This window comes from Streptomyces coerulescens (assembly GCF_042657965.1).
GTDB lineage: Bacteria > Actinomycetota > Actinomycetes > Streptomycetales > Streptomycetaceae > Streptomyces > Streptomyces coerulescens.
In genome coordinates this window covers 167,290-221,428 of the sequence record NZ_JBHSKM010000003.1, presented here as the reverse complement: position 1 = coordinate 221,428, position 54,139 = coordinate 167,290, and the positions used below count along the sequence as shown (strand labels likewise).

The window sequence follows — 54,139 nt, the reverse complement described above, 5'->3', positions numbered from 1 at the left end:
CGAGGCCGTCCTTGCGGACCACGGCCAGCAGCATGCGCAGGCCGTCGAGCCGCGCCGCGAGATGGGCGAGGGCCTCCAGGGAGTCGTCGTCGACCCAGCCCAGGTCGTCCACGGCGAGCACCACGGGCCGCTCGGCGCTGAGGCCGGCGAACAGGATGTGCAGCCAGTGGAGCATGTCGGCGCGCACGGCGGCGCCCGTCTCGCCGTCCGGGCCCGAGCGGCCCGGGGCGGTGGCGATGGGCGGAACCGCGGTGAGCAGGGGAGCGGGCAGATCGCGTTCGGCGACGAGCGGAAGCACGAGCCGGCGCAGCACGCCGAACGGGACGGTGCGTTCGGCGGGGATGCCGCCGGAGCGCAGGACCAGGGCCCCGGTCGCCGCCGCACGTTCGGTCAGCCGGTTCAGCAGGGCCGTGGTGCCGGTGCCGGTGCCGCCCTCGACGACGACGAGGACGCCGGTGCCCGCCCGGGCCGCGGCGACCGCCTCGTTGAGTACGGCCAGCTCGTGCTCGCGCTCCAGCAGCATGGCTCAGACGTCCTCCTGCCGGGCTCGCAGATGGGCGACGAGAGCGGCACGCCCCTTCACGCCGAGCTTGCGGTAGGTCTGCGTCAGCCGTAGCTCGACCGTGCGGGTGGACAGGCCGAGCCGGCGGGCGATCTCACGGTTGGCATGCCCGGCCAGGACGAGGTCGGCCACCTCACGCTCGGACGGAGTGAGCGGGTCCGGTCCCGGGGCGGTCGCGTCGGGCCTCGCAGTGGGCCCGTCGTCGGAGGACTGCGAGGACCGGGCGGAGGGATCCGCCCCCGCGCCGGCCCAGGCGACCTCGACGCCGTTGCGCGCCAGGGCCTCGTGGGTGCGGGCGCGCAAGGCGGTGAAGGCACTCGGCGTCCCCCAGCGCTCGGCGACTTCGCGTTCCTTGACGAGCAGGTCGTCCGCGGCGGCGGGGGCGCCGAGGTGATGGTGGGCGACGGCCGCGGCGCTGCGCCACGCTATGAGCATGGGGTTGCGCCAGCGCTTGGCCCGCAGCATGCGTCCGCACTCCTCCAGCAGCAGCACCGCACGCGCCGCGTCCCCGTCGATGAGGGCGAGTTCGCCGCGGGCGTACAGCAGGAAGGCCGTGTTGACGCTGTGGCACTCGGGCCGGCCGCGGGCGCGTTCCGAGGCGCGCCCGGCCTCCTCGAGACGGCCGCAGCGGATCAGGGCGAGGATCTCGGCGGCGGCGAGGCGGGGAGCGAGAAGGCAGTGCCACGACGTCGGTGGAAGGGCCCGCGTGGCTTCGGCCAGTTCGCGCAGCGCCTCCTCGCCGCGGCCCAGGCGTAGCTGTGCCTCGGCACGGCTGAGCAGGGCCTGCGCGGCCGCCGCGAGGGCGTCACGGCGGTGGGCGTCCGCGGCGACGGCGTCCAGGCGGTCGAGGCCGGTGGGTACGTCGTCCGCGCACAGCAGGGCCCGCGCCGCGGCGATGCGGCACATGAACGGCACGGAGGCGGGCTCGTCGAGCGCCGTGCGGGCGAGTTCGAGGACCCCGGCCCGGTCGTCGGCGCGGGTGGCGAGGGTCCAGGCGAGCACGGCCGACTGGGCGGGGTGCCCGGGCCGGTCGGAGTGGACCGGGGGCGGGGCGACGAGCGGCAGGCCGCCCTTCTCCTTGTGGGCGAGCCGGCCGAGGGCGCGCAGCGGACGCAGCTCGTCGTCGGGGATCTTGGTCAGGGCCCGCTGGTGCACATCGGCGATCACCCACCGCGCGGTCTCCGCGTCGCCCCGGCTGAGCAGCAGGTCGGCGGCGTTGAGCACGTCCGGCCAGGTCTCCCGGCTGAGGTGACGCAGCATCACCTGGCGCAGCCTGCCGTCGGCGGCCTGCGGAGCGGTGACGGCTTCGGCGGCTGCCAGACGGATCAGACGCCGGGCCCGCTCGGCCTCGGTCACCGGCTCGCACAGCGAGTGCCGCAGCGTCGCCGTCGTGAGGTCGGCCGCGTGCCGCGGGCGCGCGGCGGCGTGGTCCGAGGCGGTCCACGGGCGCACGAGCGAGGTGACGTCGCCGAGGAGTTCGGCGACGGTGCCGACGCGGGAGTCCTCCTGGCCGTTCAGCGAGGCGGCGCGCCGGTGCAGCCGGTCGCGTTCGGGCCCGGTCATGCCCGCCAGGACGTCATCGGCGAACCAGGGGTGGCGCAGCCGCGGGATGTCGGTGTCGGCGACCAGCCCGCAGGCCCGCAGGGCGTCCGCGGCGTCGGCGAAGGCGGTGGCGTCGAGGCCGGCGAGAGCCGCCAGTCGGGCCGGCTCCAGCTGGTGTCCGCCGACGGCCGTGGCCCGCAGCAGCGCCACCACGTTCTTGGGCAGGCCCTGCAGGGTGGTCAGGGCGCGGGTGGACCAGGCGGTGCGGGCGGCGGTGATGAGCTGCGGAACCGCGTCGGTGTCCAGGGGGCGCCCGAGCGCGGCGATCCGGTCGGCGACGGCGTGCAGCACGGCGGGGGACCAGCCGGCGACCCCGGCCACCGTGAGCACGGACCGCTCCACGGGGTGGCCGACGCGGGTCTCGATCACGCCGCGCGCCTCCGCGGTGGTGAGCGTGTCGAGGCGCAGGGTGTGCACCGGGCAGGGCGCCGCGGGCCGGGCTCCCGCCGCCTCGAGGACCTGACGGACCGGCACGGGGGAGGTGACGACCGCGAGAACGGCGCCCTGCCTTGCGCGGTGGATCAGATCGACCAGCCGGCGCAGGGAATGGGGGTCGGCGAGATGGAGGTCGTCCACGGCCAGCAGCACGGGCCGGCCGGCCGACAGCGTCAGGAGCGTGTCGCACATGCGGGCCACGGTGTCCGTCGGCCTGCTGGTGGGGCCGATGCCGGAAGCGAGGGCACCGATCCGCGAGGGCCGGCACAGCGTGCCCAGGAGCTGTGTGATGGCCCCGTAGGGGAGCTGGGACTCACGGGGTGAACAGCGGGCCACACCGACGGCGAGACCCGAGGCGCGGGCCCGCTCGACGGCCCGTTCGAGGACGGCACTGCGGCCGGAGCCCACGGGGCCGGTGACGACGGCGATGTCAGAGACACCGTCCTGCAGTCGTCGCACGAATCCGTCCAGGACGTCGAGCACGGCCCGGCGGCCGACGAGTTGAGCGGGGACGGAAGCGGGGGTGGTGGTCATGGGCGACCCTGGGGGGTCTGGTTTCGCATGCGCACCTCTCGTCTGATGACAGATGGTGACCTGCTCTTCCTTCGAATCGGAGATTAGCGAGCCGCGCACCGCCATTACAGGTTTACCTGGGGATCCCTGAGCTTTTTTTGAGGTTGCCGAGGAATCAACACGCGTTGATTGAGCGGAACGGCGCCGGCGGAGCGCGTTGGTTGAATCCCGTGGCGGCCTCTCTGTCGTTCCCGTTCGTCAACCAGGCTGATCAGGCCGGGCACTTGGCCCCGTCCCAGCCATCGACGGGACATCTGCGAGAAACTGGCCGGTAACTCGGGTGAACTCCAAAAGTGAATCCAGGCAGCTCAGCGGAGAGATTCCTGATAGCGATTCAGTTGACTTCGATTGCAATTCCGCGGACCGATACTCGAACGGCGGGAGCGCTGTGGCCCGCGCAGGGCCCGGCGGCCGGGACCCGTGCCCCGAACGTTGAACAAGTGACGTATGTCCCCTACTGGTAAAAGATGCGTGCTTTGTGGCTGTGTGGTGCTCTTGGTGGTGGAGGCTATGGCTGACCCCAGAGGAGATGGTGATATGCCTTCCATTGGCAAGGCGATCGAGGAAACGACCGGCGTGCGGACCGACCTCGAAGCTGCACTCGACCCGGCCGAACCCGACGGCGTCTTCCGCGACAGCCGTGAGTGCGCAGCGCTGGCGCTGCTCTCCGCGGACACCAAGCTGCTGCTGTCCCCGCCGACCCCTCGCCCGAAGAAGGGCTGAGCGGACCGAACGGGAGCGACTGAATGGAGCAGTCAGGCACTTCGGCCCTCTTGCAGGGCGCTGTGCAGGACATTGCGTCCGACGTGGTCTCCGCCCTTCGGGGCGGAGACCACGTACGCATGTCCGGCACGGGAGCGATGAACGACGTCGAGGGAGGCATGGTCCTCGCGGCCGTACGGGTGGTGGGAGCCGATCTGCTGCTGCCGCACGTCCTCTTCCCGACTCCGCCCGACCCGGAGGCACTTGAGACGTTCCGCAGGACGGTGGAGGCCTTCCCGCCGCGTCCCGACGCGGCACCCACCGTGATGTGGAGCCACTGGGCCATGCGCCGCACCCTGGTGCGGCTCGACCCACCCCTGACCGGCGCACCCGCCGGCACCTTCGACACCGGACCCGGCGCCGACTGGCTGGACGAGGCGCCCTGGCAGACACTGACCCATCAACTCGCGGTCCTGGCACCCCTCGCCCTGCCCGGCGAGGACTGCGCCGTCGCCCGCGCGGCCCGTCGCCGCCCGGTCGACGTGGCCCGCGGCTTCGTACGGGCGGTACGCCGCAGGGACTGGCAACAGGCGGCCGGCGCCGGGCGCTGGCTGACCCTGCTGGACGGCGTACCGGACACGCTCGGCCTCGAAACCGGCCTGGACTTCGTGGAGTTGATGGGCGGCAGCGATCCCCGGGTGGCCCTCCAGGTGCAGGCGGCCCGGGTCATGCGGGCGGCCGGAGCGCTCGTATGACGGCGACCTCCATGGGCGTCGGGGACATCCGCGAGGTGGGCGCGGCCGCCTTCGCCTGGCTGTCCGCGCACAGCGCCGACTTCGCGCTGGACGAGGACGCCTTCACCGAGGACGGCCACGTCGACATCACCTGGAAACCCCTGGGGGAACTGGCCCAGACCTGCCAGAGCGTACGGTCGCACCTGCCGCCGTCGGACCCGCTGCACGGGTGCGCCTCGGACCTGCTGCGGTTCGCCTGGCAGCAGACCGGCCGCGGCGAACTCTTCCTCCGCCTCCAGCGGTTGGAGCCCTTCGCGACCTACCCCCTGGAGGTCTACTCGGTGTTCGCCGCGGCCGGGCTGCGGCATCCCGGGTACGAGGCCGCCGCGGCCACGACGGCCCGCACCCGGGGCTGGCGGCTCACCGAACAGGAACCCACCCGCCGGCTCGGCGTGCTGAAGGCGGAGCGGCGCAGCGGTATCGAACGGCCCGACGAGTCCGCCCAGGTGCTGCGGCGCACCTGGCTGGGCGGCCTGCCGGAGCCCTGGACGTTCGAGCGCTCCTCGGGGTACGCGCTCACCCACGTCGTCTTCCACCTCACCGACTGGGGCCGCACCCCGGCCGGCGTCCCCGCCGACCTCGCCGCCTATCTGGCCCACTGGCTGCCGTCCTGGCTCGACAGTTGCCTGGACGCCACGATGTGGGACCTGAGCTGCGAACTGCTGGTCGTGGCCGCGAGCCTGCCGGACCCGCCCGAGCTGCCGGCCTTCCAGGCCGCCTGGACGCGGATCGCGCGGGCCCAGCACGACTCCGGGGCGCTGCCGCAGGAGGGTCCCGGCGCGGACGCCGCCGGCCCGGAGCCGGACTTCCTGCGCTGCTACCACTCCACCCTGATGGCCGCCTTCGCGGCGGCACAGACCGTCAAGCGCCTCACCGGCGAGGGCGACGACGACATCGACGCGGGCGGTGACGGTCACCGATCGCGAGCGGGCCGCGCGCGGACCCGCCACGGCGGACAAGGAGTGCCCGGATGACCGACACCCGTCTGATGCACACCGTCGGCGTGCGCGCCCTGGAGTGGCTGTGGGCCCACCGCGACGGATTCCGGCTGGAGCCCGACGTCGATCCCGAGATCGGCTTCCTGGAACGCTTCAAGCCGGTCGGCGAACTCGCCCTGATCTGCCGGGTGCTGTTCCGCGAGGGCGTCGCCGGGTCCCGGCAGGCCGACCTGGCCCGCCGGCTCCTCGACCACACCTGGCGGCACACCCTGGACGGCGGTCGCATGCTGGCGCGCGGCCAGCGCATCGAGCCGATGTCTCCCATCCCCTTCGAGGTGTACCTGCCGTACAAGGAACTCGGGTACAGCGAGCCCGAGGTGGAGCGCGCCACCGTCCTCTACCACCGGCTCGAGAGCTGGTCGGCGCTCGAACTCGACCCGACCCGGCGCCTCGGACTGGCCGCGTTCCAGCGCCGCTTCGGCCTCACGCCCCGCCCGCCCGAGGCGGACCTCGTCGCTCCCACCTGGCTGGCCCGCAGGCCCGAACCCTGGACGGTCAGCGGCCACATCGCCTACGACGTCACCCACACGGTGTTCCACCTCACCGACTGGGGTGCGCACCCCGAGGCCCTGCCGCCGGACATCGCCGACTACCTCGCCACCTGGCTGCCGGTCTGGATCGACGACTGGCTGGACCTGAAACGCTGGGACCTGCTCGGCGAACTGCTCGTCGTGGACGCCTGTCTGCCCAGGCCCACCCTGGACGAGCGGGCCTGGGCGGGCTTCGCCGCGGCCCAGCAGCCCGACGGCGCCATGCCCGCCGTACGGGCGATGCCGGAGGGCGAACCAGATGAGGTCTTCGACATCGTCTACCACCCCACCCTGGTCGCCGCGTTCGCCTCGCTCCTGGCCACCTCCCGCGCCCTGACCGAACTGACCCACGCGACGTCATGACCGCCGGGCTGCTGCCCTGGCCGGGCATCGACGACGACACGGACGCGGCGGAGGAGGCCGACGACGCCTGGATGGACCGGCCCACTGCGGGCAGCGACGAAGACGACCTGTCCGAGCGGCTCGCGCGGGCCGTCGACGCCGTCGACGCACCCGACGTGGTCTTCGCCGTATCCCGGGCCGGTCGGCGCACCCTGCACTGCGGCGGCAGCACCCCGGAGCCCGGCGTGCCCCGGGAGGACCTGCGCTACGAGATCGGGTCGGCCTCGAAGACCTTCACCGGGCTGCTGCTGGCCCGTCTCATCCAGCGCGGAGGGCTCACCGGGGGCGAGCCGGCCACCGCGTGGCTCGACCCGGGACGCCGTAGCGACCCGACGCCGGTGACACTCGCGCACCTGGTCACGCACACGGCCGGACTGCCCACCCTGCCCGCCGACTTCTACCGGCGCGCGCTGCCCGCCTGGCGCACCAACCCCTACGGCCGCTACCCCGCGGAGCGGGTGATCGACGCCTTCCTGCGCCACCGTCCGCGGCACCGGCCCGGCACCCGCTGGCAGTACTCCAACTTCGGCGTCGCCGTACTCGGCCACGCACTCGCCACCGCGACCGGAAGGGCGTGGGAGGAGCTCCTCGGGACGCATGTGCTGCGTCCGTTGGGCCTGGCCGGCACCGCCCTGCGGCCGGAGGACCCGAAGACCGACGCCGTCGGCCACGGCAAGGACGGACGCACGCCGACGCTCCCCTTCGACGCCGGAGGCTTCGCGGCGGCCGGTGCCGTGCGCGCGACGCCGCACGATCTGCTGACGTTCCTGGAGGCCCACCTGGACGCGGCCGGCTCCCCGCTGGCCGGTGCCCTGAAGAGTGTCCGCACCCCTGTACTGCGCCGCGGCCTCGGGCGCCGGCACGTGCACACGATGGCGTGGTTCCGGCACCCCACGGATGGCGGGCCGCTGTACTTCCACAGCGGGGCGACCCTCGGCCAGCAGGCGTTCCTCGGCTTCCGGCCCGACACGGGCACCGCCCTGGCCGCGCTGTGCACCCGCCGCTTCCGCGCCCGCGACTCCTTCATCGCCACCGCCTACGCCTTCCTGGCGGACCAGTGACCGGACCGGACCGTCGGGAAAGCGTCCGGTGCGGGGCCCGAGCCCCGCACCGGACGCCGTATTGCTCCGGCATCCGCCTACAGCCGCTGCCACAGGGCCGGGGTGGCACCCGGCGACCAGCGACCCTGCGCCTGGTGGCTCTGCAGGCACTGGTAGCGCACGCCCGCGTGGGTCACCGTGACGCCCGCCTCGTAGACCCGGCCCGCGGCCCAGGCGGCCGCCCCGGTGTCCGGAGGCGCGGGGGAGCCGGCCTGACCGGTCGCGGTCTTCAGGATCAGCCCGAAGTCGCTGAGGATCGGGTTGACCGGCTGATAGAAGGTGGTCCCGCCGCTCGTGCAGTCACCCGAACCGCCCGAGGTCACACCCTGCGCCTGGGAGCCGGAGACGTACGGGCCGCCGGAGTCACCGGGTTCGGCGCACACGGTCGTCTCGGTGACGCCGTCCACGGTGCCCTCGGAGTAGCTGACGCTCGTGTCGTGCTGCTGGATGGTCCCGCAGTGCCAGCCGGTGGTGGAACCGGAGCGGCAGATCGACGCGCCGACGAGCGCCTGGACCGAACCGGTGACCTGCGTGCGCTGGCCGCCCTCGCCCTTCACGTCCGGCGTGGCCGTCCAGTTGCTGTTCACGCTGACCCAGGACATGTCCTTGCCGGGGAACGTGGACGCCTCGAAGGTGCCCTGCCGGGCCATGTTGAACCCGGTGGTCGAGTCGTCGGCCCTGCCGCAGTGGCCCGCCGAGGCGAAGCCCTCCTCGGTGTCCTTGGTGACGGAGAAGCCGATGGAGCAGCGGGCGGAGCCCTCGATGTAATAGGCCTCGCCGCCGACGAGGTCCGCCAGCGGCCGCGGCCGTGCCGCCGACATCCGGACGGCCACGCCCTTGTCCTGGACACCGGCGGCCTTGATGAACTCCGTCGCCGCCGTTCGCTTGATCGCCTGGACGACCACGCGGTTCGTCGGCACATCGACGTACCAGACGGGTGTGTCGCGGGTGTTGGCGCTGGTCGCGGCCTTGTCCAGCTTCTCCTTGACGGCCTGGAGCTCGCTCAGGGCGTGCTTGACGACCACGGCCTTCGCGCCCTGGGCCTGAATGGCGGACACGTCATCGGCATGCGTGGTCGCGACCGCGAGCTCGGTTGAGGTCGTGCCCCGCAGCCAGGCGCCCGCGAAGCGCTTGCCCAGCGAGTTGCGCAGGCGCCCCGCGCGGACTCCCGCCTCCGCCTCGTTGACCAGCCGCTCGGCAGCCTGCCCCGGCTTCAGCTTCAGGTCACGCTCCATCGCGCGCACCACCGCGGCCGGCGGCCGGTCGGCACCGAGCGTCTGCGCGGCGGTGGAGGCGGGCGCCGGCGGCGGCGCGGCCGTGGCGGCCGTGGTCACGCCGGTGAGCACGAAGGCGCCGAGAGCGGTCAGGGCGGCGCGGCGACCGGCCGCGGTATGTCTGCGGAGCATGCGATGTGCCTCCATCGAGTACGCGTGGGATTCCGGGCAGATGGAGGCCTTGACGCAAAGACATGAGTCAATGTCCGAAAAGATGATTTTTCGCGCTTTGGGGGGTGCCGTTGGCTGCCATGTGCGCCAGCGGAAGGATCACCAGAGTTTCATCGTTCGTTTTCTTGAATCGTTCGTGTTTACAGAGGTAGGTTGGCCGCATGACCGCATCCCAGACTCCGACCCCCGCCGAGGAGCTGCGCGGCGCCGGCCTGAGGGTGACGGCGGCGCGTGTCGCGCTGCTCGACGCCGTCCGGGCCGGTGACCACCTCGGTGTCGAGGCCATCGCCTCCGGGGTGCGTGATCGCGTGGGTCATGTCTCCCTGCAAGCCGTGTACGAGGGCCTCCACGCGCTCACCGCGGCGGGACTCATACGTCGTATCGAGCCGGCCGGCAGCCCGGCCCGGTTCGAGGGGCGCGTCGGCGACAACCACCACCACATCGTGTGCCGCTCCTGCGGTGTCGTCGCCGACGTCGACTGCGAGGTCGGCGAGGCGCCCTGCCTGACCGCGTCCGACGACCACGGCTTCGCGATCGACGAGGCCGAGGTCATCTACTGGGGCCTGTGCCCCGACTGCTCCACCGCCAGCAGTGCACCCCGAGCACTGTGATCCACCTAGTTCGGAAGGTTTCCCATGGCTGAGAACCCCGATGCGATCGTCACTGACGCGAAGACGGAGGGCACCGGTGGCTGCCCCGTCGCGCACGGTCGCGCCGCGCACCCCACGCAGGGCGGCGGCAACCGTCAGTGGTGGCCGGAACGGCTCAACCTGAAGATCCTCGCCAAGGACCCCGTCGTCGCCAACCCGCTCGGTGCGGACTTCGACTACGCGGAGGCGTTCGGCGCCCTCGACCTGGCGGCCGTGAAACGGGACATCGCCGAGGTGCTGACCACCTCGCAGGACTGGTGGCCCGCGGACTTCGGCAACTACGGCCCGCTGATGATCCGGATGGCCTGGCACAGCGCCGGCACCTACCGCATCAGCGACGGCCGCGGCGGTGGCGGCCGCGGTCAGCAGCGCTTCGCGCCCCTGAACAGCTGGCCGGACAACGGCAACCTCGACAAGGCCCGCCGTCTGCTGTGGCCGGTCAAGAAGAAGTACGGCCAGTCCATCTCCTGGGCCGACCTCCTGATCCTCACCGGCAACGTCGCCCTGGAGCAGATGGGCTTCGAGACCTTCGGCTTCGGCGGTGGCCGCGCCGACGTCTGGGAGGCCGACGAGGACGTGTACTGGGGTCCCGAGACCACCTGGCTCGACGACCAGCGCTACACCGGCGACCGTGAGCTGGAGAACCCGCTCGGCGCCGTCCAGATGGGCCTGATCTACGTCAACCCGGAGGGCCCGAACGGCAACCCGGACCCGATCGCCGCGGCCCGCGACATCCGTGAGACGTTCCGCCGCATGGCGATGAACGACGAGGAGACCGTCGCCCTCATCGCCGGTGGCCACACCTTCGGCAAGACCCATGGCGCCGGCCCGGCCGACGCGGTCGGCAACGACCCCGAGGCCGCCGACATGGAGCAGCAGGGCCTGGGCTGGAAGTCCACCCACGGCTCCGGCAAGGCCGGTGACGCGATCACCTCCGGCCTCGAGGTCACCTGGACCACCAAGCCCACCCAGTGGAGCAACGACTTCTTCGACATCCTCTTCGGCTACGAGTGGGAGCTGACCGAGTCCCCGGCCGGCGCCAAGCAGTACGTGGCCAAGGACGCCGAGGCGATCATCCCCGACGCGCACGGCGGCTCGAAGAAGCTGCCCACGATGCTCACCACCGACCTCTCGCTGCGCTTCGACCCGATCTACGGCCCGATCTCGAAGCGCTTCCACGAGAACCCGGCCGAGTTCGCGGACGCCTTCGCCCGCGCCTGGTACAAGCTCACCCACCGTGACCTTGGCCCGAAGTCCCTGTACCTCGGCCCGGAGGTCCCGGCGGAGACCCTGCTGTGGCAGGACCCGCTGCCCGAGGCCGAGGGCGAGGCCATCGACGCCGCCGACGTCACGGCGCTCAAGGCGAAGATCCTCGACGCAGGACTGACCGTCCCGCAGCTGGTCAAGGCCGCGTGGGCGTCCGCCGCCACGCACCGTGCCAGCGACAAGCGCGGTGGCGCCAACGGCGGCCGTATCCGCCTGGAGCCGCAGCGCGGCTGGGAGGTCAACGACCCGGACGAGCTCGCCCAGGTCCTGCGCGTGCTGGAGAACATCCAGGGCGAGTTCAACTCGGGCGCCAAGAAGGTCTCCGTGGCCGACCTGATCGTCCTCGGTGGCTCGGCCGCCGTCGAGAAGGCCGCCAAGGATGCCGGTGTCGCCGTCGAGGTGCCGTTCACCGCGGGCCGTGTCGACGCGACCGAGGAGCACACGGACGTCGAGTCGTTCGCGGCGCTCGAGCCGTCGTACGACGGGTTCCGCAACTACCTCGGCAAGGGCAACCGTCTGCCGGCCGAGTACCTGCTCCTCGACCGCGCCAACCTGCTCGCGCTCAGCGCCCCCGAGATGACCGTCCTGGTCGGCGGTCTGCGTGTCCTGGGTGCGAACCAGAACGGGTCCAAGCACGGCGTGTTCACCGAGACCCCGGGCAAGCTCACCAACGACTTCTTCGTCAACCTGCTCGACCTGGGCACGACCTGGAAGTCCACCTCCGAGGACCAGACCACGTTCGAGGGCCGTGACGCCTCGGGCCAGGTCAAGTGGACCGGCACCCGTGCCGACCTCGTGTTCGGCTCCAACTCCGAGCTGCGCGCCCTCGCCGAGGTCTACGCGAGCGACGACGCCAAGGAGAAGTTCGTCAAGGACTTCGTCGCGGCGTGGGTCAAGGTCATGGAACTGGACCGGTTCGACCTCGTCTGATCAGTCCCGTAGGACGTCCGGGCCGGCCCGCACGGGTCGGCCCGGACGTATTTCACAGAACGCACACCCCGCACCATCAATTATTTAGATTTCAAGCTATAGGCTCGCCGGATCAAGGGAGAGGCCGACAACGTTTCGGGAGACTCGGCGTGGTGGACGGCGACGTAGTGGTGATCGGCGGCGGCTATGCCGGCGTCCGTCTGGCCAAACGACTCGACACGACCGCGCGGGTCACGCTGGTGGACCGCAAAGAGGTCTTCTTCCACCGCATCGCCTCCCTGCGCGCCGGAGTGCGTGCGGACTGGTCGCACAGCCCGTTCATCCCCTACGACCGGCTGCTGCGCAACGGCCGCGTGGCCGTGGGCAAGGCGGTCCGCATCGACACCGGCGAGCGGCAGGTCGTCCTCGGGACGGGCGAGCGGCTCCACTACGACGTCCTGGTGATCGCGACCGGCGCCGACTACCCCGAGCCGGCCCGCTTCAGCGGCACCACCACCGACGAGGCGCTGAAGTCCTTCGTCACCCACCAGCAGCACATCGCCACCGCCGAGCACGTCCTGGTCGTCGGCGGTGGGCCCTCCGGCGTCGAACTCGCGGCCGAGATACGCCTCGCCCGCCCCGACGCACGGGTCACGCTCGCGCACTCCGGGCCGGAACTGCTGCACTCCACGGGCAGTGCGCGGGCCGGGCGCAAGGCGCGGGCCTGGCTGGAGTCCCATGATGTGCAGGTGTGGCTCGACTCCTTCATGTCCCCGGGCAACGACTTCGGCACCTATCGCGACGCGCGCGGCAACCTCATCGAGGCGGACCGTTCCTTCTGGGCGACCGGCACCACGCCCAACACGCTCTGGCTGCGGCTCGCGGGGCACGGGGACTGGCTGAACGCCTCGGGTCACGTCAAGGTCGACGAGGCGCTGCGGCTCCGCGGGTGGCTCGACGTGTTCGCGGTCGGCGACGTCAACGACGCCACCGACCTCAAGATCACCCCGGCCGCGCTGGCCCAGGCCGACCTCGCCGCCCACAACATCCGCGCCTACCTCAACAGCACCGGCAAGCACCGCAAGCGGCCCCGCTTCTACCGACCGATCCACCGCACCCCGCTCATCGTCCCGTTCGGCGCGGCCGACGGTGTGACGGTGCTGCCGGTACCAGGCGGCGAAACGGCGGTCCTGGGCAGCCGCACGACCACCGTCGCCAAGGCGAAGACGCTGATGACGCCGTACATGAGGCGGCAGCTCGGCTACAGCGCCGCTTGAGATCGGCGCCGTCCGGGGGGCGGGCCTGCCCGGCCGGTGTGGGGGAGGCCACGTCGCCGGTGAGATCGCGGGCATGTTCCGGGCCGGGGCGGCCGGGCTACCGTTTGAGGGATCCCCGTTCCCCTGATGGCTTTTGCCCATCGCCAGTACCTCGGACGGTCCGGCAGTGCTCGCAGACCTCTCCCCGCTCATCGCGGCGACCACGCAGTGGCTGACCCGCTCCTACCCGGCCTGCGGCGGCGCCCTGGCCGCCGCCCTGGGCGAGGTGCAGGCCCGCCAGGCGGTCACGGTCGCGGCCTGGCTGCGCTACCCGACGCCGACGGACGCCGCGCTGGTCCGGATGGCCGGGCCCGGCGGCTCGGCCGGCCTGGACTGGATCACCGGCGCCGACGCCGCCGCGCACGAGGACCCGGACGACTTCGCCTGGCGCACCTGGGTGGACGAGGTCGTCGCGAGCTGGGCCGCCTGTCTCCTCATCGACACCGACCTGGCCGGGCTCGCGGTCACCGCCGTCGCCGACGGTGGCCCGACGGCCGCCGCCCCGGTCGAGTTCCGGCGCCTGGTGTCCCCCGACGCCGACGACCGCCGCGCGGCGGCCCTGCTCCGCCACCCCGACCTGCTCGCCCCCGTGGCGGCCCTGCACCGCACGGCACTCCACGAACGCCTCGACCCCGGCCAAGCGCTGATCGCCTGAGCCGGAGCCAGGTCGCAGGGGTGCACACACGAGCACGCCCAGGGCCGCCGGCGGAGCTCACGATCCGGACCCGGGCGCCGGGGCGTGTGCACGAGCCGGATCCACCCGGCCGGAGGAGCACAGCAGCCCCCGCCCTCCGGAGCCTGAAGGAGCGCCACTCGCCCTCACATCGCCATGGACGCCATGAGGCCCTGCGCCCCCAGGCCCCTCAAGCCTTCTTGCCGCGGCCCGTCAGCGCGTCCCGCATGCGGTCGACCAGGCCCGCGCCCGGGGCCAGCAGTTTGTTGGCCGGGGGCTTGTCCGGGGCGGACGGGTGGGGGCGGGTCGGTGCGACCTTCTTGGCCTGGCGCACCTTGTCGCCGAGGTCGTCGAGGGTCTCCGGGGGACAGGCCGCCCGGAGCTGGGGGAAGAGGTTTCCCTCCTCGTCGGCGATGTGCGAGCGGACCTCCGACATCAGCATCCCGATCAGCCGGTCGAACTCGGGATCACCGGCGTCGCACCCCTCCAGGTCCTTCATGATGCGCTCGGCCGTGGAGTGGTCCTCGATCTCCCGGTCGGCGATGGCGTCACCGCCCGCCACATGCCGCCGCACGGCCGGGTACAGATAGGCCTCCTCGGCCACCGAGTGCCGTACCAGCTCCATCGTGACCTGGTCGGCGTACAGCTTGCGGTCCTTGGTGCCGGGCGTGAGCCCCTCGATCCGGCCGAAGAGCTCCTCGACCTCGCGGTGATCGGTCATCAGCTCGTCGATGACGTTCCCGCCATGACCCATGTTCTCCACCTCCAGCCTCGGTCGGCGGCCCGGACGGGCACGCCGTGCGCATCGAGTGCCCGCAGCGGACGGGCTCACACGACACCGCCCCGAGCGCAGGCGCCGTACGGCCGCGGCCTAGGGTGCGGGGATGACCTCGCAGGCATACCTCTCCGAACTGTTCTCGTTGGAAGGCCGGGTCGCCGTGGTGACCGGTGGCAGTTCCGGCATCGGCCGCGCCATCACCGAGGCCCTCGCCCGGGCGGGCGCGAGCGTCGTGGTCGTGGCGCGCAGGGAGGCGGAGCTGGCCGCGACCGTCGGCGAGCTGGAGGCCCAGGGCTGTCGCGCGGCCTCGGTCAGCGCGGACCTCGGCACCCGCGACGGCGTGCGCGCCGCCGCCGAGGAGGCGGTCGAGGCGTTCGGCGAGCCCGACATCCTCGTCAACTCCGCCGGGATCAACCTGCGGCCCCCGATGGCCGAGCTCGGCGAGGACGTCTGGGACACCACGATGGCCCTGAACCTGGACGCACCCCACCTGCTCGGACAGCGCTTCGGACCCGGGATGGCCGAGCGCGGCTTCGGCCGGATCGTCCACATCACCTCGCAGCAGGCGCACCGGGCGTTCGTGCAGAGCGGTGCCTACGGCGTCTCCAAGGGCGCGCTGGAGTCGCTGGCCCGCTCCCAGGCGGAGGCGTGGTCGCCGTACGGCGTCACCTGCAACACGCTCGTGCCCGGCTTCGTCATGACGCCGCTCAACACCCGTCTGTCGTCCGACCCGGACAAGGTGGCGGCGCTCGCCGCGCGCACGATGGTCGGGCGCAACGGCCTCGCGGAGGACTTCGCCGGCGCGGCCGTGTTCCTCGCGAGCCGCGCCTCCGCCTATGTCACCGGTCAGTCGATCTTCGTCGACGGAGGATTCTCGGTCCACTGAGCCCGCGAGAGCGGCCCGTCAGCGCAGGTCGAGCCGCATCAGGATGCGTGGATGACCGGCCAGTACCGAGGTCGTGTCGGCGACATGGACGAACCCCGCGCGCTCGAAGTTCTTTCGGATCCCGGCGTACGCCATCGTCAGGTCGACCCGGGCGTCGCCGTTGTCGAGCGGGTAGGCCTCGATCACCGGAGCGCCCCGGTCACGGGCGAACTCGACCGCCCCGGCGATCAGGGCGTGGCTGATCCCCTGCTTGCGATGGCCGGGCCGGACGCGGATGCACCACAGCGACCAGACCGGCAGGTCGTCGACGTGCGGGATCTTGCGGTTGCGGGCGAAGGACGTGGCCGAGCGCGGCGCCACCGCGGCCCAGCCGACCGGCTCGTCACCGTCGTAGGCGAGCACCCCGGGCGGAGGATCGGCGCGGCACAGCTTTGCGACGTACTCGCCGCGGGCCGGTCCGCGCAGCTCGTTGTTGAGCTTCGACGGGATGCGGTAGCTCAGGCACCAACAGACGTTCGCCGTGGGCGACTTCGGGCCGATGACGGGACGTACGTCCTCGAAGACGGATGCCGGGCGGACTTCTATGGCCATGGCACCACCTTGTCACGGCACCCACCCGGGCGCCGAGCGTCACGCCGTGGCGTGGAACGCGTGCAGTGTCCTCGCGATCTGGGTGTCCGGGACCCGGCCGTAGTCCTCGTACCACTCGCCGACGGCATGCAGGCCCGGCGGCTGTTCGAGGCACACGACGTTGTCGCACTCGCCGCGCATGGCGGGGACGGTCCGCGCGCTGCCGACGGGGACCGCCAGGACGAGTCGCGCCGGACCGTGGCGGCGCAGGAAGCGCAGCGCGGCCGTGGCGGTGAGGCCGGTGGTCAGGCCGTCGTCGACGAGGACGACCGTGCGGCCGCTGATGGACGGGGGCGGGCGGCGGCCGCGATAGAGGTATTCGAGGCGGTGCAGCTCGTTGCGTTCCTGGACGACGACGTCGCCGAGCCGGTCCTCGGACAGGTGCATCATGGCCAGGCTCTGCCGGTCGTACAGCGGCGGATCGTCGGCGACGACCGCTCCGATCGGCGTCTCCGGCCGGATCGGGGTACTGATCTCGCCGGCGATCAGCACATCCAGCGGGGCGTGCAGGGCCCGGGCGACCTCCGAGGCCACGGGCACGCCGCCCGGGGGCAGGGCCAGCACCAGCACATCGATCAGGTCGCCCGATCCGGCCCACTCGGCCAGCCGCAGACCCAGTTCCTGTCCGGCGTGGGTACGGTCGCGAAATGGCACGGCGCACCTCCCGCGTGATCGTCGCAGCCGCCGAGTGCCCGGCGCGACGTGGACGAAACGAGCGGCAGCCGGCCGGAACACGCGTGGCTGTCGTCCGGGTGGGTACTGCGTTGCTTGACAGCCATCGAACTCAAGGGCGTGGCGTTCGACGACCGGACGGTGACCTTCCACCGGTACGCCGAACACCGACAGCCCAAATTGATGACGATTCAACTGTGGCCGGTATGCCGGGCTGCGTACACGCCACTCAGAGCGCATGGTGGTGGCATGAGCACGCGTCCCCCCGTGGTGGTGTCGCCGCCGGAGTCGGACGGCGGGCGTCAGGTGACGATCCGTGACGAGCCGACGGGCACCGCCTACAGCCTGTTCGACGTCATGGACCTGGTGCACCGCGCGGGCCTGCCCGCCGAGGACCGGGCCGTCGACGACCCCGAGCTGATCGAGTGGCGCGGCGGCGGGCCGTACGACTGGAACAGCCCGGACGCGTCCGGCAAGTCGAAGGGGTGAGGGGCGCGTGCCACCCTGGTAAGTCCGAGGTTCCCGGCGAAGAGCCCGTGGCCTTCACTGAAGTCGGCACGTCCGAACGGACCACGACTTCACGGGGACTCACATGAACCGCAGGAAGAGCATCGTCGCGGCAGGTCTGACCACCACCCTCTCCGCCCTCGCCCTCACCGTCGGCGGCTTCGCCGCTCCCGCGCAGGCGGCCGGCACCGTCGACTGCGACGGCTGGGTGCACAACAACAACCCGGACCACGGCATCGCCGGCTGCCACAACAACACCGACCGCACCGTCACCTTCCGTGCCGAGGTCGTCTGCGGCTGGGCCCCGGACGTCTCCGGTCAGTGGGTGACGCTGGCGCCCGGCCAGTACGGCGAGTCCTCCGGCGTCTGCGCGATCTACAGCTCGGGCGTCGGCAGCGTCGGCTGGACCATCCAGTAGCGGCCGTCCGGCCCTGGGACGACGAGCGAGTCCGGCGGGGTGTCCGACACCGGAGAGCCGGGTACGCGGCGACGGACGGAAGGGGAGACCCATGCAGTTCCGTGACCGCGCGGAGGCCGGGCGGGAGCTGGCGGAGCACCTGCGCGTCCGGCAGGACAAGGGCGACTTTCCACAACCGGTCGTCCTGGCGCTGCCCCGCGGCGGCGTCGCGGTCGCCCGGGAGATCGCCGCGGTCCTTCAGGCCCCGCTGGACGTGCTCGTCGTACGCAAGATCGGGGCGCCGTTCCACGCGGAGTTCGGGGTCGGCGCGCTCGCGGGCGAGGACCCTCCGCTGTTCGACGAGCAGACGCTGTACCGGCTGGGGCTGAGCGAGGCCGACCTCGCGCCGGTCGTGGAGCGGGAGCGCAAGGAGCTGCGGCGGCGCGAGGAACGCTATCGGCAGGGCCGCCCGGCACCGCAGCTGCGCGGCCGTACGGCCGTCGTCGTGGACGACGGGGTCGCCACCGGCTCCACCGCTCGCGTCGCGCTGCGCGCCGTACGCAACCGGTCGCCCGCGCGGCTGGTCCTCGCCGTGCCCGTCTGCGCTCCGGAGGCGGCCGAGGAGCTGCGCCGGGAGGTGGACGAGTTCGTCTGCCTGCACGAGCCACGGCTGTTCAGCGCGGTCGGTGAGTGGTACGAGGACTTCGGCCAGCTCACCGACGCCGATGTGCTCGAGGCGCTGCGGGGTGACTGAGGCTCACCCCAGGGGGGCGGGCTTGCTCAGGGCGAGCGCGCCGTCCGGGCCGAGGGTGACGTGGACGCCGTAGCCGATGCGGTCGAGGGTCGTGTGCAGCCAGCCGCGGGCCTCCGCCGGCGCCGGCTCCAGACTCATCCGGCGGGCCAGCAGCGGCTCCATGCGCAGGCCGGCGAGTTCGCCCGTGTCCGACGCGAGGGTCACGAAGTAGGCGATGCGCAGGTCGTCGCGGTACTGCTCGTAGCCGGGGATGCCCTCGTAGTCGTCGATGAAGTCGCCGCAGCCGTGCAGGATCAGCCGGCCCCGGTAGACCTCGGCGGCGCGCGGGTGGTGCGAGGAGTGGCCGTGGACGAGGTCGGCGCCGCCGTCCACCAGGGCGTGGGCGAAGCGGCGCTGTTCGCGGGGGACGGGGTAGCCCCAGTTGGAGCCCCAGTGCACGGACACCACCACGAGGTCGCCGTCCCGCTTGACCTGCCGTATCCGCCGTACCGCGGCGGCGGCCGTGGCCGGCGACAGTTCGGGCACGTAGGCGACACCCGGCCGGCCTTCGGTCGCCGCCCAGGCCGCCGGGATGCCGCTGTCGGCGGCGCCCAGGGCGAAGACGAGCACGCGGCCGCCGTGCGGGAGGGGCAGCGCCACGGGCGCGTACGCCTCCTGCGCGCCACGCCCGGCACCCGCCGTGCGCAGGCCCGCCCCGTGCAGCACGTCGAGCGTCTCCTTCAGCCCCGCGCGGCCGAAGTCCTGCACATGGTTGTTGGCCAGGACGCAGACGTCGGGCCGGGCCACCGTGAGGGCCGGCAGGTTCGCCGGGTGCATGCGGTAGTGGACGGCCTTGCCGGGCTCGAACGCGTCACTGCGCGTGACGGACGTCTCCAGATTGACGATCCTGACGTCCGGGCCGTCCGCCTCCAGCAGCCGCAGCGCCTCGCCCCACGGCCACGACGCGTCCACCGGGGCCGGGATCGAGCCGCTCACCGACTCGGCCATGCTGACGTAGGCGCGGGCGTCGGTGATGTACCCCTCCCGCAGCTCCGGATCGCCGGGCCGGGCGAGGATCTGGTCGACGCCTCGTCCCAGCATCACATCGCCGCAGACGAACAGCGTCACCGTGCCGCCGCTCATGCCTCCACGGTACGAGCCCCGCACGCCGCCGCCGACCCGTACCCCTCATACATCCACGGTCACCGCGCAGGACCATCCGTACGGATCCGGCCCGATGCGCAGCCCGTGCCAGGACACGCCCCTGGGGTCGACGCCGGTGACCCGCACCTCGCTGAGTTCGGCGAGGGCGAGCCGTACGTCGAGTTCGCCCTCCATGGCGTCGGCCTCCAGGTCCACCGGCACCCGGCCGTCCTCGTCGAGACGTACGGCGACCTCGTCAAGGAGTGCCGTCAGGAGCCCCTCGTCGCTGTCCTCGGCGAGCCGCAGCCGCTCCACCGAGGTGGGTCGTACCGTGGTGACGTCGGCGAAGCACTCCACCATCCCCAGCGCGGCCTCCACCAGACATCGCTCGCGACTCACCGCCCACGCCTCGATCCGTACGTCGTCCGGGTGCGGTACGGCCCGATGGCCGCTCTCGCCCCGGCGTCGCGCCTGGATGACGTCGTCCGTGTCGCCGACCATCGGCATCACCTGATCCACCGAGTCGTCCCCGAGGAGTGCTACACGGAGAGGGATACCCGACACGGGGCACGGCGTACCGCCACCGCCGAGGCCGAAGGAGCCGACATGCCGGACATGGAGCAGCACGAAGCACGCGAGCGGTTCACCGCGGCACCCGTCGCGCGGCTGGCGACGGTCGACCCCGAGGGCCGGCCGCATCTGGTGCCGGTCGTGTTCGCGGTGGACGGCGACGAGATCGTGACGGCCGTGGACGCCAAGCCGAAGCGGTCGAAGGGGCTCAAGCGGCTGCACAACATCGCCGTGCGCCCGGCCGTCTGCCTGCTGGTGGACGAGTACGACGCCGACTGGGACCGGCTGTGGTGGGTCAGGGCGGACGGTGGCGCCCGGATCCTGGCGCCCGACGCGGCGGACGAGGACACGCGCGCCGAGCACGCCGACGCCGTGGAGCGGCTGCGGCGGAAGTACGCCCAGTACCGGCAGGAGCCTCCGGAGGGGGCCGTCATCGTGATCACCGTTCTGCACTGGAGCGGTTGGCGAGCGGTGCCGAGCGGCGAGTGATCCCACCGGCCGGGTAATCCGGATCGGCAGACCCATTGACCTTGACCATCCACGAACATAATCTCCGTCCTCATATGTAGACGACGTCTTCATGTGAGGACCCCATTCAGTGGGGTGAACGTAGGCGGCCGGCGTTCAAAGGAGAACTGACATATGCCGCTCGTGGTGGTGGGGATCAGCGTGCTGGTCCTGCTCGTCCTGATGACCCGGCTCAAACTGAACGGCTTCGCGGCCCTGCTCCTGGTGGCGGTGGGCGTCGCCCTGGTCCAGGGCATCGCGATGGAGAAGATCCCCGACGTCCTCGCCGAGGGCATCGGCGGCCAGATCGGCGACACGATGCTCACCATCGGGCTCGGCGCGATGGTCGGCCGGGTACTGGGCGACTCCGGCGCCGCCCAGCGCATAGCCGGCCGGCTCCTGGAGGTGTGCGGACCGCGCTGGGTGCAGGTGGCCATGGTGCTGACCGCCATGCTCATCGGCGTGACGATGTTCTATGAGGTCGCCTTCGTCATCATCGTCCCCATCGCGTTCACCCTGGTCCGGGTCACCCGCGCGAACCTGCTCTGGGTGGGTCTTCCGATGTCGATCGCCCTGTCCACCATGCACAGCTTCCTGCCGCCCCACCCCGGCCCCACCGCGGTGGCCGCCACCTTCCACGCCTCCGTCGGACTCACCCTGTTCTACGGCCTGTTCATCGCCGTCCCCGTCGGCGCGGCGATCGCCCTGCTGTGGCCGCGCCTGCCGTTCGTGCGGGCCATGAACCCCGGCATCCCCAAGGGCCTGGTCAGCGAGCGTGTCTTCGAGGACGACGAGATGCCCGGCATGGGCTGGTCGCTGTCCGTCGCCCTGCTGCCCGTCGTGCTGATCGCCGGAGCGGCCGTCGCGGACCTGGCCGGAGCCGGCGACAACGGCCCGATGCACTTCGTGGCGTTCATCGGCTCCGCGCCGATCGCCCTGCTGCTCACCCTGCTCGTAGCGATCTGGGCCTTCGGGCCGCGCGTCGGCCGCAGCCTGGCCGAGGTCAGCGCCTCGTGCAAGGAGGCCGCCCAGGCCATGGCGATGATCCTGCTCGTGATCGGCGCGGGCGGCGCCTTCAAGAACGTCCTCGTGGAGGGCGGGATATCCGACTACATCAAGGACGCCACCGACGGCTGGTCGGTCTCCCCGATCATCCTGGCCTGGCTGATCGCGGCGATCCTGCGCGTCGCCCTCGGCTCCGCGACCGTCGCCGTCGTCACCGCCTCCGGCGTGGCGCTGCCCCTGCTCGCGGGCAGCGGTGTCCACCCCGAGGTGATGGTCCTCGCCGTCTCCTGCGGCTCGATCGCCCTGTCCCACGTCAACGACCCGGGTTTCTGGATGTTCAAGGAGTACTTCAACCTGTCCGTCCTCGACGCCATCAAGGCCCGCACGACGTACACGACGGTCCTCGCGATCCTCGGCCTCGGTGGCGTACTGGTCCTGGAGCAGGTCCTCGACGCCTTCAGCATCTGACCCCCTCACGAGAACGGCATCCGCCAGCCATGAGCCAGCCCGTCATCACCCGCTTCGCCGTCTATCCGGTCGCCGGCCGGGACTCGATGCTCCTCAACCTCTCCGGAGCCCATGCCCCGTACTTCACCCGCAACGTCGTCGTCGTGGAGGACTCCGAGGGCCGCACCGGCCTCGGCGAGGTGCCCGGCGGGGAGAAGATCACGCGAACCCTGCGGGACGCCGAACCCCTCGTCGTCGGTGCGCGCGTGGGCGACCACAAGAGGGTCCTGCGGGCGATCGGCGCCGCATTCGCCGATCGTGACGCGGGCGGCCGCGGCGCGCAGACCTTCGACCTGCGTACGACGGTGCACGCGGTCACCGCCGTCGAGTCCGCCCTCCTCGACCTGCTCGGACAGCACCTGGAGGTCCCGGTCGCCGCCCTGCTCGGCGACGGCAAACAGCGCGACGCCGTACGGGTCCTCGGCTACCTCTTCTATGTCGGCGACCCGGACCGCACCGACCTCGACTACGTCCGTGCACCCGACGCGGACGTCGAGTGGTACCGCGTCCGGCACGAGGAGGCGCTGACCCCCGAGGCGATCGTCCGCCAGGCCGAGGCCACCTACGACCACTACGGCTTCCGCGACTTCAAACTCAAGGGCGGCGTCCTGGCCGGCGCGGAGGAGGTCAAGGCCGTGACCGCGCTCAAGGAACGCTTCCCGGACGCGCGGATCACCCTCGACCCCAACGGCGCCTGGTCCCTGCGCGAGGCCGTCGAACTGTGCCGCCCCCTCCTCGGCACCCTCGCCTACGCCGAGGACCCCTGCGGGGCGGAGGGCGGTTACTCGGGCCGGGAGATCCTCGCGGAGTTCCGCCGGGCCACCGGCCTGCCCACGGCGACCAACATGATCGCCACGGACTGGCGCCAGCTCACCCACGCCCTGGCCCTGCAGTCCGTGTCGATCCCGCTCGCCGACCCGCACTTCTGGACCATGCGGGGCTCGGTCCGGGTCGCCCAGCTGTGCAACGCGATGGGACTGACCTGGGGCTGCCACTCCAACAACCACTTCGACATCTCGCTGGCGATGATGGCCCACTGCGGAGCCGCCGCGCCCGGTGAGTACAACGCCCTGGACACGCACTGGATCTGGCAGGAGGGACGGGAACGGCTCACCGTCGAGCCGCCGCGGATCACCGGTGGCGAGGTCGCCGTACCGGACACGCCGGGACTGGGAGTCGACCTGGACATGGACCGGCTCCTCGCGGCGCACGAGCTGTACGAGGAGAAGGCGCTGTCCGGCCGGGACGACGCGGTCGGGATGCGGTACCTGGTCAAGGGCTGGACGTTCGACGCGAAGCGGCCGTGCCTGGTGCGCTGAGCAGCGCTGCCACAGGGGCGGAACCGCTGTCACAGGGCGAAGACGCGGCGGGCGTTGCCGTACAGGAACAGCTCCCGCGTCTCCTCGTCAAGACCCAGGCCGTCCAGGTGCTCCAGCGCCCGACTCGGCGTGATCATGGGGTAGTTGGAGCCGAACAGCACCTTGCGGCGGCCCCGGCCGCGCAGATACGCGACCAGCTCCGACGGATACCGGCCCACGGTGTAGGCGCTGGTGTCGATGAAGACGTTCTCGTGCTTGTCGGCGACCGCGATCATCTCCGTCGTCCACGGGTAACCGATGTGCCCGCACACGATCGTCAACTCGGGGAAGTCGAGGGCCACCTGGTCGATGTACGGGATGGGCCGCCCGGTCTCCGACGGGCGCAGCGGGCCTGTGTGCCCGACCTGCGTGCAGAACGGCACACCGAGATCCACGCAGGCCGCGTACAGCGGGTAGTACAGCCGGTCGGTGGGCGCCCGCTCCCACAGCCACGGCACCACGCGCAGCGCCACGAAGCCCAACTCCTGGACGGCGCGCCGCAGTTCGCGCACGGCCGGCATCGGACGCGCGAGGTCGGCGCCCGCCACGCCGCGCAGCCGTCCGCCGGAGCGCTCGACGAACTCCGCCACCTCGTCGTTGTCGATCAGCGGACCCTGCGGCCCGTACCAGGCGGACGCGAGGCCGATCTCCACGTCGGCGGCTTCCAGCGCCGCCACCGTGACCTCGACGGGCAGCGGCTTGTCCAGTCGCTCCATGCCGGTCCACCGGCGCAGTGACTCGAACATCTCCTGGTTGGCGAAGTGCGGGGTCGGGTGCTGCATCCAGGCGTCGATGACGGGCATGGGCCGGCCTCTCTGCGCGGTCGGGGGCGGGCGGGATCAGGGAGCGGTTTCGGTGACTGCGATGGTGCCCTGGGCCACGGCGTACAGCGTGGAGGTGCCGTCGGTGTCGATCGTGGTCAGGTCACAGCGGCACACCGCGCGGGTACGGCCGGCACGGATCACGCGGGCGTGGGAGCGCAGGATCTCGCCCTTGGCGGGGCGCAGAAAGTCGACGGTGAATCCGGCGGTCACCAGGCCGGGGCCGACCGCGCTGCCGGCGGCGAAGGCCGCCGCGTTCTCGGCCGCGTAGCCGAGGACGCCGCCGTGCACCCGGCCGTGCTGGTTCAGCAGGTCGTCGCGCAGATCCAGTTCGAGAGTCGCCTCGCCGTCACCGAAGGCCGTGAGCCTGGCACCCAGCAGCACGCTGAAGGGCTGGGCGGCCAGCACCTTGCGGGCGAGGTTCAGATCGAGGGTCTCGTGCATCTCGCACACCTCACTTCACTAGTGAAGTGAGCATGGCGTCGCCTTGTCGCGTCTGTCAACATCGGTCCATGTCCGAGCCCGATCAGCGTCTGTACTTCCTGCTCCAGCGAGCGGCACACCAGCTGCGTACCGCCTCCGACCGGCGACTGCTCGCCATCGCGGGCATCACCACGGCCCAGCTCGGCGCGCTGTTCGCGGTCCGTGACGAGCCGGGCATCACCCAGCAGGGGCTGGCCCGCGTCCTCGGGCTGCGTGAGTCCGCCGTCACCGGGCTGGTCGGCCGCCTCACCGCGGCCGGTCTGGTCGCCAAGCGGGCCCACCCCCGCGAACACCGGGCGGTGGTACTGGAGTTGACCGACACCGGTGTCACCGCACTCGCCGCCGCGCAGCCGGCGGTCGACCGCTTCAACGCCGAGGCGCGGGCCCTGCTCGGCGAGGACGGGTTCACGCGCACCGCGGCGGCGATGCGGACCCTGGCCCACTGGGAGTCGCCCGACGCGGGTGGCTGACGGGGCGCGGGACCTTGGACGGGTGACCGCCGCTGCGCCCTGTGCCGACAGGTTGCGCATGCCCCCCGCCCTGCCCGGACGGCTTCCGCATGCCCCCGCCACTATCGTGAACCCATGAACTCGACCCGGGTCTCCCGGCATGTCGACGCCCCGCGCGCGGCCGTCTACCGAGCGCTGCTGGACGCGGACGCCGTCGCGCGATGGCGGGTGCCGGACGGGATGACCGCGCGGGTGCACGAGTTCGACGGCCGGGAAGGCGGGACGTTCCGTGTCTCGCTCACCTACGACCTGCCCACCGGCACCGGCAAGTCGGACGCGCAGACCGACACCTACCACGGCCGTTTCGTGCGGCTGGTGGCGGACGAGCTGGTGGTCGAGGAGGTCGAGTTCGAGACCGACGACCCCGCCCTGCTCGGCACGATGACCATGACCACCACCCTCGCCGACGCCGCGGGCGGCGGCACCTACGTCACCATCGCGCACGAGGGGATCCCCGACGCCGTGCCGGCCGCGGACAACGAGACAGGCACCCGCATGGCCCTGGCCAACCTCGCCCGGCTCGTGGAGAGCGCACCGCCTCCCCACGCGTGAAACTGACAAGTGACCCGGCACTTACCTGACCTTTGCCCGGCGTTCGCCGCGCGTACGAAGCCGCTCGCTTCCATGCGGAAGTATGGACACCGAACTGCTGTCAGGGCTGCGCGTCGACCACACCGACCAGGACGACCCCGTACTGATCAGGCCGGACGGCAGCCCGGTGGACACCTGGCGCGAGAACTACCCGTACCAGGAGCGCATGGAGCGTCCGGAGTACGAGTGGCACAAGCGGCTCCAGCAGATCGAGTTGCTGAAGCTCCAGAGCTGGATCAAGGAGTCCGGCCGTCGGCTCGTCGTCGTCTTCGAGGGGCGGGACGCGGCCGGCAAGGGCGGCACCATCAAGCGCTTCACCGAGCATCTGAACCCGCGCGGGGCCCGGGTGGTGGCGCTGGAGAAGCCGACCGAGCGGGAACGCGGGCAGTGGTACTTCCAGCGGTACGTCGAGCATCTGCCGACCGCCGGCGAGATCGTGCTGTTCGACCGGTCCTGGTACAACCGGGCCGGCGTGGAGCGCGTGATGGACTTCTGCACCGACGACGAGTACCGGCGCTTCATGCGGCAGGCCCCGGCCTTCGAGCGGATGCTCGTGGACGACGGCGTCGACCTGGTCAAGTTCTGGTTCTCGGTCTCCCAGGGCGAGCAGCGCACCCGCTTCACCATCCGCCAGGTCGACCCCGTACGGCAGTGGAAGCTCAGCCCCATGGACCTGGCCTCGCTGGACCGCTGGGACGACTACACCGCGGCCAAGGTCGCCATGTTCCGTGAGACGGACACCGAGCACGCGCCCTGGACGGTGGTGAAGAGCAACGACAAGAAGCGGGCCCGGGTCGAGGCCATGCGCAGTGTGCTGGCCCGCTTCGACTACAGCGACAAGGACGAGGAGGTCGTCGGCGCCCCCGACCCCAGGATCATCGGTGCCGCCGCCGGTCTGCTGGAGGCGGGCGAGGACGACACCGGCTCCTAGCCGCGCGGCAGCACCGTGACGCGGCGGAAGTTGCACTCGTCCCCCGCCGGACGCCCGGCGGGGGAGGGCAGGTTCTGATGGGCCTTGAGCGCGGCGCTGACCAGGCTCATCAGCAGATCGACATCCGTGTCGCAGTCGAGGTGCACCGTCACCCAGCCGGAGCCGGGGACCAGCCGGATCGCGGTCGAATCCCGCAGATCGTCGTGGAACCGCGCGATCGCCGGCGCCGTCAGGTGCAGGTCCACATCGTGGTCCGAGTGGAAGTGCACGATCTCGCTGTGGACGGCGCGCAGTGCCCGCCCTGCGCCACAACCGGCCGGGCCCGAGGTGAGATCGGGCCAGGCTCGCAGTCGTTCCATGGCGCGTTGGGCCAGTGTCATGCCCCCATGGTCACCCGATCACCGCGCCGCAACCAGAGGTTGAGCGATTTGTAACCGGTGCGTGAGGTACCTCTCAGCCACCGCGGCCTAGTCGGGAGGCGTCGGTGTGTCGTGCGTGCGGTACATCGCCTGCACGTCCAGCTCCAGCTGAACCGTCGGCCCAACCACCGCGATGCCGCGGGCCAGCATGCTGCGCCAGTTCAGGGTGAAGTCCTCCCGGTGCAACTCGGCCTTCGCCAGCGCCGCGCACCGCAGCTCCTCGCCGTAGCCGCCGTTGACGGACCCCAGGTAGGTGGTGTCCAGATCCACGGAGCGACTCACGCCGTGCATGGTCAGCGAACCCTGCAGCGTCCACTTGGCGCCGCCCCGGTAGACGAAGCGGGTGCTCACGAAGTCGATGTGCGGGTAGCGGTCCACGTCCAGGAAGTCCCCCGAACGCAGATGGGCGTCCCGGGTGTTGTTGCCCGTCGTGATGCTGGCCGCGTCGATCCGCACGGACACCTGTGAGGCGGCCATGTCCGGTGCCACGCGTATGCCGCCCGTGAACCGCTCGAAGCGGCCGTGGACATGGGCCATGCCGACGTGCCTGGCGATGAACCGGATCGCCGTGTGCGGCGGGTCGAACAGCCAGGTGCCGGGCGTCGGCAGCTCCAGCTGCCGGGCCGACGCCAGCCGGACCCGGACGGCCGGCTGGGCCGGACCGGCTGCCACGTCCAGGGGTTCGCGGTGCGGGGACAGGCCCTCGGCCGTGATCATGAGGCTGTAGCGGCCCGGGGGCAGCGCGGCGAAGAAGAGGCCGTAGGGGTCCGTCGTCCCGGACGCCATGACCTCGTGCGAGTCCAGCGCGGTCACGGTCACGTCGGCGCCGCGCATCGGCAGCCCCATCGGATCGACGACCTCGCGGCCCACGACGCCCGCTCCGGGCGGCACGGGCAGGGGAACACCCGGGGCTCCTCGGGAGCGTCGACTCCTGAGCAGACCGAGGGGCATGCTGATCACCTTTTCTTCCTGCGTGGGGGACGTTCGAGCGTGGGGGGTGTCAGGGGGCGGGTGCGGCCGGGGGCGCGCCCTCGAAGGCCGCCCGCAGCAGGGCGAGCACGCCGTCGGCCGTCACCGGGCGCGGGTTGGCGTACGCCTGGCCCCCGGCCTGCTCGGCGGCCGTCGTCAGGTCGGCTTCGGTCAGGCCCAGTTCGGCCAGCGAGCGGGGTGCGCCGAGGCGTCCGGCCAGCTCCCACAGCGCCGTCGGCGCGTCGGCCGCGTCCAGCGCGCGGGCCACGGCGGCCGCCGCGTCCGGGGCCGCGGAGGCGTTGTACGCCAGGGCGTACGGCAGCACCACCGTGTGCGTCTCGGCGTGCGGCAGCCCGAAGTTGCCGCCCAGGACATGGCACAGCTTGTGATGCAGGCCCATGGTGGTCGCGCCCAGGCAGGACCCGCACAGCCAGGCCCCGTACAGGGCACGCCCGCGTGCGTGGCGTGACGCCGGGTCCCCGGCCACCGCGGGGAGCGCCCGCGCCATCGCCCGTACGCCCTCCTCGGCCATCAGCGCGACCAGCGGCGAGGTGTCGGGCGCGTACAGGGCCTCAACCGCGTGCGCGATCGCGTTGACGCCGCTGGTCACCGACAGCGGCACGGGCAGCGAGAGGGTGAGCTCGGGGTCGTAGACCACGCTGCGGGGCAGCACCTTCGCATCGCGGCCGGTGCGTTTGACGCCGTCCTCGGTCAGGCCCCACACCGGGGTCATCTCCGAGCCGGAGTACGTGGAGGGCACGGCGATCAGCGGCAGGCCGGTGCGCAGCGCGACCGCCTTGCCCAGACCGATCGACGAACCGCCGCCCACGGCCACGCAGCCGTCGGCGCCCACCGCGCGGGCCGCCCGCACGGCGGCGTCCGCGACCTCGGCGGGGACGTGCATCCGGGCCCGGTCGTGCAGCCCGGCACAGGCCGGTCCGAGTGCGTCGGCGACCGCCCGTGCGGTGTCCGCGCCCCGAGTCCCGCACACCACCAGCACCCGCCGCAGCCCGAGCCGCTCCACCTCGCCGGGCGTCGCCGACACGGCCGCGCCGGCCCGGAAGACGACCCGCACGGGCCGGCTCTCGTAGGAGAAGTCGAGGGCGTGCGTCACGACGGCTCCAGTACGAGGTCGAAACGGGCCTGCCGGAAGGGGTTGGCCACACCGAACTCCCGTGCCGCGGACGGGTCGTCGACGGAGGCGAAGTCGGTGACGAGGCCCGGCTTGACGGCGAACACCGCGTCCGAGTCCAGGAAGTCGCTGCCCGCCACGAAGATGTGCGTGGTCACCGGGGTGTGTCCGGCGGCCGAGGCGATGAAGTGGATGTGCGCGGGCCGGTAGGGGTGGCGTCCGGTGGCCCGCAGCAGCCCGCCGACCGGGCCGTCCGTCGGGATCGGATAGGGGCTCGGGACGCACGTACGGAACCAGAACCGCCCCTCCCCGTCGGCGGTGAACAGCCCGCGGCCGTTGCCGCCGGGCTGCACGTCCGGCTGCTGCACGTCGTAGAACCCGTGGCCGTCCGCCTGCCAGACGTCCACCAGCGCGCCGGGCAGCGCAGTGCCGTCGCCGGACAGCACCCGCCCGCTCACCACGCACGGCTCGCCGCCGCCCACCAGGTCGATGTCCGCGCCGAGCTCCCGCACGGGCGACTCGGTCATATGGAAGGGGCCAAGGACCGTCGACTCGGTGGCGCCCTCGCCGCGCCGGTCGTTGACCGTCTCCACCAGCATCGACAGACCGAGCACGTCCGAGAGCAGGATGAACTCCTGCCGGGTGTCCGTGCACATCTGCCCGGTCGCCGTCAGGAACCCGATCGCCCGCTCCCACTCCTCCCGCGTCAGCCGTGTCTCCCGGGCGAATGCGTGCAGATGCCGCACCAGTCCGGTGAGCAGCTGCCGCAGCCGCGGATCGCCGGTGTCCCGCAGACTGGCGACGACCTCGTCGGTGACCGTCCGCTCGTCCGAGTCCGCCATGTCGGCTCCCTCTCCGTGCTCCCGCGCGCCCGTCCCGGCCGTGTCCGTTCCAGCTGTGCCCATCCCGGCGTGCCTCTCAACCGTGCCCGAGAATCCGCCGCAGCGCGTCCGTGAGCAACCGTTCGGCGTCCTCGGCAGCGTCGGCGTGCCGGAACGCCACATACCCGTCGGGGCGGACGAGGAGAGCACCCGCGTCGGAGATCTCGCTCAGCGCCGCCCAGTCGCCGTACGGGTCCTCGTACTCCTGCCCGGGGCCGACGACGACCGTCGCGATGTCGAGGGGCCGGCCTTCGGCGGCCCGCAGCCACGCCTCGCCCCCGATGCCGGTGAGCAGCGTGAACCGCCCATTGCCGACGGTGTCGAGGGTGGACAGCGTCCGCGTCCCGGAGGTGATCCAGGCGTGCGGGACCTTCGCGCCCGGGCGGGAGGTCGGCTGGTGGTGCAGCTCGGGGTCGCGGGCGGAGGCGGGCTCGGGGGTGCCGTCGGGCACGATCGCGGTGGACGTGTAGCGCTGGTTGAGGTCGACGCCGTGCGCGTTGAACTCGTACACCTTGAAGGCGATGGCCTCGCGCAGCGCGGCCCGCTGCTTCGCGGCGGCCTCGGTGGCGTCCTTGCGGGCGGCGATGTTCGCCCACAGCTGCTCGGGCGTCTGCGGGGACAGCCCGTCGAGCGCCTCGAAGATCGGGGCGGTCTCGGCGATGGACTGGTTGGCGCGGGTCACCACCTGCCGGCCGACCGGCGCGCGCTCCGCCGTATAGGTGTCCAGGAGCCGCGGCGAGGCCTGGCCGTCGAGGACGAGCTTCAGCTTCCAGGCCAGGTTGTACGAGTCCTGGACGGAGGTGTTGGAGCCGAGCCCGTTGGACGGCGGGTGCCGGTGCACGGCGTCGCCGACGCAGAAGACCCGCCCGGCGGAGTAGGTCTCGGCGTACATCTCGTTGACCGTCCACGCCGAGGACGACTTGATCGTCACCGGGATCTCGTCGTCGCCGACCAGCTGCCGTACGACGGACAGCGCGTACTCCTCGGTGAGGTCGGGGGCGCCCGCCGTCACGTCGTAGCCCCACACGATCAGCCACTCGTTCCAGGGCCGCACACAGCGCACCAGACCCGCGCCGATGCCGCCGACCGTGGCGCCGGGCGCGAGCACCCAGTACAGGGTGGAGGGGCGGTGCGCGGTGTACTTGCTCAGGTCCGCGTCGAAGACGATGTTGACGCTGCCCGCGACACCCATCCGACCGCCCATCGGCAGCCCCGCGTCCTCGGCCACCTGGGAACGGCCGCCGTCGGCCCCGATCAGATACCGGGCGCGGATCGTGTACTCGTCACCGCGCAGCCGGTCCTCGACGGTGACCGTGACGCCCGAGTCGTCCTGGACGAAGGACTTGTAGAGCGTGCTGAAGCGGAAGTCGGTGCCGCGGGCGATCGCGGCGTTCACCAGCACCGGCTCCATCAGGTGCTGCGGCATGTCGCACATGCGGGTCGGGCTGGCCAGCTCGTGCGCGGCCTGGACGAGCGGATCGTTGCCCCAGGAGCGGACCCGGCCGAGCTCCTCACCGGCCAGGCTCGTGCAGAACGTCGTGTTGCCCATCAGATGCTGGGGCGTCGCCCGGGCGATCACTTCCCGCTCGACGCCGAGATCGCGCAGCACCTCCATGGTGCGCTGGTTGGTGATGTGCGCGCGGGGCGTGTCGGCGAGGCTCGCGTACCGCGTGACGACCATGTTGCGCACGCCGTACGTGCTCAGCGCGAGCGCGGCGGACGCGCCCGCCGGGCCGCTGCCCACGATCAGTACATCGGTCTCGACGACGGTGTGCACGACAGAACGCTCCAGAGAACGGGAAACAGGAGGCGGGAAAGGAGAACAGCCCCGACCTTTCAAGATCATGGAGCGGGGCGGCCGTTCGTGGGTGTCTCATTACGAGACAACCCGCCGGTCGCCGGTGTGCGGTGGACCGGGACGACCCGCCGTCGCCACCCGTGCGACGCCCCGGATACGGTGAGGGACGCCATGACCACAGCGGAACAACCCCCTGCCCTCGCCCCGCTGCGCCAGGCCCGCGAGCGGTTCCTGACGGGACGTCCCCTCCCGGACGGCGTACCGGACGATGTCGTGGCCGCCTGGCGGCGCGCCCGCTTCTTCGGCGTACGGCCCGATCACGACGGCCCCGTACGGGAGTCGGTCGGCCCGGCCGACTCGCCCCTGCTGGAGGCGGCACGCCCCGCGCTCACCCGGATCGCCCCGGCCCTCGACGCCGGACGCATGGCGCTCCTGCTCACCGACGAACGGCTCAGGGTGCTCTGGTCGACCGGCAGCGCGCCCGGCGACGACACCTGCGCCGACCTGTCCGAGCGGGAGGTCGGCCACAACAGCGCCGCACTCGCCCTGCGCACCCGCGGCCGGGCCGAAGTGCACGGCCCCGAGCACTTCCTGGATGTCTGGCAGGACGTCTCAGCCGTCAGCGTGCCCCTGTTCTCCCCGGAGACGGGGCAGGTGCTCGGCACGGTGACGGTGGCCCGCGCCCTGGGGACGGGCTGCCGCCCGCATCCCGGCGCCGCCCTCGCCGAGGCGGCCGCCGCCGCGGTGGAGGCGGAACTGCGGGCACGCGCGCGTACCGCGGAACGGACCCTTCTCGACGCCTACGAGCGGGCCGCGCGCGGACGCGAGCGGGCGGTGGTCGCACTGGACGGCCGCCACCGCCTGATCAGCGAGGCGGCCTCCGGCCTGGCCTCGCCCCAGGTGCTGGAGGCCCTGGAGCGCGGCGCGCGGGCCTGGGGGAGAGGGACCGGCGAGGCGTACGACATCCCGCTGCCCGAGAACGCAGGCTGCACCGCCGAGATCACTCCGGTACGGCACGAGGGCCGCGCCCTCGGCCTGGTCGCCGTGCTCGCCCCGCGTCCCGCGGAGCGGGTGCCGTCGGCGCCGGGCCCGGCGGGCGCGCTGGTGGGCGGCTCGGTGCCCTGGCGGCACACGGTCGCACGGGCGACGGAGCTGTTCCGTACACCGGGACCCGTGCTCCTCACGGGCGAGCGGGGGACGGGCAAGACCGCCCTCGCCCTCGAACTCCTCGACGGTACCGACCCGTTGATCGTGGACGCCGCCGAGTCACCCGAACTCGGCCTCAAGGACGAAACGTGGGACGGCGACCACCCCACGCTCCTGCGCCACGCCGAACGCCTCTCCCAGCCGGATGTCGCCGCCCTCAACTCCCTCCTGGAGGAACACCCGGAGGCCCGCCTGGTCGCCACCCACACCCCCGGAACCTCGCCGGGCCCCTGCCTGCAGCGCCTCCTCGACACGCTCGCGGCCCGCTCGGTGACCCTGCCCGCGCTGCGTGAACGCCCCGAGGACATCAGGGAGTTGCTGCCCGCCCTCGCGGCCGGGCCCGCTCCCGGCAGCCCGCCGCTGACCTGGACGCTGGACGCGCTGCGCGCGCTTGAGCAGCATCCATGGCCCGGGAACGTGACGGAACTCGCCCATCTCGTACGGGCGTTGGCGGGCCGACGACGCGTCTTCGGGCCGGTGCGGCGCGGCGAACTGCCCGATCCCGTCCGCGAAGGACCCGCGGGACGCACCCTCAGCCCGATGGAGCTGGCCGAACGGGCAGCGATCCTGGAAGCGCTGCGCCGCCACGGCGGCAACAAGGCGCGCGCCGCGACGGCGCTGGGAATCGCCCGCGCCACGCTCTACCGGAAGCTGCGCGAGTACCAGACCAAGGGCAACGGGCGCCCCTGACCCGCGAGGTGCTCAGCGTGCCCCGGTCCAGTTGTGCGCGACATCGACGACGACCCGACCGGTGGTCACCCACACCCGGAACGGCAGCCGGGCGCGGACACCGAGCCCGATCTGCGTGTCCCCCTCGAAGCTGCCGACGAACCGGGCGTCCCGGAACGTGCGGTATCCCGTGAGATTCACGCCGGTCAGTCGCTGACCGGCCTTCGCGGGATACGTCGGCCTGCCGGTGGCGGGGTCGTACGCGGGCGCCGTCACGCGCACCTCGATGACGGCGCCGCCGCCGACGCTGATCGGCCGACCCGAGCCGTCCTGGTAGAGACGGCTGACGTACCTGACGGAGTAGCCGAGTTCACTGCTGCCCGCGCCGGGGACGTCGACGACCATGCGGTCGAAGCAGGCGTGCCGACCGGTCCTGACGTTCGTCACCGGCTCCGACGTGGCGGCCGAGCGAGTCTCGGCCAGGCTGCCCCAGCCGGTGGGGCAGGCCGTGGCCTGCGCGGCGGTGGTGGTGGCGGTGGCCTGCGCCGGGATCGCCGCCACGCCCAGCGTGGCGATCATGAGTGCGGATGCCGTCGCCCAAGCGGTTCTGTTTCGTACCATTGCGTCCCCCGAGAGGTGATGTGCCTGATATTAGGGGAGACAACCGTCTTGGCCGAATGGTTGCACGGTTGCGGAGCCCGACGGTCCGGACCTTTCCGCGCTCGGCGGCTCGATCGGGAACCCGTGCCGGACCTGGGACGTTCTACGAGGGGCGGCCGCGATCGGCGGCGCGGGAAGGCCTGTCGAGAACTATCGGGGGCGATGTGACGCGGTTAGTGGTCGTAGGGGGCGGAATCGCCGGCACCGGGGCGGCACTGGCCCTGCACAAAGCCGGATGCGACGTCGCCGTGTACGAGGCGCACCCCGACTCCGCGGAGGACATCGGCGCTTTCCTCACCCTCGCGAGCAACGGCATACGAGCCCTGGCGGAAATGGACGCCTCGGCGGCGGTCACCTCGATCGGCTTCCCGCTGACCTCGATGCGCGTCCTCGACGACACCGGCTCCCAGGTCGCCCAAGTGCCCCTCGGTGACGCCGGAACACCGCATCTGCGGTACCGGTGCGTGCGGCGCGGCGACCTCAACGCCGCCCTGCAGACCGAGGTCACCGCCAGGGGCATCGACATCCGGCACGGCATGCGCCTGGTCTCCGTCCACGACGGCCCCGCCGGCGTCACCGCCCGCTTCGCCGACGGCACCACAGCCACCGGCGACCTCCTCATCGGCGCCGACGGCCTCAACTCCACCGTCCGCGGGCTCACCACCCCCGACAGCCGGCCCCACTACGCCGGGCAGCAGGTCTTCTACGGCTACACCCGCGAAGCGCCCCCGCAAGCCCGGCCCGAGACCATCACCATGGTGCGCGGCAGCGCCGTCGCCTTCGGATACGCGGTCTCGCCCGAGGGGGAGACGTACTGGTTCGCCCGCGTCGCCGCCGAACCCCTCACCGCCGACGACCTCGAGCACGCCACCCCGGCCCGCCTGCGTGACCTGCTGCTGCCGCTGCTGACCAAGGACGCCACCCCGGCCGCGGAACTCGTCGCCGCCACCTCCGACGACCTCATGGTCACCAACGCCACCGAACTGCCCACCGGGACGCCCTGGCGCTCCGGCCGGACCCTGCTCATCGGCGACGCTGCGCACGCGGCGTCCCCCGCGACCGGACAGGGCGCGTCGATGGCGCTGGAGGACGCCGTCGTCCTCGCCAAGTCCCTGCGGGACACGCCGGACACGGACGCCGCGCTGTCCCTTTACGAGACCCTGCGCCGCCCCCGCGTGGAACACAACGTCACCGTCAGCGGCAAGATCTCCCGAGGCACCCACGACCCGGCGGGCCGCGGGCCCGGCGGCGCCCCGCCGAGCCGGCCCGGCGACGACGAGCTCGCCGGACACCTGGCGTGGGACACCGAACTGGGGCTGCCCGCGACGTAAGTCGATGCAGTGGCCAACCGGCGCAACCCCACAGCGCACAGGCCCCTCATAGAGGTCGAACCACTCCGGGTTCGCTGAGAGGAGCGCGTGTTGGCCCGTCAGTTGTCCCGTCGACAGTTCGTGGTCTATTCGCTCGCGGCGACCACCCTGACCGTCGCGGCACCGCTCGGCTGCGACGGCTCCACAGCCGAGGGCGCAGAGAAGGCGGACGGCGCACGCGGCCCGTCCGACGTCCTGGTCACCGGAACCGACGAGGAGATGCTGGTCCTGGAGGTCACCCAGGCCAACAAGATCGTCGTACGGCTGCCGCGCGTCGAGGTCGGCCAGGGCGTCACCACCGCCGTCGCCATGATGATCGCCGAGGAACTCGACGCCCGGCTCGCCGACGTCGAGATCCCCCTCGCGGAGGCCCGCAGCAAGGGCAACCAGTTCACCGGCGGCTCCAGTTCGGTCAGTTCGCTGTACGGCCCGGCCCGGCAACTCGCCGCCATGGCCCGTGCCAAGCTCGTGACCGCGGCCGCACGCCGCTGGCACGTCCCCGCGCGGACCCTGCGCACCCGCGGCACCCGGGTCATCGCACCCGACGGCCGCATGGCCACCTTCGGATCGCTCACCAGGAGCGCCGCCCCGATCACGAGACCCACCGTGCCGGCCACACCCAAACCGGCGTCCCAGCACCGGGTGATCGGCCGGCCGACCAACCGCATCGACGCCCGCGACATCGTCACCGGCAAGGCCCGGTACACCGGCGACCTCGCGGTGGCCGGGGCGAAGCCGACGGTCGTGGCCCGGCCGCCGACGCTCGGCGGGAAGATCGTCTCGGTCGACTCCACGGCCGCCCGCGCCATGCCCGGCGTGCACGCCGTCGTCCGGTTCGCCGGCGGTGTCGCCGTCGTCGCGGAGACCTTCCACCACGCCCTGCAGGCCCGTGACGCGCTGCGCATCAAGTGGGCGCCGGGACCACTGGCCGGCCTTTCCGACACGCAGATCCGCTCCAGGCTGCGTGCCGCCGTCCCGAGGCTGGGCAACCCGCCGAGCGGATCGGCGCAGACCGAGGCCGAGTTCGAGTTCGCCTTCGTCAGCCACGCGCCGATGGAGGTCCTCACGGCCGTGGCGGACGTACGGCCGCAGCGGGCCGAGATCTGGTTCTCCGCCCAGGCGCCGATGTCCGCTCGGGAGGACATCGCCGCCACGGTCGGCGTGCCGGTGTCGAAGGTGCGGGTCCATGTGCTGCGCGGCGGCGGCTCGTTCGGACGTCGGCTCAACCACGACGCCGCGATCGAGGCGGCCGTCATCTCCAAGAAGGCGCGCCGCCCGGTGAAGCTCATGTGGAGCCGGACCGACGACATCCGGCACGGCCGGATGCGCCCGGCCTCACACCACCGCATCCGGGCCAGCCACGCCCAGGGCCGGGTGGTGGCCTTCGCCCACGCGACCGCCTCGGTCGGCGAGTCCTTCGACGAACGCGGCCTGTCCGCCCAGGGCGGCGCGCGCTCCGCCCTGCGTGCCCCCGCCGCTGCGCCGCTCCCCAGCGACAGCGGCCTGTACAACTTCGGCCGTCTCTCCGGCGACTCGGGCTCGGTCGAACTGGCGATTCCGCTCGGCGCCTGGCGCTCGGTGGACTCCGGCACCGTCCGCACCGCCGAGGAGATCGTCGTGGACGAGGTCGCCCGCGCCCTCGGCCAGGACCCGGTCGCCTTCCGCCGTACGACACTGCGCAGCAAAGCGGTCAAGGCCGTACTGGACAAGGTCGCGGCCGCCGGGAAGTGGGGCCGGACCCTGCCCCGGGGCCACGGCCAGGGGGTCGCCGTGCACGAGGAGTACGGCTCCTGCGTGGCCTGCCTGGTGGAGATCGACGCCGTCGATCCGAAGAACCCCCGGGTGACCAAGGTGGTGATGGCGGCCGACGTCGGAACGGCCGTCAACCCACGCGGACTTGAGGCCCAGCTCATGGGCACCGCCGTGGACGGCATCTCCACCGTGCTGCGAGCCGGCCTGCACATCGACAGGGGCGCCGTGCGCGAGAGCAGCTTCGCCGACTTCCACTACGCCCGCCAACGGCACGCCCCACTGCACTTCGAGGCGCACATCCTGCCCTCCCGGCGCGAGCCGGGCGGAGCCGGTGAACTCGGCGTCCCCGCCGCGTCCGGAGCCGTCGCCAACGCCTACGCCCGGGCGACCGGCACCAAGCCGCGCCGCTTCCCCCTGAACTTCTGAGCCACCCGAAGAGAAGGTCTTGATGCCCTCCTACTCCTTCACCCTCAATGGGAAGCAGGTCACCGTCGAGGCACCCGCCGACATGCCCCTGCTGTGGGTGCTGCGCGACCTGCTGAACGTCACCGGCCCCAAGTACGGCTGCGGCGTCGGCGCCTGCCGGGCCTGCACCAGCCACCTCGACGGCGACGAGATCCAGCCCTGCGTCGTCAAGGTCGCCGACTGCGCCGGCCGCGAGGTCACCACCATCGAGGGCCTCGCCGACGGCGACCGGCTGCACCCAGTGCAACAGGCCTGGATCGACTGCGACGTCGCCCAGTGCGGCTTCTGCCAGCCGGGCCAGATCATGGCCGCGGCCGCCCTGCTGAAGAAGACATCCCGGCCGACGGACGCCGACATCGACGGCATCGAGAACGTCTGCCGCTGCGGCACCTACTCCCGGATCCGCGAGGCGATCAACAAGGCCGCAGCCACCAGCTGACTTCGGCCGGGTCCCCGGGCCGCCGTACGCTGAGGCCCGTGCACAACAGCTCCGAGGGCCCGGGTGCGGCGGCGGCGCGGTTCACCGGTCTCGCGGTGACCGGTGAACGCCGCCTGTCCACAGCGCTCACCGAAGTCACCCTCGACGACGGCCGAGTGGTCATGGCCAAACACGGCGACGCCGAGCGGGCCACCCGGGCGGAGGCGGCCGGACTGCGCTGGCTGGCCGAGGCCGGCAGCGTCCATGTCCCGGCGGTGCACGGTCGCGACGCCCGATGGCTGGTCATGGACCGGGTGGTGACCGGCAGGCCCGATGCCGGGGCGGCCGAGCGGCTCGGCCGTGAGCTCGCGGCCCTGCACGCCTCCGGGGCACGCGCGTTCGGCGCCCCACCGCCGGGCGGCCCGGAGGACGCGTCCATCGGGCTCGCCCCGATGCGCAATGTCACCGGCCCCGACTGGCCCCACTGGTACGCCGAACACCGGGTGCTGCCGTATCTGCGCGGCGCCGTCGACGGCGGCACGATCCGCGGCGCCGAGGCGTCCGTCGTCGAGCGCGTGTGTGAGCGGCTCCCCGAACTCGCGGGCCCCGCCGAGCCGCCCGCCCGGCTGCACGGCGACCTCTGGAACGGGAACGTCCTGTGGGGTGCCGACGGCCACGCCTGGCTGATCGACCCGGCCGCGCACGGCGGCCACCGCGAGACCGACCTGGCCATGCTCCACCTCTTCGGCTGCCTCCACCTGGACCGGATCCTCGACGGCTACCAGGACGTCGCGCCCCTCGCCGCCGGCTGGATTGACCGCATCGCCCTGCACCAGCTGTTCCCGCTCCTGGTGCACGCCGTGCTCTTCGGCCGCGGCTACGCCGAACAGGCCCTCGCGGCAGCCGGATCGGCCCTGAGGAGCTGACCGGGCGGGGCGACGCCGAGACGAGTCACTCGGCGCCGCGGACGGGACGGCCCGTGAAGGCGTCCAGCAGGATCCGGTCGCCGAGCGGGCGGTCCAGTTCGACCGTCACCTTCTTGGACAGCAGTTGCAGCGTGCAGATACCGTCCTTCGTTCCGACGATGTATCCGGACAGCACCACACTGCCGTCCGTCTCCAGCACCTCGACGGCCGGTCCGTCGTCGCACGCCCCGTGGTGGGCCCGCACGGTGACGGACCGCCCGTCCGCGGACACCCCGACCAGCCGGTCGAGGTCCCACAGCTCGCTGCTGGGGTGGTCGACCGGCTCGATCGGCGGCTTCGGCTCCTCGGCGGGGCTGAGGGCGACGTGCTTGAGCGGGGTGTCGTAGCCCTCGATCGTGAACAGCCAGGCCGGGACGGTGGCCGGGCCGCGGCTGGTCTCCAGCGTCGTCCGGCCCAGCTTCGCCCCGGTCACCGTGAGGCGCGGCCCCGGACCGTCGTTGCCGTCCAGCTTGTCGTACGCCGCCCGCGCCCCCATGAGCGGCAGCGTGAGCGCGTCACCGTCGCGCCACGCCACCTTCGCGTCCTTCTGCGGGGTCTTCGGGAGGTCGCCGCGCAGTACGAAGTTCTGGGTGAGGTACGCCTCCTTGTCGGCGTCGTTGTGGAAGGCACCCTCGGGCAGCTGGACCGGGTCGCCCATCGGGTAGTAGTCCTTGCGCCAGATCTCGGCCGCCGGTGAACCGTCCCAGGCGGCGGCCACCTTCACGGCGCGGGGCCTGGTGTCCGGCGCCGGGTCGGACGTGCCGGCGCCGCCCGCCTCGGCCCCGCATCCGGCGGCGAGCAGACCGAGGGCGGCGAGCGACAGGGCGGCGCGGGAAACGGTCGTACGCATGGATACCCCCGAGTGGACGGCGACGAGCCGGCAGGGGCGGCGTCGGCGCACCGCCCGACACTGAGACGCGTCAAGCACTCGACGGGTTCGGTCAGACCAGGGACTGGGTGCCGAGCACACCGAGCAGTGCGAGGCGCTCCGCGTCCTCGGTGCCGGGTGCGGCCGTGTAGACCATCAGCCGCAGGTCGCTGCCGGCCACGGTGAGGATGTCGCAGTCCAGGGTCAGGGCACCGACCTGCGGATGGTCGATGACCTTGTGGCCGGCCTCGTGCCGGCCGACCGTGCCGGTCTCCCACAGCTCCGAGAACCGGGGGCTGTTCGCGCGCAACTCCGCTATCAGCCGCCGTAGTTGAGGGTCCGACGGGTAGCGGCTCGCGGTCGCGTGCAGGTCCGCGACGATGCCGGCCTGGAACGCGGCCCTCTCCCGAGGGGTCTGCCGTGCCCGGCCGCGCGGCCCGAGGAAGGCCCGCCACACGCCGTTGCGTTCGAAGCCACGCCGGCCGGAGGGGTCGCCCATGAGTGCCGCGTAGTGCGGGTTGGCCATGAGCAGCGTCCAGGCCGCGTCGTAGACCGCGACGGGTGTGCCGTTCAGCCGGTCCAGCAGGCGCTGCACGCTCGGCGTGATGTGGGCGGGGACCGTGTCCGGGCCGGGCGGGGCCAGGCCGGCGAGCCGGAACAGGTGCGTGCGCTCGTCCGCCGACAGCCGCAGCGCCCGCGCCAGGGCCTCGACGATCTGCCCTGACGGACTGCTCGCCCGGCCCTGTTCGAGCCGCGTGACGTAGTCGGCGGAGATTCCGGCCAGCAGCGCCAGCTCCTCCCGGCGCAGCCCGGCCGCACGCCGGTGCCCGCCCGCGGGCAGGCCCGCCGACTCGGGGGAGACCCGGTCGCGCCAGCGGCGCAGGGCCTGTCCGAGTCGCGTCGCCGTCATGCCCCCAGTCAACACCGTCGGGCGGACGTGTGCCTGGTACTCGTGGTCCCAGGAAGACGGGACGGCTGGCTCACCTCGGCGCCGCGCAGGACGCTGAGTCCATGACGACCACACTGATCACCGGAGCCAACAAGGGACTCGGATTCGAGACCGCCCGCCGTCTCACCGAGGCGGGCCACACCGTCTACATAGGCGCCCGGGACGCCGAGCGGGGCCGCCGCGCCGCCGAACGGCTCGGGGCCCGGTTCGTGCGGCTCGACGTCACCGACGACGCGTCCGTCCAGGCCGCCGTGAAGACCGTCGAGGCCGACGGCGGACTGGACGTCCTGATCAACAACGCCGGAATCGAGGTCAGGGGCGAGAACAACAGCATCCCCGCCGCCGCGGACACCACCGCCGACGAGATGCGGACGGTCTTCGAGACGAACGTCTTCGGCGTCGTCCGAGTCCTGCACGCCTTCCTGCCGCTGCTCCAGCGGTCCGCGGAGCCTGTCGTGGTGAACGTCAGCAGCGGTCTGGCCTCGCTGACCGGACTGTCCGACCCGGATTCACCGGCGCACTTCTACCAAGCCGTCGCGTACCCCACCTCGAAGACGGCGGTCAACATGATCACCGTGCAGTACGCGAAGGCGTTCCCGGGGATGCGGATCAACGCCGTCGAGCCCGGCTTCACCGCCACGGACCTCAACGGGCGCACCGGCACCCAGACCGTCGCCGAAGGCGCCGAGATCATCGTCCGGATGGCACGGATCGGCCCGGAAGGACCGACGGGCGGCTATGTGGACGTGAACGGGCCGCTGCCCTGGTGACATGGGCGACGTCGGGCCCCTCAGATGACGCCGTCGGCGCGCAGGGCCGCGATCTCCTCGCCGGTACGGCCGAGTTCGGTGAGGATCGCCTCCGTGTGTTCGCCCACCGCGGGCACCGGGTCCATGCGTGCGGGCACGCCCGCGAGATCGGCCGGCGGCAGCAGGGCCCGGGCCGTCGCGCCACCGGGCACCGCCACGTCGCGCCAACGGTCACGGCCGGCCAGCACCGGGTGGTCCAGGAACGCGGCGACGTCGTTGACCCCGGCGCAGGCGATGCTGATGGACTCCAGGTCCTTGAGGATCTCCTCCGCGTCGGAGCGGGCGCAGCGCTCGGCGACGACGGCGTTGAGCTCCTCGCGATGCGCGACACGGGCCGAGCTGGTGGCGAAGCGCGGGTCGTCGGTCAGGTCGGCCCGGCCGAGGAACTCCGCGCACAGCACAGCCCACTCCCGCTCGTTCTGGATGGAGAACAGCACCTCCTTGCCGTCGGCTGCCGGGTAGGCGCCGTACGGGGCGAGGGTGGGGTGCTGCGTACCGAGCCGGGGAGGCTGGGTGCCGCCGTACTGCGTGTAATAGGCGGGCTGCCCCATCCACTCCGCCAGCGCCTCGAACAGGGACACCTCCACCGGGTGGGCCGTGCCCGTGGTGGCGCGGGTGTACAGGGCGGTGAGGATGCCGCTGTAGGCGTACATCCCGGCGGCGATGTCGGCGACGGAGATACCGACGCGCGCGGACTCCTCGGCGGTCCCGGTCAGGGAGACCAGCCCCGTCTGGCACTGCACGAGCAGGTCGTACGACTTCCGCCCGGCCCACGGCCCGGACGTGCCGTACCCGGAGATCGTGCACGGGATCAGCCGCGGCCAGCGCTCGCCCAGCGCCTGGACCCCGAGGCCGAGACGGTCGGCGGCGCCCGGCGCCAGGTTCTGCACGAACACGTCCGCGGTGTCGAGGAGCCGGTGCAGGATCTCCTGGCCCCGCGGGGCCTTCAGATCCAGCGTGAGGGACTCCTTGGAACGGTTGAGCCAGACGAAATAGCTGGACTGTCCGTGCACTGTCGTGTCGTACCGCCGGGCGAAGTCCCCGTCCCCCGGCCGCTCGACCTTGATCACCCGCGCCCCGAGATCGGCCAGCTGCCGGGTGGCGTACGGGGCGGCCACGGCCTGCTCGAGGCTGACGACGGTGACGCCGGACAAGGGGAGGCGGGGCGCGTTCATGAGGCCATTCGTACGGCCCCGGCGGAGATCCCGTCAACGCCGGCCGGTCGGCTCGCGCCGTGACGGCGGACGCGGTGCCGGGTCAGACCGGCACGTTCAGCGTCTCGACGGCCCGGACGAGTGGTGCCAGTTCGGGGTTCTGGGCGGCCTCGTCCAGGGCCTCGCGCAGCGCCGACTCATTGGTCGGGCGGGCCTCTGCCAGCAGCTGGAGGCCGGCTTCGGTGACGTCGGTGTAGATGCCGCGGCGGTCGGTGGGGCAGAGGTAGCGGGAGAGGAGGCCCCGGTCCTCGAGGCGGGTGACGAGGCGGGTGGTGGCGCTCTGGCTGAGGACGACGGCGTCGGCGACCTGCTTCATCTGGAGGTGGCCGCCTTCGCCGCTGTGCTGGCGGCTGAGGACGTCGAGCAGGGAGTACTCGCGCACGCTGAGGTCGTGGTCTGCCTGTAGAGCACGCTCGATGTGCGTCTCGATCCTGCCGTGGAGCAGGGAGAGGGCGCACCAGCCCTGGGCGAGGGCGGTGAGCGCGGGGTCCGTCGCGGTCATTGGCGCCGGTGTCCTCCGTCCGATGTGAATGACTTCCAGGATAAGGCACCTGCGAAATTTCCCGCGATTGCGTGTAGAGCGCGCGTGCAAGGATGCGGACTCGGTAACCCTGCCCTCCGGCCGCCCGAGCAGCCGATCCTCCGGTCCGGAAGAGCGTCCTGCCTACCCCCGCGCGAGCCGCCGCATGGCAAGCGCCAGGCCCAGCCTGAACCGGCCCTGTGGTGTACGCAGCGGCCAGCCCAACAACTGCTCGGCGTGCGCCAGCCGTTCCTGGAGCGTGGAGTGGTGCACGTTGATCTCGGCCGCCGCCGCCCGCAGGCTCACCGTCGAGGAAACCGCGTGGAGTGTGCCGAGCAGCCAGGGCGCCGCTGCCGCGGCCGCCTCCAGGGCCTGTACGTCGGGCGGCGGCTCGGCGCCCGGTACGACGAGCTCCGCGAGGAGCGCGATGCCGCCCAGCTCGTCGGCGTGCACGACGCCGGGCCCGGGGTCCTGCGCGGTGCCCTCGGCCGTGAACCGCAGCGCGACGCGGGCCTCGGCCCAGGAGCGGGGCAGTTCGAGCACGGGAACGGCGGGGCCTACGCCGACGCGTCCGACGGGCGGTACGACGTCAAGGTGTGCCGACACGATCAGCGGACGGCCGTTCAGCGGGGCCAGGACCCGGGCAGGGGCGGCGGGGTCCAGCCCCGAGCGCCGGGCCGCGTGCAGCCGTGCCGCTTCCGGTGCCGAGGCGTCGAGAACGGTCTCGATCAGCGCCGGATCATCGGCCGGTGCCCGCCCGCGCGTCCGGTCGAGAACGACGCGTATGACCCCCGCGGCCCGCTCCAGGATCACCGCGTCCACGACACTCGGCTCCTTCTGCCCGGTCCGCTCCAGCCAGAGTGCGGCGGCACCGCCCGATGTCAGCGAGGCCGACGGCCAACCGGGGTCGACAGCACCTTCACCATCCCGCCGGGCCCCGTCCGCCTCGACCCGCACGAACACACGCCGCTCGGCATCCACCAGCCGTGCCGGCACGCCTGCCAGCACGGCGGCCCCCCGCACCAACGCCTCCAGCCCGGCCCGCCCCTCGGCAAGCCGATCGAAGTAGGCGATGACCCGAACAGCGGCCCCCGCATCCGGATCAACCGCAGTCAACCGCCCGGCCAGCTCTTTCATGCCCCAATGGTGCGCTACGCCAACGGAAACCGGGGAGGCCGATGCGAACAACTCAGAGCACCAGCCAACCTGAAGGGGCGCGGGGAACTGCCCGCCCTGGAAGTGCCGCCCACAACGGCCGACCTGAAGGGGCGCGGGGAACTGCGCGACCAGCCCCACTCAACCCGCAGCCAGACACGCACCGAACCGGCCCCACAAAGCCCGTCACCGCCCACAAACCCCGGTCACCGCCCCAACAACCGCCTCAACCACCCCACATGCGCCCCCCGACAAGCCCGAGACACCGCCGCCTGCGGAGCAAACCCGTCGAAGCCATGAAAGCCCCCGGGCCACACATGAAGCTCCGCCACACCCCCCGCCTGCCAGATCCGCGAGGCATACGCGACGACCTCGTCCCGAAACGTCTCCGCCGACCCTACGTCCAGAAAGGCCGGCGGCAGCCCGGACAGGTCCGCGGCCCGGGCCGGCGCGGCATACGCGGGCACATCCGCCCCACCCCGACGCTCCCCGAGCAGCGCGGTCCACCCGGTCTCGTTCGCCGTACGGTCCCAGACCCCGAGCCCCGCCATCTGATACGTGGACGGACTGTCGTTCCGGTCATCGAGCATCGGACACATCAGCATCTGCCCGATCAACTCGGGCCCCTTGCGGTCCCGGGCCAACAACGCCAGCGCCGCCGAGAGCCCGCCCCCGGCACTGGCCCCCGCCACCACCACCCGCCCCGCGTCGCCCCCGAACTCATCCGCATGCGCCGCCGTCCACTCCAGACCGGCGTAGACGTCCTCGATCGGCGCCGGATGCGGATGCTCGGGCGCCAGCCGGTACTCCACCGACACCACCACCGCGTCCAGCTCCTTCGCCCAGGCCAGCGGAGCGTCGACGCCGACGCGGTTGTTGCCGATGATCATCCCGCCGCCGTGGACGTGATAGATCACCGGGCGCGGTCCCGGGTCCGCCGGAGCGGCAGGCCGGCAGATCAGCAGCGAGATCTCCGGTGCGCCCTCGGGACCCGGCACCGTACGGTCCTCGACCTCGAAGTACCCGTCCAGCGTCAGATCCAGATCAGCCAGCAACTGGATCCCCGCACCCTGTCGGACGTCGGCTATCTCCGCCATCGTCAGGCCGGGTGAGATCACGTCCTTGATGAGCTCCAGCGCGGCGGCGAGCTCGGGATCGAACGGGGGCGGGGCCTGGGTCATGGCTACTCCTCACACAGGGGGCACGCACGTGCCTCGCGGCTCTGCGGTCAGCATCCGTGAACCGGCCCCGGCCGAGGGGCCGCCGGACGGCGGAAGCTGCCCGCCGTCCGGCGGGTGCACGCCCGTGGCCCGGAGCCTGCCAGGCGCGGTCCACGTCCCCGCGATGGCATGCCCTTCTCGCTCGGCTCATCGTGCCCGTCCTCGCGTTCACGACGCCGGCCGGCCCGCGCGCTCCGAGGCGGCGGCAGGAGCGGGCAGCGGCCGAACCCCTGTGAGCACGTGCAGCAGGTGGCGTCCCAGCGCCACTCCCGTCAGCACCGCGACCAGCGCGCAGACGCCGGGCCAGCCGAAGCGGCCGTAGGCGCGGGCACCCAGCCACGAGCCCGCGGTGCCGCCGAGGTAGGCGCAGGTCATGTACGCGGTGTTGAGCCGGCTGCGGACATCGGCGCCGAGGCCGTAGATCCGCACCTGGTTGGCGACCTGGCCGGACTGCATGCCGACGTCGAGCAGGAGCGTGCCGACGACCAGCGCGCTCAGCCCGGGCACGCCGCCGACGCCGCCGAGGGCGAGGACGGGGGCCGACGCGCCCACCAGGAGCAGACACACCAGGGTGACGCGGTCCGGGCCGCGGCGGTCCACGAGCCGTCCCGTGACCGGCGTGCACAGCATCGTCGCCGCGTTGACCAGGGCCAGCACCCCGGCCGCCGTCGCGTCGAGATCGTAGGCCGGACCGGTGAGCAGCAGTGCCACGCCCGTCCACACGGCGGAGAACCCGGCGAACACCATGGCCTGGTACAGGCACGAGCGGCGCAACTCGGGCGCGGTGCACAGCAGACGCAGCGGCGCTGCGAGCAGGGCCGGGTAGGGCTCCTCGGTGGACGGGGCGGGCGACGGCAGCAGGCGCGCCAGCAGGGCCGCGACCGTGAGGGACAGCGCGGCGGCGGCGACGTACGGTGCCCGCCAGCCCAGCCAGTCGCCGAGGGCGCCGCCGAGCGCGCGGGACAGCAGCATGCCGGCCAGGCAGCCGCTGAGCAGCGTGCCGCCGACCACGCCCTGCCGCTCGGCGGGCACCAGTCCGGCCGCCAGCGGGCCGGCGAGCGGGGCGATCACCGTCGCCGCGCCTACCAGGACACTCGCGGCGGCGAGCGGCATCAGCGTCTGCGCGCCGGACGCGGCGAGCAGGCCGAGGCCGGTCAGGGTCAGCAGGGTGACGAGCAGCCGGCGCGGGGGCAGCCGATCGCCGAGCGGGACGAGCAGGAAGATGCCGGCCGCGTAGCCGAACTGGGTCGCCGTCACCACCGCCGTCGCCGCGTCGGGAGAGACCCCGAGCCCGGAAGCCACCAACGGGCCGATCGCCTGCGGGAAGTAGACATTGCCCACGGCGACTCCGCAGGCGAAGGCGAGCAGCGCGACCGCGGAGGTAGTCTGCCGGTGGTTGAGATCGGTCATGTGCCGAAGTCCACGCCGGTGACGGCCGGTTGCCAAAGGATGTAGCCCGGGGCTTAATGATCAGCTTCCTGCTCGACGTCGACGACCTCGCGGACACCCGGTTCGCGATCTCGCCGCTGCGTGAGGTCATGGGCAGCCTGCGGGCCCTGCGCGCGCCCGCCCTGTTCCCCCTGCACACCCCGTGGCGCCGCGCGGTGCTCGACCGCCTCGGCCCCGCCGACGCCCGGCTGCTGCGGGCCCTGGTCGGTCCGACCCTGATCCTGCCCGACTTCCTCACCCCGCGCCCGACGACGTTCGCGCCGCCGCTGGAGGACCAGCTCGCCGTCGTGCGGGCGACGCCGCCCGAACTCGTACGCCGCGACCTGCTCGCCACCCATGCTCCGCACCCCCTTCCCGACGCCCTGCGGCAGATCACCGCACCCGGCGACGGGCCGGTGGCGGAGCTGCTGGAGGAGCTGTCCGAACTGCTGCTGCGCTACTGGGAGTCGGCGATCGGCCCGGACTGGCCGCGGATGCGCCTGGTGCTGGAGGCCGACATCACCCACCGCGCCCGGCAGCTGGCCACCGGCGGTGCCCAGCTCCTCTTCTCCGATCTGCACCGCAATGTGCGCTGGCGCGAGGGAGTCCTGCGCGTCGGGCAGATGATCGGCCGGCACGAGGTGGACGGCTCCGGACGCGGACTGCGCCTGGTGCCGTCCCTGTTCGCCCACAAACCGGCGCCCCCGGTCAGCGCCGACGAACCGCCGATGCTGGCCTACCCGAGCCGGGGCGCCGCCACCCTGTGGGAACCGCGGCCCGAGGCCGACGCCTCCGCGCTCACCGCGCTGCTCGGCGCACCCCGCACCACGGTCCTGCGTCTGCTGGCCGAACCGCTGCCCACGGTCGAACTCGCCCGTCGCCTCGGTGTGACACCCAGCGCGGTCTCCCAGCACCTGAAGGTGCTGCACGCGACGGGCCTCGTCACCCGGACCCGGGACGGACGGCGCGTGCTCTACCGGCGCACCGGACTCGGCGACCAGCTGGCCGACCGGGCTTGACTTCGAGAGCGCTCGAAGTTCTAGCGTCGTCAGGGACGGGGCAGGTTCCGGGCGAACGGAGACAGGACATGCGGGTCGGCGTGCACATCAACCGGTTCGACCATCCCGGAGGAGGCCCCGCGCTCGGCGCGGAACTCGCCGCCGCGGGTGCCGCCGCCGAAGCGGCGGGCCTGAGCTGGCTGTCGGTGATGGACCACTACTTCCAGATGGAGTTCAACGACCGCGCCGAGGACCCCATGCTGGAGGCCTACACGACGCTCGGCTTCCTCGCCGGGCACACCTCCACGGTCCGCCTCGGCGCGCTGGTGACCGGGGTGACGTACCGTCACCCCGGGCTGCTCGCCAAGATCGCCACCACGCTCGACGTGCTCTCCGGCGGCCGGGCCACCCTCGGGATCGGCGCCGCCTGGTACGACCGGGAGCACGCGGGCCTCGGGGTGCCGTTCCCGCCGGTCGCCGAGCGGTTCGAGCGGTTGGAGGAGACCCTGCGGATCTGCCTCCAGATGTGGGACCCGGAGACGAACGGGCCGTTCGAGGGCCGGCACTTCCGGCTCGCCGAGACCCTCTGCGTCCCGGCGCCGGTCAGCGCCCCGCACCCCGAGATCATGATCGGCGGGGGAGGGGAGAAGAAGACGCTGCGGCTGGTGGCCCGGTACGGCGACGCCTGCAACCTGTTCACCACCTCGCCGGACGAGGTCAGGCACAAGCTCGACGTGCTGCGCGGTCACTGCGACACCGAGGGGCGCGACTACGACGAGATCCGCAAGACTGTCGTCTACTCGGGCGAGCCCGCCATGACGGGCGACCTCGACGCGTTCACCCGCGACATCGCCGGCTACGCCAAGCTCGGCATCGACACGGTGATCCTCGGCCCTCGTACGGGGGAGCCGGCGGCGTTCATCGAGAACTTCGCGGCTCCCGCCGTACAGCGGCTGGCCGGGCTCGACTGAACCCCGGCGGCTACCCGCACGGTGTGCTCGACCGAGGGGTGTCCGCGTCGGCGGGGCGGCTGCGCGAGACGATCCGCATCCCGCGGGCGTCGACGACCCGGACCTGCAGCGAACCGCAGCCGCACCGGGTCCACATCGTGCTGCCCGCCGCCGTGTTGTGCCGGGAGATGATCCGGAAGGGCTCGGCGCCGTCGGGCCATCCGCAGTGCGGGCAGACGGTGCCGGTCGTGCTGGTCATGGTGACTCCTCGTTCGTCGTGTGGCTGATCGACCGTCGCGACACCACCAAGGGTGCGATGAGCCTTCGTACACGTCCAGGTTGACTTTCTGGACCTCACCTTGAAGCGTGGGCTTCATGATTGACCTGCGCCGACTGCATGTACTGAGGGCGGTCGCCCACTACGGCACGGTCACCGCGGCCGCCAGCGCCCTGCACTTCACGACGTCCGCCGCCTCCCAGCAGATCCGGCAACTGGCCCGGGAACTGGGCGTCGACCTGCTGGAACCGCAGGGCCGCGGAGTGCGCCTGACCGCGGCCGCCGAGAGTCTGCTCGCGCACGCCGACGCGATCGCGGCGCGCTGGGAGGAGGCCGAACTCGACCTGCGCGCCGAGTACAGCGCCCCCGCCGGGCAGCTGCGCATCTGCGGCTTCCCCATGTCCGTGCCCGTGCTGCTCGCGCCGATGGCCGTGCGACTGCGGGAGCGGCATCCGCGGCTGACCGTCCGGATCCGGGAGACGGGCGTGCCGGAGAGCTTCGACCTGCTCTTCGAGGGGCAGATCGACCTGGCCGTCGTGGAGGTGACCCCGCACAACCCGCCGCTCAGCGACGCGCGCTTCGACCAGCAGCCGCTGCTGGACGACCCGTACGACCTCGTCGTCCACGCCGACCATCCGCTCGCCGGGCGTGAGCGCGTCGACCTCGCGGAGGCGGCGCACGAGGACTGGATCGCGCCGTCGCCGGAGAGTCCCTGCCGTCCGCGGGTGATGGCGGCGTGCGGCGCGGCCGGCTTCACCCCCGACGTGATCCATCACGCCCTGGACTGGAACGTCACCGCCCATCTGATCGCCCACCGGCTCGGCGTCGCCCTCGTGCCACGGCTGGCCCAGCTGACCCCGCACCTGCCGATCACCCGCGTGCGCTGCGCGGGCGACCCGCACCGCAAGGTGCTCACCTGCACCCGCCGTGGCTGCCGGGAACGCCCGGCGGTCGCGGCCGCACTGTCGGAACTGCGTGAACTGGCACCGAAGGCGGTGGCCTGAGACACGGGAAAGGGCCGGAGCGCCAGGCTCCGGCCCTTCGTGTCGACCCGTGCCGGGGTCAGGCGGCGACCGCCTCGCCCGCGTGGCCGTGGACGCGCGCGATGACCTCGGTCAGCTGCGCGGCGACCTCGGCGTCGTCGGCCGGGTGGGTCTCGGCGAAGCGGGTCACCGAGCCGGGGATGGACAGCTTGACGTCCTCGAGCACCTTGCCGCCGGCGATGCCCACGGCCTTGCGGGTCTCGTCCTGCGCCCACACGCCGCCGAACTGGCCGAAGGCGGTGCCGACCACGGCGACCGGCTTGCCGCCGAAGGCGCCGGAGCCGTACGGGCGGGACAGCCAGTCGATGGCGTTCTTCAGGACGGCCGGGATCGTGCCGTTGTACTCGGGGGAGAAGAGCAGGAAGGCGTCGGCGGCCTGAGCGGCCTCGCGCAGCTTCGCGGCGGCGGCCGGGACACCGCCCTCGACGTCGATGTCCTCGTTGTAGAAGGGGATGTCCGCCAGGCCCTCGAAGAGCACGACCTCGGCGCCCTCGGGAGCGAGCTTGACGGCCGCCTCGGCCAGCTGACGGTTGTGCGAGCCGGCGCGAAGGCTACCGACGAGCGCGAGGATACGAACAGACATGCGAACTCCAAGGGGGGGGCTGAAACACTGCCGTCACAAACCGGACCGAGGTCCGCTTACGTTTCTAGCATCCGAAACGGACCGCGGTCCAGTTTCATTCCCGATGCTTTACGCTGGCTTCATGTCCGCCGCCCTGCCCCCCTTCCCGAAGCCCGAGGAGCCCGACGGCACGCCCCGGTTGCTGGAAGTCGGCTTCGCCCCCGACGAGCCCTGCCTGCGCGCCGACGCGGCCCGCAACCGCGCCCGGCTGCTGGAGGCCGCCTCCGAGCTGATCGCCGAGCACGGCGCGGCGGGGGTCACCATGGAGGCCGTGGCGGCCGCGGCCGGCGTGGGCAAGGGCACCGTCTTCCGCCGCTTCGGCGACCGCACCGGCCTGCTGACGGCACTGCTCGACCACTCCGCGCGCAAGCTCCAGGGCGACTTCCTGGGCGGGCCGCCGCCGCTGGGCCCCGGGGCGCCCCCGGTCGAGCGGCTGCGCGCGTTCGGCGTGGCGGTGCTCTACCGGTCGGCCGAGCAGCTGGACCTGCAGATGGCGGCCCAGCCGGAGCCGGCCCGCCGGTTCAACCACCCCTCGGTCAAGGCGCTGCACACCCATGTCGCGGTGCTGCTGCGGCAGATACAGCCGGACGCCGACTGCGACCTCCTCGCCCAGACCCTGCTGGCGTACCTCGACCCGGCCCTGATCCACTACCTGACCAGGCAGTGCGGTATGCCCATGGATCGGCTGGAGGCGGGCTGGCTCGACCTGGTGGACCGTGTGACGGGCACACAGGTGTGAATGTTCCGGGGGTCCCCGGAACACCTCAACCGGGCGGCGGCAGACCCTAATCGGAATCGTGCGCACAGGTTCTGCAAAGATGCCGTACGTCATGGTGCAGATACCGAAAACGCCCGCGCCCGCTTCCCCCGCACAGCGCTCGGTACCCACGAGCGCCGATGTGGCCCGCCTGGCCGGCGTCTCGCGCGCGACCGTCTCCTACGTCCTCAACAACACCAGTGCCGTCCGCATCAGCGAGCCCACCCGCCGCCGGGTCCACGAGGCCGCCAAAGAACTCGGCTACGTCCCGCACGCCGCGGCCCGCAGCCTGCGCGCCGGACACAGCCGCATGGTCCTGATGCCCGCGCCGAGCTTTCCCGTCGGCTCCCTGTACAGCCGCTTCCTCAGCGACCTCCAGCTGGCCCTCGGCCGCCTCGACTACACCGTCGTCCAGCACGGCAGCGTCGGCCTGCACGGCGACGAGGCCGCCCGCGCCTGGGCCGAGCTGCGCCCCGTCGCCGTCCTGGTGTCGGGCAGCGGCCTCGGCCCCAAGGGCGTGACCGTCCTCAAACGCTCCGGCGCCCGGGCCGTGGTCACCCTCGGCCCCGAGTCCGTGGACGGGGCGCACACCCTGCTGATGGACTACGAGGCCGTGGGCCACTGCGCGGCCGGCCATCTGTACGACCGCGGCAGGCGCCGTATCGGCGTCGTCGTACCCGAGGAGGACGGCCTGGAGTCCTTCTCGGCGCCCCGGCTCGAAGGCGTGCGCCGCGCCCTGCACGGCACCGACGCCACCCTCACCGAGCTGCCCCTGGCCTACGAGGAGGAGTCCGCGGCACGGCTCGCGGCCCGCTGGCGCGACCTGGGCCTCGACGGCGTGTTCGCCTACAACGACGAGTACGCGATGCTGCTGACGCGGGCCCTCCAGGACGAGGGCGTACGCGTTCCCGCCGACACGGCCGTCATCGGCGCCGACGACCTGATGCTCGGACGGCTGCTGCGGCCCAGGCTGAGCACCGTCCACATCGAGCTGCCGTCCGGCCGGGACCTCGCGGAGCTGGTCGACCGCGCGGTGCGCAACCCGGGCGCCGCGCCCGGGACACACACGGTGCTGGGGGCGACGGTGGTGCACCGCGAGTCCAGCTGAGTCCGCGGAGCCCGGTTCGAGGCTTTCCGCGGGCCACGTGGTGTCCAGCAGGCCCTGACGCGCCCGGCCGACGTACCGTCGAACTCAGGGAGGCGTGGAATGCGCACGACGGTCGGCATCATCGGCGGTGGCCCCGCCGGGCTGCTCCTCGCCCGGCTGCTGCACCGCGCGGGCATCGACTGCGTGGTCCTGGAGGCCAGGACCCGCGCGTACGTCGAGCAGCGCCAGCGCGCCGGAATGCTGGAGCAGGGCACGGTCGACGCGCTGCGCGAGGCCGGCGCCGCCGAACGGCTGACGGCCGAGGGCCTGGTGCACCAGGGCATCGAGCTGCGCTTCGCCCGGGAACGCCACCACATCGACTTCCCGGCCCTGACCGGCGGCCGTACGGTGACGATCTACGCGCAGACCGAGATCGTGAAGGACCTCGTCGCACTGCAACTCGCGGACGGGCCACCGCTGTTGTTCGAGGCGGAGGCGCTGGCCGTCGAGAAACCGGAGAGCGCCACGCCCCTCGTGCGGTTCGTGCACGAGG

General features: G+C 72.5%; 56 protein-coding genes (2 of these 56 running past the window's edge). 31 read left to right on the top strand and 25 right to left on the bottom strand.

The window, feature by feature from the left end; translation table 11 throughout:
- Positions 1-523, bottom strand: partial view of an AAA family ATPase gene (locus ACFPQ9_RS08330; RefSeq protein WP_380849070.1) — the start only. 2,252 nt of this gene lie to the left of the window's left edge; the window shows 523 of its 2,775 coding nt (coding positions 1-523); it begins with the start codon at positions 521-523; its stop codon lies beyond the left edge, outside the window.
- Positions 524-526: 3 nt separating this feature from the next.
- Positions 527-3,133: an AAA family ATPase gene (locus tag ACFPQ9_RS08325; protein WP_380849067.1), complete on the bottom strand. Its 2,607-nt coding sequence runs from the start codon at positions 3,131-3,133 to the stop codon at positions 527-529.
- Between the two features lie 576 nt (positions 3,134-3,709).
- On the opposite strand from ACFPQ9_RS08325, the gene ACFPQ9_RS08320 reads away from it, so the two are divergent.
- From ACFPQ9_RS08320 to ACFPQ9_RS08300, 5 genes are read left to right on the top strand one after another with little or no spacing between them, the layout of a single operon-like run.
- Complete coding sequence (locus ACFPQ9_RS08320; RefSeq protein ID WP_380849064.1) at positions 3,710-3,895, top strand: hypothetical protein; 186 nt, start codon at positions 3,710-3,712, stop codon at positions 3,893-3,895.
- 23 nt (positions 3,896-3,918) lie between these two features.
- On the top strand, positions 3,919-4,629 hold the full coding sequence (locus ACFPQ9_RS08315; protein WP_380849061.1) for a hypothetical protein: 711 nt from the start codon (positions 3,919-3,921) through the stop codon (positions 4,627-4,629).
- Complete coding sequence (locus tag ACFPQ9_RS08310) at positions 4,626-5,642, top strand: DUF6895 family protein (protein ID WP_380849058.1); 1,017 nt, start codon at positions 4,626-4,628, stop codon at positions 5,640-5,642. The genes ACFPQ9_RS08315 and ACFPQ9_RS08310 overlap by 4 nt, the downstream gene beginning before the upstream one ends.
- Entirely contained in the window at positions 5,639-6,559 is a 921-nt protein-coding gene (locus tag ACFPQ9_RS08305; RefSeq protein WP_380849055.1) for a DUF6895 family protein, read from the top strand. Before ACFPQ9_RS08310 ends, ACFPQ9_RS08305 begins: the two co-directional genes overlap by 4 nt.
- Positions 6,556-7,659 carry a serine hydrolase domain-containing protein gene (locus ACFPQ9_RS08300; RefSeq protein ID WP_380849052.1) on the top strand — a complete coding sequence of 368 codons (1,104 nt, stop codon included), beginning with the start codon at positions 6,556-6,558 and terminating at the stop codon, positions 7,657-7,659. The genes ACFPQ9_RS08305 and ACFPQ9_RS08300 overlap by 4 nt, the downstream gene beginning before the upstream one ends.
- A 77-nt stretch (positions 7,660-7,736) precedes the next feature.
- On the opposite strand, the gene ACFPQ9_RS08295 is transcribed toward ACFPQ9_RS08300, so the two are convergent.
- Positions 7,737-9,104, bottom strand: coding sequence for an alpha-lytic protease prodomain-containing protein (locus ACFPQ9_RS08295; protein ID WP_380849049.1), 1,368 nt, complete (start codon positions 9,102-9,104; stop codon positions 7,737-7,739).
- Between the two features lie 200 nt (positions 9,105-9,304).
- Between ACFPQ9_RS08295 and ACFPQ9_RS08290 the strand changes: the two genes are divergently transcribed.
- From ACFPQ9_RS08290 to ACFPQ9_RS08275, 4 genes are all read left to right on the top strand, one after another.
- Positions 9,305-9,754: a Fur family transcriptional regulator gene (locus ACFPQ9_RS08290; protein WP_380849046.1), complete on the top strand. Its 450-nt coding sequence runs from the start codon at positions 9,305-9,307 to the stop codon at positions 9,752-9,754.
- A gap of 24 nt (positions 9,755-9,778) precedes the next feature.
- Positions 9,779-11,989: a catalase/peroxidase HPI gene (gene katG / locus ACFPQ9_RS08285; protein ID WP_380849043.1), complete on the top strand. Its 2,211-nt coding sequence runs from the start codon at positions 9,779-9,781 to the stop codon at positions 11,987-11,989.
- A gap of 149 nt (positions 11,990-12,138) precedes the next feature.
- The gene (locus ACFPQ9_RS08280) at positions 12,139-13,245 is read left to right on the top strand and encodes an NAD(P)/FAD-dependent oxidoreductase (RefSeq protein ID WP_380849040.1); all 1,107 of its coding nucleotides are present in this window, start codon (positions 12,139-12,141) and stop codon (positions 13,243-13,245) included.
- 166 nt (positions 13,246-13,411) lie between these two features.
- Positions 13,412-13,939, top strand: a complete 528-nt coding sequence (locus tag ACFPQ9_RS08275; protein WP_380849037.1) for a hypothetical protein — start codon at positions 13,412-13,414, stop codon at positions 13,937-13,939.
- Positions 13,940-14,147: 208 nt separating this feature from the next.
- Here the strand turns inward: ACFPQ9_RS08275 and ACFPQ9_RS08270 are convergent, their stop codons facing one another.
- Entirely contained in the window at positions 14,148-14,711 is a 564-nt protein-coding gene (locus tag ACFPQ9_RS08270; protein ID WP_380849034.1) for a hemerythrin domain-containing protein, read from the bottom strand.
- 130 nt (positions 14,712-14,841) lie between these two features.
- Between ACFPQ9_RS08270 and ACFPQ9_RS08265 the strand changes: the two genes are divergently transcribed.
- Positions 14,842-15,621, top strand: a complete 780-nt coding sequence (locus ACFPQ9_RS08265; protein ID WP_380849031.1) for an SDR family NAD(P)-dependent oxidoreductase — start codon at positions 14,842-14,844, stop codon at positions 15,619-15,621.
- 18 nt (positions 15,622-15,639) lie between these two features.
- Here ACFPQ9_RS08265 and ACFPQ9_RS08260 read toward each other — a convergent pair whose 3' ends face one another.
- Both ACFPQ9_RS08260 and ACFPQ9_RS08255 read right to left on the bottom strand, forming a co-directional pair.
- The gene (locus ACFPQ9_RS08260) at positions 15,640-16,212 is read right to left on the bottom strand and encodes a GNAT family N-acetyltransferase (RefSeq protein WP_380849028.1); all 573 of its coding nucleotides are present in this window, start codon (positions 16,210-16,212) and stop codon (positions 15,640-15,642) included.
- Positions 16,213-16,251: 39 nt separating this feature from the next.
- Complete coding sequence (locus ACFPQ9_RS08255; protein ID WP_380849025.1) at positions 16,252-16,905, bottom strand: phosphoribosyltransferase; 654 nt, start codon at positions 16,903-16,905, stop codon at positions 16,252-16,254.
- Between the two features lie 267 nt (positions 16,906-17,172).
- On the opposite strand from ACFPQ9_RS08255, the gene ACFPQ9_RS08250 reads away from it, so the two are divergent.
- The 3 genes from ACFPQ9_RS08250 to ACFPQ9_RS08240 all read left to right on the top strand — a co-directional run bounded on the left by ACFPQ9_RS08250 (position 17,173) and on the right by ACFPQ9_RS08240 (position 18,581).
- Positions 17,173-17,412 carry a hypothetical protein gene (locus tag ACFPQ9_RS08250; RefSeq protein WP_380849022.1) on the top strand — a complete coding sequence of 80 codons (240 nt, stop codon included), beginning with the start codon at positions 17,173-17,175 and terminating at the stop codon, positions 17,410-17,412.
- A gap of 103 nt (positions 17,413-17,515) precedes the next feature.
- The gene (locus ACFPQ9_RS08245) at positions 17,516-17,848 is read left to right on the top strand and encodes a hypothetical protein (RefSeq protein WP_380849019.1); all 333 of its coding nucleotides are present in this window, start codon (positions 17,516-17,518) and stop codon (positions 17,846-17,848) included.
- Positions 17,849-17,939: 91 nt separating this feature from the next.
- Positions 17,940-18,581: a phosphoribosyltransferase gene (locus ACFPQ9_RS08240; protein WP_380849016.1), complete on the top strand. Its 642-nt coding sequence runs from the start codon at positions 17,940-17,942 to the stop codon at positions 18,579-18,581.
- A 3-nt stretch (positions 18,582-18,584) separates the two neighbouring features.
- Here ACFPQ9_RS08240 and ACFPQ9_RS08235 read toward each other — a convergent pair whose 3' ends face one another.
- Together ACFPQ9_RS08235 and ACFPQ9_RS08230 are read right to left on the bottom strand one after the other, a co-directional pair.
- Positions 18,585-19,703 carry a CapA family protein gene (locus ACFPQ9_RS08235; RefSeq protein ID WP_380849013.1) on the bottom strand — a complete coding sequence of 373 codons (1,119 nt, stop codon included), beginning with the start codon at positions 19,701-19,703 and terminating at the stop codon, positions 18,585-18,587.
- Between the two features lie 45 nt (positions 19,704-19,748).
- Entirely contained in the window at positions 19,749-20,204 is a 456-nt protein-coding gene (locus ACFPQ9_RS08230; protein WP_380849010.1) for an archease, read from the bottom strand.
- A gap of 105 nt (positions 20,205-20,309) precedes the next feature.
- Between ACFPQ9_RS08230 and ACFPQ9_RS08225 the strand changes: the two genes are divergently transcribed.
- The 3 genes from ACFPQ9_RS08225 (at position 20,310) to ACFPQ9_RS08215 (ending at position 23,611) form a co-directional block, all read left to right on the top strand.
- Positions 20,310-20,762, top strand: coding sequence for a TIGR03668 family PPOX class F420-dependent oxidoreductase (locus ACFPQ9_RS08225; RefSeq protein WP_380849007.1), 453 nt, complete (start codon positions 20,310-20,312; stop codon positions 20,760-20,762).
- Positions 20,763-20,915: 153 nt separating this feature from the next.
- Positions 20,916-22,253, top strand: a complete 1,338-nt coding sequence (locus tag ACFPQ9_RS08220; RefSeq protein ID WP_380849004.1) for a gluconate:H+ symporter — start codon at positions 20,916-20,918, stop codon at positions 22,251-22,253.
- 29 nt (positions 22,254-22,282) lie between these two features.
- Positions 22,283-23,611: an enolase C-terminal domain-like protein gene (locus tag ACFPQ9_RS08215; RefSeq protein WP_380849001.1), complete on the top strand. Its 1,329-nt coding sequence runs from the start codon at positions 22,283-22,285 to the stop codon at positions 23,609-23,611.
- Between the two features lie 29 nt (positions 23,612-23,640).
- Here ACFPQ9_RS08215 and ACFPQ9_RS08210 read toward each other — a convergent pair whose 3' ends face one another.
- Together ACFPQ9_RS08210 and ACFPQ9_RS08205 are read right to left on the bottom strand one after the other, a co-directional pair.
- A complete protein-coding gene (locus ACFPQ9_RS08210; RefSeq protein WP_380848998.1) occupies positions 23,641-24,453 on the bottom strand; it encodes an amidohydrolase family protein in 813 nt (270 codons plus the stop codon).
- A 36-nt stretch (positions 24,454-24,489) separates the two neighbouring features.
- Complete coding sequence (locus ACFPQ9_RS08205; protein ID WP_380848995.1) at positions 24,490-24,915, bottom strand: PaaI family thioesterase; 426 nt, start codon at positions 24,913-24,915, stop codon at positions 24,490-24,492.
- A 68-nt stretch (positions 24,916-24,983) separates the two neighbouring features.
- Here ACFPQ9_RS08205 and ACFPQ9_RS08200 point away from each other — a divergent pair, with 68 nt between their 5' ends.
- The 3 genes from ACFPQ9_RS08200 (at position 24,984) to ppk2 (ending at position 26,985) form a co-directional block, all read left to right on the top strand.
- Positions 24,984-25,424, top strand: a complete 441-nt coding sequence (locus ACFPQ9_RS08200; protein WP_380848992.1) for a MarR family winged helix-turn-helix transcriptional regulator — start codon at positions 24,984-24,986, stop codon at positions 25,422-25,424.
- Between the two features lie 114 nt (positions 25,425-25,538).
- On the top strand, positions 25,539-26,015 hold the full coding sequence (locus ACFPQ9_RS08195) for an SRPBCC domain-containing protein (RefSeq protein WP_380848989.1): 477 nt from the start codon (positions 25,539-25,541) through the stop codon (positions 26,013-26,015).
- An 82-nt stretch (positions 26,016-26,097) separates the two neighbouring features.
- Positions 26,098-26,985 carry a polyphosphate kinase 2 gene (gene ppk2, locus ACFPQ9_RS08190; RefSeq protein ID WP_380848986.1) on the top strand — a complete coding sequence of 296 codons (888 nt, stop codon included), beginning with the start codon at positions 26,098-26,100 and terminating at the stop codon, positions 26,983-26,985.
- On the opposite strand, the gene ACFPQ9_RS08185 is transcribed toward ppk2, so the two are convergent.
- From ACFPQ9_RS08185 to ACFPQ9_RS08165, 5 genes are all read right to left on the bottom strand, one after another.
- Positions 26,982-27,365: a luciferase domain-containing protein gene (locus ACFPQ9_RS08185; RefSeq protein WP_380848983.1), complete on the bottom strand. Its 384-nt coding sequence runs from the start codon at positions 27,363-27,365 to the stop codon at positions 26,982-26,984. The two genes, ppk2 and ACFPQ9_RS08185, sit on opposite strands and share 4 nt — an antisense overlap.
- An 87-nt stretch (positions 27,366-27,452) precedes the next feature.
- Positions 27,453-28,355, bottom strand: coding sequence for a YceI family protein (locus ACFPQ9_RS08180; RefSeq protein WP_380849113.1), 903 nt, complete (start codon positions 28,353-28,355; stop codon positions 27,453-27,455).
- 49 nt (positions 28,356-28,404) lie between these two features.
- Positions 28,405-29,487, bottom strand: a complete 1,083-nt coding sequence (locus ACFPQ9_RS08175) for a maleylacetate reductase (protein WP_380848980.1) — start codon at positions 29,485-29,487, stop codon at positions 28,405-28,407.
- Positions 29,484-30,347, bottom strand: a complete 864-nt coding sequence (locus tag ACFPQ9_RS08170) for a dioxygenase family protein (RefSeq protein WP_380848977.1) — start codon at positions 30,345-30,347, stop codon at positions 29,484-29,486. The genes ACFPQ9_RS08175 and ACFPQ9_RS08170 overlap by 4 nt, the downstream gene beginning before the upstream one ends.
- A 76-nt stretch (positions 30,348-30,423) precedes the next feature.
- Positions 30,424-32,163, bottom strand: coding sequence for an FAD-dependent oxidoreductase (locus ACFPQ9_RS08165; protein WP_380848974.1), 1,740 nt, complete (start codon positions 32,161-32,163; stop codon positions 30,424-30,426).
- A 192-nt stretch (positions 32,164-32,355) separates the two neighbouring features.
- On the opposite strand from ACFPQ9_RS08165, the gene ACFPQ9_RS08160 reads away from it, so the two are divergent.
- Positions 32,356-34,080, top strand: a complete 1,725-nt coding sequence (locus ACFPQ9_RS08160; protein ID WP_380848971.1) for a sigma-54-dependent Fis family transcriptional regulator — start codon at positions 32,356-32,358, stop codon at positions 34,078-34,080.
- A gap of 12 nt (positions 34,081-34,092) precedes the next feature.
- On the opposite strand, the gene ACFPQ9_RS08155 is transcribed toward ACFPQ9_RS08160, so the two are convergent.
- Positions 34,093-34,680: an AMIN-like domain-containing (lipo)protein gene (locus tag ACFPQ9_RS08155; RefSeq protein WP_465269558.1), complete on the bottom strand. Its 588-nt coding sequence runs from the start codon at positions 34,678-34,680 to the stop codon at positions 34,093-34,095.
- A gap of 203 nt (positions 34,681-34,883) precedes the next feature.
- Between ACFPQ9_RS08155 and ACFPQ9_RS08150 the strand changes: the two genes are divergently transcribed.
- From ACFPQ9_RS08150 to ACFPQ9_RS08135, 4 genes are all read left to right on the top strand, one after another.
- Positions 34,884-36,050, top strand: a complete 1,167-nt coding sequence (locus ACFPQ9_RS08150) for an FAD-dependent oxidoreductase (RefSeq protein ID WP_380848965.1) — start codon at positions 34,884-34,886, stop codon at positions 36,048-36,050.
- Between the two features lie 120 nt (positions 36,051-36,170).
- The gene (locus ACFPQ9_RS08145; RefSeq protein ID WP_380849110.1) at positions 36,171-38,267 is read left to right on the top strand and encodes a xanthine dehydrogenase family protein molybdopterin-binding subunit; all 2,097 of its coding nucleotides are present in this window, start codon (positions 36,171-36,173) and stop codon (positions 38,265-38,267) included.
- Positions 38,268-38,289: 22 nt separating this feature from the next.
- Positions 38,290-38,745: a (2Fe-2S)-binding protein gene (locus ACFPQ9_RS08140; RefSeq protein ID WP_380848962.1), complete on the top strand. Its 456-nt coding sequence runs from the start codon at positions 38,290-38,292 to the stop codon at positions 38,743-38,745.
- A 38-nt stretch (positions 38,746-38,783) separates the two neighbouring features.
- Positions 38,784-39,650 carry a fructosamine kinase family protein gene (locus tag ACFPQ9_RS08135; RefSeq protein WP_380848959.1) on the top strand — a complete coding sequence of 289 codons (867 nt, stop codon included), beginning with the start codon at positions 38,784-38,786 and terminating at the stop codon, positions 39,648-39,650.
- Positions 39,651-39,675: 25 nt separating this feature from the next.
- On the opposite strand, the gene ACFPQ9_RS08130 is transcribed toward ACFPQ9_RS08135, so the two are convergent.
- Positions 39,676-40,539, bottom strand: a complete 864-nt coding sequence (locus tag ACFPQ9_RS08130; RefSeq protein ID WP_380848956.1) for a hypothetical protein — start codon at positions 40,537-40,539, stop codon at positions 39,676-39,678.
- A gap of 91 nt (positions 40,540-40,630) precedes the next feature.
- Complete coding sequence (locus ACFPQ9_RS08125; RefSeq protein WP_380848953.1) at positions 40,631-41,467, bottom strand: helix-turn-helix transcriptional regulator; 837 nt, start codon at positions 41,465-41,467, stop codon at positions 40,631-40,633.
- Positions 41,468-41,568: 101 nt separating this feature from the next.
- On the opposite strand from ACFPQ9_RS08125, the gene ACFPQ9_RS08120 reads away from it, so the two are divergent.
- Positions 41,569-42,276, top strand: coding sequence for an SDR family NAD(P)-dependent oxidoreductase (locus tag ACFPQ9_RS08120; RefSeq protein ID WP_380848950.1), 708 nt, complete (start codon positions 41,569-41,571; stop codon positions 42,274-42,276).
- Between the two features lie 20 nt (positions 42,277-42,296).
- On the opposite strand, the gene ACFPQ9_RS08115 is transcribed toward ACFPQ9_RS08120, so the two are convergent.
- The 5 genes from ACFPQ9_RS08115 to ACFPQ9_RS08095 all read right to left on the bottom strand — a co-directional run bounded on the left by ACFPQ9_RS08115 (position 42,297) and on the right by ACFPQ9_RS08095 (position 47,834).
- Positions 42,297-43,490, bottom strand: coding sequence for a CaiB/BaiF CoA transferase family protein (locus ACFPQ9_RS08115; protein WP_380848947.1), 1,194 nt, complete (start codon positions 43,488-43,490; stop codon positions 42,297-42,299).
- Positions 43,491-43,572: 82 nt separating this feature from the next.
- Entirely contained in the window at positions 43,573-44,031 is a 459-nt protein-coding gene (locus ACFPQ9_RS08110) for a MarR family winged helix-turn-helix transcriptional regulator (RefSeq protein ID WP_380848944.1), read from the bottom strand.
- 162 nt (positions 44,032-44,193) lie between these two features.
- Complete coding sequence (locus tag ACFPQ9_RS08105) at positions 44,194-45,186, bottom strand: helix-turn-helix domain-containing protein (protein WP_380848941.1); 993 nt, start codon at positions 45,184-45,186, stop codon at positions 44,194-44,196.
- Between the two features lie 224 nt (positions 45,187-45,410).
- Entirely contained in the window at positions 45,411-46,385 is a 975-nt protein-coding gene (locus tag ACFPQ9_RS08100; protein WP_380848938.1) for an alpha/beta hydrolase, read from the bottom strand.
- Between the two features lie 207 nt (positions 46,386-46,592).
- Entirely contained in the window at positions 46,593-47,834 is a 1,242-nt protein-coding gene (locus ACFPQ9_RS08095; protein WP_380848935.1) for an MFS transporter, read from the bottom strand.
- A 56-nt stretch (positions 47,835-47,890) separates the two neighbouring features.
- Here ACFPQ9_RS08095 and ACFPQ9_RS08090 point away from each other — a divergent pair, with 56 nt between their 5' ends.
- On the top strand, positions 47,891-48,871 hold the full coding sequence (locus tag ACFPQ9_RS08090) for an ArsR/SmtB family transcription factor (RefSeq protein ID WP_380848932.1): 981 nt from the start codon (positions 47,891-47,893) through the stop codon (positions 48,869-48,871).
- Positions 48,872-48,939: 68 nt separating this feature from the next.
- Positions 48,940-49,821 carry an LLM class F420-dependent oxidoreductase gene (locus tag ACFPQ9_RS08085; RefSeq protein WP_380848929.1) on the top strand — a complete coding sequence of 294 codons (882 nt, stop codon included), beginning with the start codon at positions 48,940-48,942 and terminating at the stop codon, positions 49,819-49,821.
- A gap of 10 nt (positions 49,822-49,831) precedes the next feature.
- Here the strand turns inward: ACFPQ9_RS08085 and ACFPQ9_RS08080 are convergent, their stop codons facing one another.
- Positions 49,832-50,059 (bottom strand): hypothetical protein, encoded by a 228-nt coding sequence (locus tag ACFPQ9_RS08080; protein WP_107908460.1) that lies wholly within the window; start codon positions 50,057-50,059, stop codon positions 49,832-49,834.
- A gap of 116 nt (positions 50,060-50,175) precedes the next feature.
- Between ACFPQ9_RS08080 and ACFPQ9_RS08075 the strand changes: the two genes are divergently transcribed.
- Positions 50,176-51,081 (top strand): LysR family transcriptional regulator, encoded by a 906-nt coding sequence (locus ACFPQ9_RS08075; protein WP_380849107.1) that lies wholly within the window; start codon positions 50,176-50,178, stop codon positions 51,079-51,081.
- A 58-nt stretch (positions 51,082-51,139) separates the two neighbouring features.
- Here ACFPQ9_RS08075 and ACFPQ9_RS08070 read toward each other — a convergent pair whose 3' ends face one another.
- Positions 51,140-51,703 carry an NAD(P)H-dependent oxidoreductase gene (locus ACFPQ9_RS08070; protein ID WP_380848926.1) on the bottom strand — a complete coding sequence of 188 codons (564 nt, stop codon included), beginning with the start codon at positions 51,701-51,703 and terminating at the stop codon, positions 51,140-51,142.
- Positions 51,704-51,806: 103 nt separating this feature from the next.
- Between ACFPQ9_RS08070 and ACFPQ9_RS08065 the strand changes: the two genes are divergently transcribed.
- The 3 genes from ACFPQ9_RS08065 to ACFPQ9_RS08055 form a co-directional block, all read left to right on the top strand.
- Complete coding sequence (locus tag ACFPQ9_RS08065; RefSeq protein WP_380848924.1) at positions 51,807-52,481, top strand: TetR/AcrR family transcriptional regulator; 675 nt, start codon at positions 51,807-51,809, stop codon at positions 52,479-52,481.
- 79 nt (positions 52,482-52,560) lie between these two features.
- The gene (locus ACFPQ9_RS08060; RefSeq protein WP_380848921.1) at positions 52,561-53,607 is read left to right on the top strand and encodes a LacI family DNA-binding transcriptional regulator; all 1,047 of its coding nucleotides are present in this window, start codon (positions 52,561-52,563) and stop codon (positions 53,605-53,607) included.
- A 99-nt stretch (positions 53,608-53,706) separates the two neighbouring features.
- Positions 53,707-54,139, top strand: partial view of a 4-hydroxybenzoate 3-monooxygenase gene (locus ACFPQ9_RS08055; RefSeq protein ID WP_380848918.1) — the 5' portion only. It continues 746 nt past the right edge of the window; only the first 433 of its 1,179 coding nucleotides appear in the window; it begins with the start codon at positions 53,707-53,709; its stop codon lies off the right edge, out of view.

Bases quoted from the DNA above. Each gene is read 5' to 3' on its own strand.
- ACFPQ9_RS08325 (WP_380849067.1), bottom strand. From the start codon at position 3,133: ATGACCACCACCCCCGCTTCCGTCCCCGCTCAACTCGTCGGCCGCCGG.
- ACFPQ9_RS08070 (WP_380848926.1), bottom strand. From the start codon at position 51,703: ATGTCTGTTCGTATCCTCGCGCTCGTCGGTAGCCTTCGCGCCGGCTCG.
- ACFPQ9_RS08120 (WP_380848950.1), top strand. From the start codon at position 41,569: ATGACGACCACACTGATCACCGGAGCCAACAAGGGACTCGGATTCGAG.
- ACFPQ9_RS08155 (WP_465269558.1), bottom strand. From the start codon at position 34,680: ATGGTACGAAACAGAACCGCTTGGGCGACGGCATCCGCACTCATGATC.
- ACFPQ9_RS08200 (WP_380848992.1), top strand. From the start codon at position 24,984: ATGTCCGAGCCCGATCAGCGTCTGTACTTCCTGCTCCAGCGAGCGGCA.
- ACFPQ9_RS08315 (WP_380849061.1), top strand. From the start codon at position 3,919: ATGGAGCAGTCAGGCACTTCGGCCCTCTTGCAGGGCGCTGTGCAGGAC.
- ACFPQ9_RS08300 (WP_380849052.1), top strand. From the start codon at position 6,556: ATGACCGCCGGGCTGCTGCCCTGGCCGGGCATCGACGACGACACGGAC.
- ACFPQ9_RS08130 (WP_380848956.1), bottom strand. From the start codon at position 40,539: ATGCGTACGACCGTTTCCCGCGCCGCCCTGTCGCTCGCCGCCCTCGGT.
- ACFPQ9_RS08125 (WP_380848953.1), bottom strand. From the start codon at position 41,467: ATGACGGCGACGCGACTCGGACAGGCCCTGCGCCGCTGGCGCGACCGG.
- ACFPQ9_RS08195 (WP_380848989.1), top strand. From the start codon at position 25,539: ATGAACTCGACCCGGGTCTCCCGGCATGTCGACGCCCCGCGCGCGGCC.
- ACFPQ9_RS08310 (WP_380849058.1), top strand. From the start codon at position 4,626: ATGACGGCGACCTCCATGGGCGTCGGGGACATCCGCGAGGTGGGCGCG.
- ACFPQ9_RS08185 (WP_380848983.1), bottom strand. From the start codon at position 27,365: ATGACACTGGCCCAACGCGCCATGGAACGACTGCGAGCCTGGCCCGAT.
- katG (WP_380849043.1), top strand. From the start codon at position 9,779: ATGGCTGAGAACCCCGATGCGATCGTCACTGACGCGAAGACGGAGGGC.
- ACFPQ9_RS08170 (WP_380848977.1), bottom strand. From the start codon at position 30,347: ATGGCGGACTCGGACGAGCGGACGGTCACCGACGAGGTCGTCGCCAGT.
- ACFPQ9_RS08085 (WP_380848929.1), top strand. From the start codon at position 48,940: ATGCGGGTCGGCGTGCACATCAACCGGTTCGACCATCCCGGAGGAGGC.
- ACFPQ9_RS08080 (WP_107908460.1), bottom strand. From the start codon at position 50,059: ATGACCAGCACGACCGGCACCGTCTGCCCGCACTGCGGATGGCCCGAC.
- ACFPQ9_RS08065 (WP_380848924.1), top strand. From the start codon at position 51,807: ATGCTTTACGCTGGCTTCATGTCCGCCGCCCTGCCCCCCTTCCCGAAG.
- ACFPQ9_RS08110 (WP_380848944.1), bottom strand. From the start codon at position 44,031: ATGACCGCGACGGACCCCGCGCTCACCGCCCTCGCCCAGGGCTGGTGC.
- ACFPQ9_RS08305 (WP_380849055.1), top strand. From the start codon at position 5,639: ATGACCGACACCCGTCTGATGCACACCGTCGGCGTGCGCGCCCTGGAG.
- ACFPQ9_RS08115 (WP_380848947.1), bottom strand. From the start codon at position 43,490: ATGAACGCGCCCCGCCTCCCCTTGTCCGGCGTCACCGTCGTCAGCCTC.
- ACFPQ9_RS08220 (WP_380849004.1), top strand. From the start codon at position 20,916: ATGCCGCTCGTGGTGGTGGGGATCAGCGTGCTGGTCCTGCTCGTCCTG.
- ACFPQ9_RS08235 (WP_380849013.1), bottom strand. From the start codon at position 19,703: ATGAGCGGCGGCACGGTGACGCTGTTCGTCTGCGGCGATGTGATGCTG.
- ACFPQ9_RS08320 (WP_380849064.1), top strand. From the start codon at position 3,710: ATGCCTTCCATTGGCAAGGCGATCGAGGAAACGACCGGCGTGCGGACC.
- ACFPQ9_RS08265 (WP_380849031.1), top strand. From the start codon at position 14,842: ATGACCTCGCAGGCATACCTCTCCGAACTGTTCTCGTTGGAAGGCCGG.
- ACFPQ9_RS08230 (WP_380849010.1), bottom strand. From the start codon at position 20,204: ATGGTCGGCGACACGGACGACGTCATCCAGGCGCGACGCCGGGGCGAG.
- ACFPQ9_RS08240 (WP_380849016.1), top strand. From the start codon at position 17,940: ATGCAGTTCCGTGACCGCGCGGAGGCCGGGCGGGAGCTGGCGGAGCAC.
- ACFPQ9_RS08225 (WP_380849007.1), top strand. From the start codon at position 20,310: ATGCCGGACATGGAGCAGCACGAAGCACGCGAGCGGTTCACCGCGGCA.
- ACFPQ9_RS08160 (WP_380848971.1), top strand. From the start codon at position 32,356: ATGACCACAGCGGAACAACCCCCTGCCCTCGCCCCGCTGCGCCAGGCC.
- ACFPQ9_RS08260 (WP_380849028.1), bottom strand. From the start codon at position 16,212: ATGGCCATAGAAGTCCGCCCGGCATCCGTCTTCGAGGACGTACGTCCC.
- ACFPQ9_RS08250 (WP_380849022.1), top strand. From the start codon at position 17,173: ATGAGCACGCGTCCCCCCGTGGTGGTGTCGCCGCCGGAGTCGGACGGC.
- ACFPQ9_RS08210 (WP_380848998.1), bottom strand. From the start codon at position 24,453: ATGCCCGTCATCGACGCCTGGATGCAGCACCCGACCCCGCACTTCGCC.
- ACFPQ9_RS08245 (WP_380849019.1), top strand. From the start codon at position 17,516: ATGAACCGCAGGAAGAGCATCGTCGCGGCAGGTCTGACCACCACCCTC.
- ACFPQ9_RS08180 (WP_380849113.1), bottom strand. From the start codon at position 28,355: ATGCCCCTCGGTCTGCTCAGGAGTCGACGCTCCCGAGGAGCCCCGGGT.
- ACFPQ9_RS08075 (WP_380849107.1), top strand. From the start codon at position 50,176: ATGATTGACCTGCGCCGACTGCATGTACTGAGGGCGGTCGCCCACTAC.
- ACFPQ9_RS08215 (WP_380849001.1), top strand. From the start codon at position 22,283: ATGAGCCAGCCCGTCATCACCCGCTTCGCCGTCTATCCGGTCGCCGGC.
- ACFPQ9_RS08095 (WP_380848935.1), bottom strand. From the start codon at position 47,834: ATGACCGATCTCAACCACCGGCAGACTACCTCCGCGGTCGCGCTGCTC.
- ACFPQ9_RS08270 (WP_380849034.1), bottom strand. From the start codon at position 14,711: ATGGGTCATGGCGGGAACGTCATCGACGAGCTGATGACCGATCACCGC.
- ACFPQ9_RS08100 (WP_380848938.1), bottom strand. From the start codon at position 46,385: ATGACCCAGGCCCCGCCCCCGTTCGATCCCGAGCTCGCCGCCGCGCTG.
- ACFPQ9_RS08090 (WP_380848932.1), top strand. From the start codon at position 47,891: ATGATCAGCTTCCTGCTCGACGTCGACGACCTCGCGGACACCCGGTTC.
- ACFPQ9_RS08290 (WP_380849046.1), top strand. From the start codon at position 9,305: ATGACCGCATCCCAGACTCCGACCCCCGCCGAGGAGCTGCGCGGCGCC.
- ACFPQ9_RS08060 (WP_380848921.1), top strand. From the start codon at position 52,561: ATGCCGTACGTCATGGTGCAGATACCGAAAACGCCCGCGCCCGCTTCC.
- ppk2 (WP_380848986.1), top strand. From the start codon at position 26,098: ATGGACACCGAACTGCTGTCAGGGCTGCGCGTCGACCACACCGACCAG.
- ACFPQ9_RS08205 (WP_380848995.1), bottom strand. From the start codon at position 24,915: ATGCACGAGACCCTCGATCTGAACCTCGCCCGCAAGGTGCTGGCCGCC.
- ACFPQ9_RS08295 (WP_380849049.1), bottom strand. From the start codon at position 9,104: ATGCTCCGCAGACATACCGCGGCCGGTCGCCGCGCCGCCCTGACCGCT.
- ACFPQ9_RS08140 (WP_380848962.1), top strand. From the start codon at position 38,290: ATGCCCTCCTACTCCTTCACCCTCAATGGGAAGCAGGTCACCGTCGAG.
- ACFPQ9_RS08105 (WP_380848941.1), bottom strand. From the start codon at position 45,186: ATGAAAGAGCTGGCCGGGCGGTTGACTGCGGTTGATCCGGATGCGGGG.